This is a genomic window from Paraburkholderia sp. NMBU_R16 (genome assembly GCF_013282575.1).
Classification (GTDB): Bacteria; Pseudomonadota; Gammaproteobacteria; order Burkholderiales; family Burkholderiaceae; genus Trinickia.
The window spans coordinates 1-53,462 of the sequence record NZ_JAAAYE010000042.1; the positions used below are offsets into that span (position 1 = coordinate 1).

At 62.7% G+C, this 53,462-nt stretch carries 54 protein-coding genes, 1 tRNA gene and 2 pseudogenes; 40 read left to right on the forward strand and 17 right to left on the reverse strand.

All coding sequences use genetic code 11. The features are described 5' to 3' along the window. The 4 genes from GWC77_RS29165 to GWC77_RS19845 all read left to right on the forward strand — a co-directional run. Positions 1 to 271, forward strand: a 271-nt coding sequence (locus tag GWC77_RS29165; RefSeq protein WP_217283347.1) for a hypothetical protein, incomplete at its 5' end; no start/stop codon positions are given. Between the two features lie 50 nt (positions 272 to 321). Further along, positions 322 to 2,565, forward strand: a complete 2,244-nt coding sequence (locus tag GWC77_RS19835) for a carbohydrate-binding protein (protein ID WP_173259860.1) — start codon at positions 322 to 324, stop codon at positions 2,563 to 2,565. Between the two features lie 179 nt (positions 2,566 to 2,744). Continuing rightward, positions 2,745 to 3,176, forward strand: coding sequence for an STM2901 family protein (locus tag GWC77_RS19840; RefSeq protein WP_173259861.1), 432 nt, complete (start codon positions 2,745 to 2,747; stop codon positions 3,174 to 3,176). Next, the gene (locus tag GWC77_RS19845) at positions 3,176 to 3,541 is read left to right on the forward strand and encodes a DUF1493 family protein (protein WP_173259862.1); all 366 of its coding nucleotides are present in this window, start codon (positions 3,176 to 3,178) and stop codon (positions 3,539 to 3,541) included. Before GWC77_RS19840 ends, GWC77_RS19845 begins: the two co-directional genes overlap by 1 nt. 118 nt (positions 3,542 to 3,659) lie before the next feature. Here GWC77_RS19845 and GWC77_RS19850 read toward each other — a convergent pair whose 3' ends face one another. Further along, positions 3,660 to 3,965, reverse strand: coding sequence for a panthothenate synthetase (locus GWC77_RS19850; RefSeq protein WP_173259863.1), 306 nt, complete (start codon positions 3,963 to 3,965; stop codon positions 3,660 to 3,662). 99 nt (positions 3,966 to 4,064) lie between these two features. Here GWC77_RS19850 and GWC77_RS19855 point away from each other — a divergent pair. After that, a pseudogene (locus GWC77_RS19855) lies at positions 4,065 to 4,219 on the forward strand (transcriptional regulator); the annotation flags it as partial. 4 nt (positions 4,220 to 4,223) lie between these two features. Here GWC77_RS19855 and GWC77_RS19860 read toward each other — a convergent pair. Continuing rightward, positions 4,224 to 4,448, reverse strand: coding sequence for a hypothetical protein (locus GWC77_RS19860; RefSeq protein WP_173259864.1), 225 nt, complete (start codon positions 4,446 to 4,448; stop codon positions 4,224 to 4,226). 183 nt (positions 4,449 to 4,631) lie between these two features. On the opposite strand from GWC77_RS19860, the gene GWC77_RS19865 reads away from it, so the two are divergent. The 4 genes from GWC77_RS19865 to GWC77_RS19880 all read left to right on the forward strand — a co-directional run bounded on the left by GWC77_RS19865 (position 4,632) and on the right by GWC77_RS19880 (position 6,702). Then, positions 4,632 to 5,063 (forward strand): STM2901 family protein, encoded by a 432-nt coding sequence (locus tag GWC77_RS19865; RefSeq protein ID WP_173259865.1) that lies wholly within the window; start codon positions 4,632 to 4,634, stop codon positions 5,061 to 5,063. After that, positions 5,060 to 5,419 (forward strand): DUF1493 family protein, encoded by a 360-nt coding sequence (locus GWC77_RS19870; RefSeq protein WP_173259866.1) that lies wholly within the window; start codon positions 5,060 to 5,062, stop codon positions 5,417 to 5,419. The genes GWC77_RS19865 and GWC77_RS19870 overlap by 4 nt, the downstream gene beginning before the upstream one ends. Before the next feature lie 639 nt (positions 5,420 to 6,058). Beyond that, the gene (locus GWC77_RS29675; RefSeq protein WP_254367056.1) at positions 6,059 to 6,301 is read left to right on the forward strand and encodes a hypothetical protein; all 243 of its coding nucleotides are present in this window, start codon (positions 6,059 to 6,061) and stop codon (positions 6,299 to 6,301) included. Between the two features lie 326 nt (positions 6,302 to 6,627). Next, positions 6,628 to 6,702: transfer RNA gene (locus GWC77_RS19880), tRNA-Gly, on the forward strand. A gap of 93 nt (positions 6,703 to 6,795) precedes the next feature. Here GWC77_RS19880 and GWC77_RS19885 read toward each other — a convergent pair. Next, entirely contained in the window at positions 6,796 to 8,544 is a 1,749-nt protein-coding gene (locus GWC77_RS19885) for a PQQ-binding-like beta-propeller repeat protein (protein ID WP_173259867.1), read from the reverse strand. Between the two features lie 254 nt (positions 8,545 to 8,798). Here GWC77_RS19885 and GWC77_RS19890 point away from each other — a divergent pair, with 254 nt between their 5' ends. Together GWC77_RS19890 and trmB are read left to right on the forward strand one after the other, a co-directional pair. Then, a complete protein-coding gene (locus tag GWC77_RS19890) occupies positions 8,799 to 9,020 on the forward strand; it encodes a hypothetical protein (RefSeq protein WP_173259868.1) in 222 nt (73 codons plus the stop codon). Between the two features lie 110 nt (positions 9,021 to 9,130). Then, positions 9,131 to 9,910 carry a tRNA (guanosine(46)-N7)-methyltransferase TrmB gene (gene trmB / locus GWC77_RS19895; protein ID WP_173259869.1) on the forward strand — a complete coding sequence of 260 codons (780 nt, stop codon included), beginning with the start codon at positions 9,131 to 9,133 and terminating at the stop codon, positions 9,908 to 9,910. Between the two features lie 33 nt (positions 9,911 to 9,943). On the opposite strand, the gene GWC77_RS19900 is transcribed toward trmB, so the two are convergent. Genes GWC77_RS19900 through GWC77_RS19910 form a run of 3 tightly spaced genes read right to left on the reverse strand, consistent with a single transcriptional unit; the run spans position 9,944 to position 11,726 of the window. Further along, entirely contained in the window at positions 9,944 to 10,780 is an 837-nt protein-coding gene (locus tag GWC77_RS19900; protein WP_173259870.1) for an undecaprenyl-diphosphate phosphatase, read from the reverse strand. A gap of 29 nt (positions 10,781 to 10,809) precedes the next feature. Further along, complete coding sequence (locus GWC77_RS19905) at positions 10,810 to 11,403, reverse strand: DUF1439 domain-containing protein (RefSeq protein WP_173259871.1); 594 nt, start codon at positions 11,401 to 11,403, stop codon at positions 10,810 to 10,812. Next, a complete protein-coding gene (locus GWC77_RS19910; RefSeq protein WP_173259872.1) occupies positions 11,400 to 11,726 on the reverse strand; it encodes a YkgJ family cysteine cluster protein in 327 nt (108 codons plus the stop codon). Before GWC77_RS19910 ends, GWC77_RS19905 begins: the two co-directional genes overlap by 4 nt. 192 nt (positions 11,727 to 11,918) lie before the next feature. Here GWC77_RS19910 and GWC77_RS19915 point away from each other — a divergent pair, with 192 nt between their 5' ends. The 19 genes from GWC77_RS19915 to ureG all read left to right on the forward strand — a co-directional run bounded on the left by GWC77_RS19915 (position 11,919) and on the right by ureG (position 28,152). Next, positions 11,919 to 12,176, forward strand: coding sequence for a hypothetical protein (locus tag GWC77_RS19915; protein WP_173259911.1), 258 nt, complete (start codon positions 11,919 to 11,921; stop codon positions 12,174 to 12,176). Between the two features lie 128 nt (positions 12,177 to 12,304). Further along, positions 12,305 to 12,958 carry a protein-L-isoaspartate O-methyltransferase gene (locus GWC77_RS19920; protein WP_173259873.1) on the forward strand — a complete coding sequence of 218 codons (654 nt, stop codon included), beginning with the start codon at positions 12,305 to 12,307 and terminating at the stop codon, positions 12,956 to 12,958. Between the two features lie 68 nt (positions 12,959 to 13,026). Next, positions 13,027 to 13,350 carry a rhodanese-like domain-containing protein gene (locus GWC77_RS19925; protein WP_173259874.1) on the forward strand — a complete coding sequence of 108 codons (324 nt, stop codon included), beginning with the start codon at positions 13,027 to 13,029 and terminating at the stop codon, positions 13,348 to 13,350. Positions 13,351 to 13,699: 349 nt separating this feature from the next. Beyond that, on the forward strand, positions 13,700 to 14,995 hold the full coding sequence (gene urtA / locus GWC77_RS19930; RefSeq protein ID WP_173259875.1) for an urea ABC transporter substrate-binding protein: 1,296 nt from the start codon (positions 13,700 to 13,702) through the stop codon (positions 14,993 to 14,995). 130 nt (positions 14,996 to 15,125) lie between these two features. Then, entirely contained in the window at positions 15,126 to 16,739 is a 1,614-nt protein-coding gene (gene urtB, locus GWC77_RS19935; protein WP_173259876.1) for an urea ABC transporter permease subunit UrtB, read from the forward strand. 8 nt (positions 16,740 to 16,747) lie between these two features. After that, on the forward strand, positions 16,748 to 17,977 hold the full coding sequence (gene urtC / locus GWC77_RS19940) for an urea ABC transporter permease subunit UrtC (RefSeq protein WP_173259877.1): 1,230 nt from the start codon (positions 16,748 to 16,750) through the stop codon (positions 17,975 to 17,977). Between the two features lie 74 nt (positions 17,978 to 18,051). Continuing rightward, positions 18,052 to 18,822: an urea ABC transporter ATP-binding protein UrtD gene (urtD, locus tag GWC77_RS19945; RefSeq protein WP_254367058.1), complete on the forward strand. Its 771-nt coding sequence runs from the start codon at positions 18,052 to 18,054 to the stop codon at positions 18,820 to 18,822. Between the two features lie 71 nt (positions 18,823 to 18,893). Beyond that, entirely contained in the window at positions 18,894 to 19,586 is a 693-nt protein-coding gene (gene urtE / locus GWC77_RS19950; protein ID WP_173259879.1) for an urea ABC transporter ATP-binding subunit UrtE, read from the forward strand. Between the two features lie 122 nt (positions 19,587 to 19,708). Then, a complete protein-coding gene (locus GWC77_RS19955; protein WP_173259880.1) occupies positions 19,709 to 20,629 on the forward strand; it encodes an urease accessory protein UreD in 921 nt (306 codons plus the stop codon). A 222-nt stretch (positions 20,630 to 20,851) separates the two neighbouring features. Then, positions 20,852 to 21,646: a transporter substrate-binding domain-containing protein gene (locus GWC77_RS19960; protein WP_173259881.1), complete on the forward strand. Its 795-nt coding sequence runs from the start codon at positions 20,852 to 20,854 to the stop codon at positions 21,644 to 21,646. After that, positions 21,646 to 22,314 carry an amino acid ABC transporter permease gene (locus GWC77_RS19965; protein WP_173259882.1) on the forward strand — a complete coding sequence of 223 codons (669 nt, stop codon included), beginning with the start codon at positions 21,646 to 21,648 and terminating at the stop codon, positions 22,312 to 22,314. Before GWC77_RS19960 ends, GWC77_RS19965 begins: the two co-directional genes overlap by 1 nt. Then, positions 22,311 to 22,961, forward strand: a complete 651-nt coding sequence (locus GWC77_RS19970) for an amino acid ABC transporter permease (protein WP_173259883.1) — start codon at positions 22,311 to 22,313, stop codon at positions 22,959 to 22,961. Before GWC77_RS19965 ends, GWC77_RS19970 begins: the two co-directional genes overlap by 4 nt. Continuing rightward, a complete protein-coding gene (locus tag GWC77_RS19975) occupies positions 22,948 to 23,667 on the forward strand; it encodes an amino acid ABC transporter ATP-binding protein (RefSeq protein WP_173259884.1) in 720 nt (239 codons plus the stop codon). The genes GWC77_RS19970 and GWC77_RS19975 overlap by 14 nt, the downstream gene beginning before the upstream one ends. Positions 23,668 to 23,706: 39 nt before the next feature. Further along, positions 23,707 to 24,009, forward strand: coding sequence for an urease subunit gamma (gene ureA / locus GWC77_RS19980; protein ID WP_173259885.1), 303 nt, complete (start codon positions 23,707 to 23,709; stop codon positions 24,007 to 24,009). Positions 24,010 to 24,076: 67 nt separating this feature from the next. Next, positions 24,077 to 24,382 (forward strand): urease subunit beta, encoded by a 306-nt coding sequence (locus GWC77_RS19985; RefSeq protein ID WP_173259886.1) that lies wholly within the window; start codon positions 24,077 to 24,079, stop codon positions 24,380 to 24,382. Between the two features lie 47 nt (positions 24,383 to 24,429). Then, positions 24,430 to 26,136, forward strand: coding sequence for an urease subunit alpha (gene ureC / locus GWC77_RS19990; RefSeq protein ID WP_173259887.1), 1,707 nt, complete (start codon positions 24,430 to 24,432; stop codon positions 26,134 to 26,136). A 23-nt stretch (positions 26,137 to 26,159) separates the two neighbouring features. After that, positions 26,160 to 26,834, forward strand: coding sequence for an urease accessory protein UreE (gene ureE, locus GWC77_RS19995; RefSeq protein ID WP_173259888.1), 675 nt, complete (start codon positions 26,160 to 26,162; stop codon positions 26,832 to 26,834). Beyond that, complete coding sequence (locus GWC77_RS20000) at positions 26,821 to 27,510, forward strand: urease accessory protein UreF (protein ID WP_173259912.1); 690 nt, start codon at positions 26,821 to 26,823, stop codon at positions 27,508 to 27,510. The genes ureE and GWC77_RS20000 overlap by 14 nt, the downstream gene beginning before the upstream one ends. A gap of 21 nt (positions 27,511 to 27,531) precedes the next feature. Continuing rightward, positions 27,532 to 28,152 (forward strand): urease accessory protein UreG, encoded by a 621-nt coding sequence (ureG, locus tag GWC77_RS20005; RefSeq protein WP_173259889.1) that lies wholly within the window; start codon positions 27,532 to 27,534, stop codon positions 28,150 to 28,152. Between the two features lie 57 nt (positions 28,153 to 28,209). Here ureG and waaA read toward each other — a convergent pair whose 3' ends face one another. From waaA to waaC, 3 genes are read right to left on the reverse strand one after another with little or no spacing between them, the layout of a single operon-like run. After that, complete coding sequence (gene waaA / locus GWC77_RS20010) at positions 28,210 to 29,517, reverse strand: lipid IV(A) 3-deoxy-D-manno-octulosonic acid transferase (RefSeq protein WP_173259890.1); 1,308 nt, start codon at positions 29,515 to 29,517, stop codon at positions 28,210 to 28,212. A gap of 58 nt (positions 29,518 to 29,575) precedes the next feature. Next, positions 29,576 to 30,460 (reverse strand): Kdo hydroxylase family protein, encoded by an 885-nt coding sequence (locus GWC77_RS20015; protein ID WP_173259891.1) that lies wholly within the window; start codon positions 30,458 to 30,460, stop codon positions 29,576 to 29,578. A 23-nt stretch (positions 30,461 to 30,483) separates the two neighbouring features. Beyond that, on the reverse strand, positions 30,484 to 31,479 hold the full coding sequence (gene waaC / locus GWC77_RS20020) for a lipopolysaccharide heptosyltransferase I (RefSeq protein ID WP_173259892.1): 996 nt from the start codon (positions 31,477 to 31,479) through the stop codon (positions 30,484 to 30,486). A 260-nt stretch (positions 31,480 to 31,739) separates the two neighbouring features. On the opposite strand from waaC, the gene GWC77_RS20025 reads away from it, so the two are divergent. Beyond that, positions 31,740 to 32,447, forward strand: a complete 708-nt coding sequence (locus GWC77_RS20025; RefSeq protein ID WP_173259893.1) for a DUF2242 domain-containing protein — start codon at positions 31,740 to 31,742, stop codon at positions 32,445 to 32,447. Between the two features lie 4 nt (positions 32,448 to 32,451). On the opposite strand, the gene GWC77_RS20030 is transcribed toward GWC77_RS20025, so the two are convergent. Then, a complete protein-coding gene (locus tag GWC77_RS20030; RefSeq protein ID WP_173259894.1) occupies positions 32,452 to 33,486 on the reverse strand; it encodes a hypothetical protein in 1,035 nt (344 codons plus the stop codon). A gap of 429 nt (positions 33,487 to 33,915) precedes the next feature. On the opposite strand from GWC77_RS20030, the pseudogene GWC77_RS20035 reads away from it, so the two are divergent. Beyond that, positions 33,916 to 35,058: pseudogene (locus GWC77_RS20035) on the forward strand (cysteine desulfurase family protein); the annotation flags it as partial. A gap of 71 nt (positions 35,059 to 35,129) precedes the next feature. Here GWC77_RS20035 and GWC77_RS20040 read toward each other — a convergent pair. Both GWC77_RS20040 and GWC77_RS20045 read right to left on the reverse strand, forming a co-directional pair. Next, positions 35,130 to 35,321: a hypothetical protein gene (locus tag GWC77_RS20040; RefSeq protein ID WP_254367060.1), complete on the reverse strand. Its 192-nt coding sequence runs from the start codon at positions 35,319 to 35,321 to the stop codon at positions 35,130 to 35,132. Between the two features lie 71 nt (positions 35,322 to 35,392). Beyond that, the gene (locus GWC77_RS20045; RefSeq protein WP_173259897.1) at positions 35,393 to 36,787 is read right to left on the reverse strand and encodes a phosphomannomutase/phosphoglucomutase; all 1,395 of its coding nucleotides are present in this window, start codon (positions 36,785 to 36,787) and stop codon (positions 35,393 to 35,395) included. 272 nt (positions 36,788 to 37,059) lie between these two features. On the opposite strand from GWC77_RS20045, the gene GWC77_RS20050 reads away from it, so the two are divergent. The 6 genes from GWC77_RS20050 to GWC77_RS20075 all read left to right on the forward strand — a co-directional run bounded on the left by GWC77_RS20050 (position 37,060) and on the right by GWC77_RS20075 (position 44,282). Beyond that, positions 37,060 to 38,313, forward strand: a complete 1,254-nt coding sequence (locus GWC77_RS20050; RefSeq protein ID WP_173259898.1) for an oligosaccharide flippase family protein — start codon at positions 37,060 to 37,062, stop codon at positions 38,311 to 38,313. Continuing rightward, on the forward strand, positions 38,310 to 39,149 hold the full coding sequence (locus tag GWC77_RS20055) for a glycosyltransferase (protein ID WP_173259899.1): 840 nt from the start codon (positions 38,310 to 38,312) through the stop codon (positions 39,147 to 39,149). The genes GWC77_RS20050 and GWC77_RS20055 overlap by 4 nt, the downstream gene beginning before the upstream one ends. Continuing rightward, positions 39,146 to 40,333, forward strand: coding sequence for a glycosyltransferase family 4 protein (locus GWC77_RS20060; protein WP_173259900.1), 1,188 nt, complete (start codon positions 39,146 to 39,148; stop codon positions 40,331 to 40,333). Before GWC77_RS20055 ends, GWC77_RS20060 begins: the two co-directional genes overlap by 4 nt. 12 nt (positions 40,334 to 40,345) lie before the next feature. Beyond that, positions 40,346 to 41,368 (forward strand): UDP-glucose 4-epimerase GalE, encoded by a 1,023-nt coding sequence (galE, locus tag GWC77_RS20065; protein WP_173259901.1) that lies wholly within the window; start codon positions 40,346 to 40,348, stop codon positions 41,366 to 41,368. Between the two features lie 521 nt (positions 41,369 to 41,889). Next, positions 41,890 to 43,095 carry a sulfotransferase family 2 domain-containing protein gene (locus tag GWC77_RS20070; RefSeq protein WP_173259902.1) on the forward strand — a complete coding sequence of 402 codons (1,206 nt, stop codon included), beginning with the start codon at positions 41,890 to 41,892 and terminating at the stop codon, positions 43,093 to 43,095. 83 nt (positions 43,096 to 43,178) lie between these two features. Beyond that, positions 43,179 to 44,282 (forward strand): glycosyltransferase, encoded by a 1,104-nt coding sequence (locus GWC77_RS20075; protein WP_173259903.1) that lies wholly within the window; start codon positions 43,179 to 43,181, stop codon positions 44,280 to 44,282. 40 nt (positions 44,283 to 44,322) lie between these two features. Here the strand turns inward: GWC77_RS20075 and GWC77_RS20080 are convergent, their stop codons facing one another. From GWC77_RS20080 to GWC77_RS20095, 4 genes are all read right to left on the reverse strand, one after another. After that, positions 44,323 to 45,318: a glycosyltransferase family 4 protein gene (locus GWC77_RS20080; protein ID WP_173259904.1), complete on the reverse strand. Its 996-nt coding sequence runs from the start codon at positions 45,316 to 45,318 to the stop codon at positions 44,323 to 44,325. A 10-nt stretch (positions 45,319 to 45,328) separates the two neighbouring features. Then, the gene (locus GWC77_RS20085; RefSeq protein ID WP_173259905.1) at positions 45,329 to 46,291 is read right to left on the reverse strand and encodes an NAD-dependent epimerase/dehydratase family protein; all 963 of its coding nucleotides are present in this window, start codon (positions 46,289 to 46,291) and stop codon (positions 45,329 to 45,331) included. Positions 46,292 to 46,338: 47 nt separating this feature from the next. Continuing rightward, on the reverse strand, positions 46,339 to 47,523 hold the full coding sequence (locus GWC77_RS20090; RefSeq protein ID WP_173259906.1) for a glycosyltransferase family 1 protein: 1,185 nt from the start codon (positions 47,521 to 47,523) through the stop codon (positions 46,339 to 46,341). A gap of 130 nt (positions 47,524 to 47,653) precedes the next feature. Further along, entirely contained in the window at positions 47,654 to 49,543 is a 1,890-nt protein-coding gene (locus GWC77_RS20095) for a nucleoside-diphosphate sugar epimerase/dehydratase (RefSeq protein WP_173259907.1), read from the reverse strand. 355 nt (positions 49,544 to 49,898) lie between these two features. Here GWC77_RS20095 and GWC77_RS20100 point away from each other — a divergent pair, with 355 nt between their 5' ends. Next, positions 49,899 to 51,347 (forward strand): mannose-1-phosphate guanylyltransferase/mannose-6-phosphate isomerase, encoded by a 1,449-nt coding sequence (locus tag GWC77_RS20100; protein ID WP_173259908.1) that lies wholly within the window; start codon positions 49,899 to 49,901, stop codon positions 51,345 to 51,347. Positions 51,348 to 51,463: 116 nt separating this feature from the next. Further along, positions 51,464 to 52,579, forward strand: a complete 1,116-nt coding sequence (locus tag GWC77_RS20105; RefSeq protein WP_173259909.1) for a glycosyltransferase family 4 protein — start codon at positions 51,464 to 51,466, stop codon at positions 52,577 to 52,579. A 484-nt stretch (positions 52,580 to 53,063) separates the two neighbouring features. On the opposite strand, the gene GWC77_RS20110 is transcribed toward GWC77_RS20105, so the two are convergent. Further along, positions 53,064 to 53,462 (reverse strand): integrase core domain-containing protein (locus GWC77_RS20110; protein ID WP_173259910.1); only part of this gene is annotated, 399 nt, incomplete at its 5' end.

Below are 53,462 nucleotides of genomic sequence, written 5' to 3' on the forward strand. Positions count from 1 at the left end.
ATGCAACATGCGCCGAGCGTCAATCAACAAACGCTTGTCAGCGTCAATCAACATCGGCATCATCAACCTCGCCGCGACATTCTCATCTTGTTTGTCGCGCGTCTCTCATCCAGATTGTCGCGCCACAAGGCGCGCCATAGCGCCTGCCGGCGATGCCACCGCTCCAAGATGGAGCTATGCCAGCTTCGATGCCAGCGCCGCAGAATTAAGGATATTCCTACGCCGTTTTCCGGATGGTCGCACTGGTCACGCGTGCGCGCAGCAGCGATAAACGAGCTGCATTGCACCCATGAATCAGACCGTCAACCGGAGAATCTCTCAATGGTCCGAACGCTACATCGCGTCGTCTCGAAGGGGCTTGTTTGCGGCGCGCTGGCCGCCCTCTTCCTGGCACCCTGCGTGAACATCTATGCGCAGACATCAACACCGTCGTATACGTGGAGCAATGTCAAAATCGTCGCGGGCGGATATGTGGACGGCATCGTCGCCCATCCCGCGCAGCAAGGGCTCTTCTACGCTCGTACGGATATCGGCGGTGCATACCGCTATGACGCCGGGAAAGCAATCTGGACTCCGCTCAACGATTGGACTTCGCCGTCGAACAACCAATGGATGGGAATCGAGAGCCTCGCCATCGACCCCAACAACCCGAAGATGCTTTACCTGGTCGCCGGGCTTTATACCCAGCAATGGTGGGATGGTAACGGCGCAGTGCTCGTGTCGTCCGATCAAGGGGCGACCTTTACGGCTCATCCGCTCAGCTTCCGCGTCGGCGGCAATGACGATGGGCGCCAGGTAGGCGAGCGGCTCCAGGTCGATCCGAACCTGGGATCGACGCTGCTGTACGGTACGTTCAACGATGCGTCGCAAGCAGCGACCAATGGTCTTTGGAAAAGCGTCGACAGCGGTTCGACATGGAACCGCGTAAGCGGATTTACCGCGCTGTCGAACGATGGCACAGGCGCCGGTGTGGCATTCGTTGCGTTCTATAAACCGTCCGGCACTGCAGGTTCACGCACGCAGACCATTTTCGTCGGCGTGTCGACGAGCGGTGCAGCCGCGGCAGGCGCCACGCTGTATAAGAGCGTCGATGGCGGCAATAGTTGGACGCCCGTAGCGGGCGGACCGACAGGACTCATGCCGCAGCGCGGGCTCATCGGAGCGGACGGCAACCTTTATGTCACCTATGGCGATGCCATCGGCCCGAACGGCATGAAAGCAGGCGCCGTATGGAAATATGGCATCGCTTCGAACCTTTGGCAAAACATTACGCCGCCGGATCCGTATCATTACCCCTCAGGCTTTAGCGGGCTCGCGCTCGATCCTTCGAATCCGGGCACGCTGATGGTCGCAACGATGGACCACTGGTGGCCGCAAGACACGATGTACCGCAGTACGAACGGCGGAACGAGTTGGACCGACGTCGGCGCCTTGGCAACGCGCAATGCGAGCCTGGCACCCTGGATGACGCCGCAGGGCCAATCGCAGCCGACTTTCGGTAACTGGGCCCAGGCCGTCATCGATCCGTTCGATTCGGCGCATTCGTTCTATACGTTCGGTGGCGGTATCTGGGTCACGTCGAACCTCACGGCGGCGGATCGCGGCCAGGCCACGAACTGGACCGTGGGCTCGATCGGCATCGAGGAAACGGCTGTCCTCGCATTGCTTTCGCCCACTTCGGGCGTGCCGCTGATCAGCGGGCTGGGCGATGTCTGCGGGTTCGTGCATACGAGCCTGACGGCGGCACCGACTGCTCAATTCTCGAATCCGAGCTGCGGTAACACGAACGGGCTCGATTACGCGAAGAATATGCCGTCGACGATCGTCCGCGTCGGCTCTTATGCTCCATCCGGCTCGGCGTTCGGCGCCGTTTCGCACGATGGCGGGTCGACGTGGACACCCTTCGCCAGTCAGGCGGGCTCCGTGAAAGGCGGCGGCTCGGTGGCGATTTCGGCGGACGCAAGCACGATCGTATGGGCGCCCTCCGATGTCGCGCCAGCCTACTCGAACGACAACGGTACGACGTGGACGTCGCTTACGGGCAAGCTTCCGACGGGCGTGCAAGTGCTGTCGGACAGCTATAACGCCAGCTTGATGTACGCATGGAACGCGGCGACGGGCGCCTTCTACGTGAGTAGCGACAAAGGCGCGAACTGGCTCGCACCTGGCAACCTGGGGCTGCCGACCAGCGGCAGAATGTCCACGGTCCCCGGGGTCGGAGGCGAGCTTTGGCTGGCAACCTCGACGGGGCTGTACAAGAGCACAACGTCGGGCTGGAGTTGGTCGCGCTTCGGCTCGGCCAGCATCAGCTCGGCGAACTCCGTGGGTTTCGGAAAAGCGGCACAGGGTAAATGGTATCCAGCGATGTACCTGGCGGGGACCGTCAATGGCGTAACCGGGCTTTTCCGATCGACCGATAGCGGAACGACTTGGGTCCAAATCAACGACGCGCAGCATCAATGGGGCGGGTATAGCTTCGTCGTTGGCGATCCCAAGGTGTTCGGTACCGTCTACGTCGCGCCGGCCAGCGGCCGCGGCATTATCTACGGCACGTCGGCAAATTAGCGGCGAACTCTGTTGGGTGTGGGCGATCTGGCAACCCCGGCATCACCGCCATCGCCCGATTCATCAGATAGGTCGACCGCCATTCCAGGTTTTTGATACGATCCAGCCGACGAACAGGCGACGTTTCGTCCACTGTCCGTAGGCTTGTATCCGAGCAAAAAAATAAACATGAGGGCCGCATGAGCAACACGTATAGCTACGGATCGCACAGAGATCTGGAGCCGACCGAGCTTTTCTTATTCATCGCCGTTGAACAGACCTGCGAGCAACTCGGGATCGACGACGTGGAATACGTCATCCTGATTTTTTCCGGTCTGCCGATTTTGCCAACCCGGGCTAAGCCGTCAGGAGCGACGAAGGGAACCTCTGTCGCCTCTGTTATGTCTCGCTCGTTGTTCCGCTACGAGCTGAAAAGGAAGGTCTTGCCGACCTTCACGCTCAACAGTATAAAGCGGCTTCGCTGGATTTTGACTCACAAACTAAGCACGTTCGTCGGTCGAACGCTGCCGGGCGTGGGTTGGGTTCTGTTAGCAAACGACGTTGCCCAGATCGGGTATCACACCGTCATTCGATTCAACCGCATTGTCTCCCCTGAGGATAGGGTGTTTTAATGGGAAACCATACTTGGGAAGACCTTGAGTCGTTCGTCAGAAAGGAAGCGTGCGTATCGCCGAAAAAGGCTATCACCCCTGAATCGACGATCGAATACGATTTGGGCCAACAGGGTGACGACGCTGACGAGTTTATGCAGCACTTCTTTGAATCCTTCCATTTGGATAGAGGTGACTATGATTTTCATCGCTACTTTCTGATGGAAGGCGAAGGGATCCTATATCACGTGATGATGAAGCTACTGCGAAAGCCGCACTCGCTTAAGCGAGAAACGCTGACCGTCGGCATGCTTCATCGGGCACTGATCGATGGCAGATGGGACTCCAAAGCGCTGTCTCAACGGCAGCTTCACGGAGGCACCTAGAATTCAGCGGAACGGCGGGTTTCCGAGCTCAATCGGCCATCATCCGAGCAGGTCGACCGAAGCGGGCGGCAGCACGGCATGGAACAGTTAGCGTCGCTCGCACGCCGTGCCGCGCTCCCTATTTCCATTTCGAGCCAAGCGTTTCGAGTCCAGCTTTCTTGAGGTCATCCGCCACCATCACCACGCGAAACTCGCAGTCGGCATTGAACGTCAGAAACCATGGCTCCGCGAATTTTGGAATCTGCGACGGCTCCTCGAGGTTCACGACGAGAATTGCTCCGCGTGTTCCGTTCTGCTCGGTAAAGTAGGCAGCTTCCGGTTTCATCTCTGCGAGAATCCGCTCGATTAGTTCTCCGATGGAGCCATCGCGCACAAAAGCGTTGAACGGCTCGTGAGGTATTCGTATGTTAAGAAGCATGCGCATAACCTTCCTCCTTGATCGTGTCCGAAAGGACTCTTCAAGAATAGGAGTTCGTCACGTGATTGGCCGTGGCGATTCAACAAACAAGCAACGAGCCATCGGGGGCTTTCACATGCGTTGGTGTCGGCGGGATCGAGCGCGGTCTACGAAACATCGCTCTCTACAACATCTGTGTCCTCGCCGAAACGCTGAACGTCGAGCCGAGCGAGATGCTGGTGTTCCCTTCCACGCCGGCGAAAAAGCACCGTCAGAAGTAACGACTCAGGGGTCACGATCGGTGTACTCGGCCCATGCTGACGTAGTCAATGCCACCGCATTTTCGCAGAACTCGTATCCCGGCACGTCTTCGAGGAACATCAACAGTTTGTCGGCGAATGATTCCCGGGAGAGATTGCCGCCGAAGACTTCGCGAATCGCAGCGGCCAGTTCACGAGTCTGCTCGATGGTCAGCGGCGAGAAACTGGCGGGGTATTGGGTGTCGTCCATGCGCCGACTATCCCGGCTATCCTGCGATCGTAACAACGAGGGCATCCCACTCGACGTAGCGGCGGTATGAGGCACGGCGGCTGGGCTAGCCGACGCGCTTACACGGAGTAGCCCAGCCTGTCTATTCTCAGACGAATCAAGTTCTGATACGTTCTCGCCCTGATTGACTCCGAGGACCAAAACGTGTCGAACAACACCTACGCATACGGCATACACACTGACCTTACGCCGCAGCAATTGTTCTTTCTCGTTATGCTCGACGAGGCCGCAAAGCACTTCGGCGTTGACGAACTGACCGGGCTGGCACTGCTGATCATCGGCTGGCCTTTCCTTCCCACGAGGCGCAAGCCGAAGGGTGCGACGATCGGCACATCGATAGCATCACGGGTGGCTCGCAGGCACCTCGACTTCAAGATTGAGAAGGACATCCTGCCGACGCTAACGCTCGGCAGCGTCCGGCGCCTCAAAATTCTTTGGACGCGCAACATCGGTGTTTTCGTCGGTCGCACCATCCCGATCATCGGCGAAGTCATCCTCGCCTACGACGTGTCGGTAATCAGCTATCGCAGCGCCGTTCATTACAACCAACTCGTGAAGCCCGAGGACCGCCTATGAGCAATTCGCTGCTGCTCGAAGAAGTCGAATCGTTCGTGCGCAAGGAGCGCGGCTTGTCGAAAAGCAAGGTCATCACGACGGCAACGACGCTTGAAGACGACCTCGGCATCACTGGCATCGAAGGTGAAATGTTCATGGAAGCCTTCTTTGCCCGCTTCAAGGTCGACGAAGGCGATTTTTCGTCGGGGCGCTACTTCATGGACGAGGGGTCCGGCTTTCTGCTCATGCTCGTCACAGCGCTGTCGCGAAAGCGGCGAAAGGCGCTCGATCGTATTCCTATCACGGTCGGCATGCTCGTCACAGCCGCCCGCCTTGGGAAATGGGATTCCGCCAAGGTCGAGAACGGTCACTTGTGACGAACCATCGGGAAGGCGACGGGCTGTTACAGCATTGGACGATCAAGCTGGACGCGGCGGCCTACGAAGTGGCCGAAGCGAAGGTTCGCAGGGACGCTACTATGAACTGCACCGATCTAGTCAAAGCGACAGACTGGGTTTGCGCTCCAGTGGGGTGCAACACCCTACATGTTCATGCCCCTATTTCACTGGGAAATGACGGCCAGCTTGCCAGCTTTTATGTGATGGAAGATGCGCCAGGCCACTTCTATTTGACGGATGGCCATAGCACAATCCTGCATGCGATTGACCATGGCGCTAAGCCATCGCCTACTCGACTAGAGAAGGTTGCGTCGATTCCCGGCGCGAGATTCGCGACCCTGAGCAAGGATGGTGAAATCACTGCGGCCGGTCCAGCAGCAGACCTCAGGTTCGCATTATGGGATGCTTTGCGACTCGCGGTTGCCATTTCCGACAACGAGGTGAACTGGCTCCCCAAGACCCGGCACGAACGGTTTGCGGCGCAAGTGGGCCCGCACTCTTCGCGCGAAGCTGCCGCCTGGGTCCGTGCTGAGCAAACCTCGCCTTGCAGGGGTCAGTGGGCATCAGATAGAGTTTCCCCTTGGCGTAGTTCTCCCCAACGACGGAGGCATACGCGTAGTGCAGCCAATCGGCGTATCTGACGATAGGCGTGTTGATTGGGGCTATATCTATCAGAGCTACGGCAAGCTTGCCGATCTGAAAAAAGCTACGGCGCAGGCGGTCCACAATCGAGTTGTCGTTATGGAGCAAGGGGCCTCGGCGGATGAATTTGGTCGAGCAGCAACCGTTCTTTCGGAGGCGGCGAGAGTGGTTTCGTACCAAGACGATAAGGAGTTTGCGGACCTTCTGATGGCTGCGTAGCCGACCCTGAAGGCGCAGCCGCGCGCGTGCTTTTAATGGGTGCTCGGATCGTGTCTCAGCCCGCCGCGCGCGGGCTTTTTTCACATCTGTGCTCGACAGTTCGAGCAGCCGCCGCGCTTGTGTGAGAATGGGCGAGGTCCGCCGTCTCCTTCAAAGCCGACGCCTGAGCGTCCGCCTCAGAGCTAGGGCGAGCGGCCGCAACTAGCCGCATTCGGACCGACTAGCGATGCCACTGCCGCGCCATCCAGCCATGCCAATTCCGATGCCAGCGGACCGAAAAACCCCACTCCCCAACCCACCGAAAACCCTGTAGAATCTCGGTCTCCGCGGGCGTCGTATAATGGCTATTACCCTAGCTTCCCAAGCTAGAGACGTGGGTTCGATTCCCATCGCCCGCTCCAGCATCTCTTCTTCCTGCTAAGACTTTCGCGCAATGTGATCTGCGCGCAGTTCCCGGATTACTCCCACCCTTGGTGCCTATCGATAGGCACCGCCTAATGCAGCAACCCGAACACAGCAACGCCATCCGTCGCACCCACATACACCTTGCCCAGCGCAATCATCGGCGTGATGAACTTGTTGCCACGCCCCCATTGATCGCGCGTCCCGGCCTGATTGCTGTTGTAAAGTTCGTTGCCGAGGTTGCCCGCGTCGTACGCATGCAGTACGCCCGTACTGCCGTTTTCCGCGGCCCATACGATGCCGTTCGTCGCACCGTTGGCCGAGATCGCCGGCGTCGTGCCCGGATAGGGAAAAGTCGTCGGACTCCTCGAAGCCGCGGTCGATGCGAGCAGTGCATTCGTGATCGGCAAGGCCTTGAGATTGTCGTTGAGCCCGCCGTAGTACACCACACCGTTGTAGTACGCCGGCGAGCCCCAGATGCCACCGCCCAGCGTGCCCGTCAACTCCTGCCAGATGTGGTCCCCCGCAGCGTCGAACTTGCCCATCGCATCGCGATCGACGACATAGATCTTGTTGTTCTTGCCCGCAGCGACAGCCAGATGCTTGACGGTGCCGTCCGCCGCCACCTCGTCGGGCAGCAGCAAGGGTCCGCCTGAACCGAAATCGTCGTCGGCATTCGATTCGGCTACGGTATTCGACATCGCGAAGTAATCGGTGACGGCGAGCGACGCAGCCGACAGCTTCATGAAGGCATTGCCGAAATCGCCGCCGCTCGGCATGCCCTGCGCATTGAGCGTCGTATCGAACGTGCCGTTGCCATCGACGACGAAAATCGACGTACCGTCGGAAGCCATCCCGGAGCCCGCCATCCACACGGATCCGGCGCTACCGTTCGGCGCGATGTTGAGCACGCCCGTTTGCTGCAGCGTACTGGCGCTGTAGGACATGATCCAGCCCGTATAAGGGCCGTTCATGCAGTGGGAAGTCCATCCGGTGTAAATCTTGTCGCCGACGAGCGTCAGCGCGGCACGTTCGGTATGCAGCGACGGATCGAACCGCAGCACGCCGTTCGAGCCTTCGCTTCCGTTGCCGGGAACGCTCGCGCCGATCTCGTTGGGGCCGCCCAGCACTTCTGTACCCGTCGACAAATCGAGTGCATGCAGTCGATGGTGGTAGCCGCCGCTTGCATCCCGCGTCATTGCGACGGCATAGAGCACGCCGTTCGAGCCGCGGTTGCGGTCGATCACCGGTGTAGCGGTGATACCGATTTCCGGCGTGAAGTCCTGACACCCATGGTCGTCGCTCGGCGTTTCCCCGTTGCCCACAAGCGAGACATGCCATAGGAGTGCCAACGTGTCGGCATCGTAGGCGTAGACGCTATCGTGCTCGGTCGCGACATAGACGACGTTGTGCGCAGCCCCGCCGATCGACTGATTCGTGACGAAGAGAGGTTGCGCATCCACTTTGCCATCGGCCGCCAGGAAACCCACTTTGCCGAACGTCGCAGCGCGCACGTTGGCCGGCGTCAGCGTCGTCTCGGCCAGCATCTCGCCCGTACGGGCTAGGTCATTGTGGTGCATCAGTACGTCGGTGGCGAAGGCCATGCCGCCACCGCCACCCGGGCTGCCGCTACCCGTTCCGCCGCCCGCGCCAGTTCCGCCGCCGGCCCCGGTTCCACCGCCACCCGCGCCGCCTCCGAGCGCCGCCATCTCGCTGCTACCGGAGCCACCTCCACCGCAAGACACACAGATGCCCGCGGTCAAAAGCCATATTCCCAGACGTCTCGCGCGTTGGGCCAGCAGGCGCCGCCTTTCGTCGCGCTCGGGCTGCAGAGCTCGCATGCCAATCTCCGTTCCCGGCGAACGCCAGACGATCGCAAAAACGTCGGCCGGCGCATCGTCAGAGGCTTCGATGGTACGAAGCCGCAAAAAGCGTAGCGCGACATTGCAGCGCATTCGTCCGCCATCGTTGCCCGTTTGCGTGCCCCTTTTTTCGCCACGCCCTGAATTTTTTCGTTGACCGGCTGTCGATGCATCGTCACGCGTTTCGGGCGACAATCGATGCCCGACTCATTCCCTCCCTCCGATTGAAGTCGATGGAACGGTATTTCGTATCTCGCACCAGCGCCGTCGCGTTGCTCGTCGATGCCCGGCGGGCCATCGCTCAGCAGCGCGAAGATAAATTCGCGCACGATGCGTCGCATTACGAACGGTTGCTCGGCGAGGTCGAACGTCTGTTGCTCGACGTCCGCGTTGGGCGCGTGCTCGAATTCGATCTCGAGTTTCCGTCACGGGTCCACGTCATCGTCGCAGACTGACACTGGCGTCGCGCCGGCCAGCATTGCGCCCGCCCCGCTCTCGTCTACAATCTCGCGCACGTTGCGTCCGCGTCAGGTCGCAACCCGCCTTCCAATCGACCGTTTTAAAAATGACTCACGATTCCGACGATGACGCCGGCGCGCCTGGCGACGCCCCCCACGCGCGCGCTGCGCACGATGCCGCGAGCGAAACATCCGACCCCGCGACGGCCAAGCCGCACTTGCGGCGAATTCGCAGCTTCGTCACACGCGCCGGCCGCGTCTCCACGGGCCAACGCCGCGCGCTCGACGAACTCGGGCCCCGCTTCGTCGTGCCCTACACGGCCGAGCCCGCCGATTGGAACGCGATATTCGGCCGCGAGGCCCCGCGCGTGCTCGAAATCGGCTTCGGGATGGGCGCGACGACCGCGGAGATCGCGGCACGGCGCCCCGGCGACGATTTCATCGGTGTCGAGGTGCACGAGCCCGGCGTAGGCGCGCTGCTCAAGTTGATCGACGAGCAAGGGCTCACGAATATCCGCATCGTTCAGCACGATGCAGTCGAGGTGATCGAGCATATGCTGGCGCCCGCATCGCTCGACGGCGTCCATATCTTCTTCCCCGACCCGTGGCACAAGGCACGCCACCATAAACGCCGCTTGATCCAGCCGCCGTTCGTGGCACAGTTGGCTTCGCGGCTGAAGCCGGGCGCCTATCTGCATTGCGCGACGGACTGGCAGAACTATGCGGAACAAATGCTCGAAGTGTTGAGCGCGGAGCCTTCGCTCGGCAATACCGCCCAGGACTATGCACCGCGGCCCGAATACCGCCCCGTGACGAAATTCGAGCGCCGCGGGCTGCGCCTTGGGCACGGCGTATGGGATCTCGTATTCAAAAAGCGCGCAGGGTAACGCGCTGGCGCGTCGATGCCGCTGCGCGGATTCTCACGCGCGCCAGTCGAGTTCGCCGCTGTAACCGATGACGAGCACGAGCATCCCGAACGCGATGCGGTACCAGGCGAATACGGTGAAATCGTGCGTGGCGAGATAGCGCAACAGCCAGCGCACGCACACGAATGCGCTGACGAACGCGGCCACGGTCCCGACCGTCAGCACGCTGCCCGTGCCCACGAGCGCGCCGTGGCCATGCTTGACGAGCTCGTAGAGCGTTGCGCCGACGATGATGGGAATGGCGAGGAAAAACGAAAACTCCGTTGCCACGCGCCGTTCGACGCCGAGAAGCATGGCGCCGATGATCGTCGAGCCCGAGCGCGAGACGCCGGGAATCAATGCGCAGCACTGCGCGCAGCCGACTTTGAACGCATCGAGCGGCCGCAATTCATCGAGCGAGCCGATCGAGGCGCCTGTCTCGCCGCGCGAACGCTCGCGCGCCTGCGCCCATAGAATGACGATTCCACCCATCACGAGCGCGAATGCAACGGGCACCGGCGCAAACAGGGCCCGCTTGATCTGCGCCTCGAAGAGCATGCCGAGCAGGACGGCGGGTATCGTCGCGATGACGACATTGATGGCGAAGCGCCGCGCGCTGGCATCGGTCAAGAGGCCCGCGACGACGCCCGCGATGCGCCGCCGATACTCCCAGCACACCGCCAGGATGGCGCCGAACTGGATGACGACGAGGAACGTCTTGGCGCCGCTGCCGTTGAAATCGAGCAGATTGCCGGCCAGGATCAAATGGCCGGTGCTCGACACCGGCAGGAATTCGGTGATGCCCTCGACGACGCCGAGAACCACCGCCTTCGCGATCAGTATCCAATCCATCGAGCCTCCGGAGGGCACCGCGCGCCGAGCTATTTCTCGACGATCTGAACGCGTATGCCGTTTGTAAGGATCGTGATTGTACCGGGTTCGAAGGTGGCGCCGGCAAATTGAAGCTCTTCGGGTTTGAACGTGTAGATCGGATAGCCGTCCAGCCACTGTGCGGCGGCGAGCGCGCCGGCGGCTTCGATCTGCTGCCGGTAGGCCCGTGCCTCGCCGGCGACATCGACATGATCGACGCTCGGCGAACGCAGCACGACAGCATGTTGCGCGCCGTCGTACTCGAGCCGACTCGACAGCGTCAGCGCGCCGTCCACCGGGTCTTGCAGGAACGGGCTGGCGACATGCGCATCGACGGTGATCATCACGCGGTTCGCCTCCGGCGCGAGGCCGACCACCGGATTCGTCAATGCCAGATCGAATAGCTGCGATACGTCGCGGTGGTAGGGAAACTTGCGTGCGACCGCGGCCTGCACCTGCCGCTGCGAGAATGTGTAGTGATCGGGGATGAAAGGAAACGTGCGGCTCGCGCAGGCCGAGAAAGGCGCGGCAAACGCGGCCGCGGCGCCGAGCGTCACAACCGTCCGCACGAATTTTCGTCGGTGCGAACGAACGACATCCGTCATGCAGCTTCTCCGTATTCAGATGATTGGGGGGCCGGCGCATCCGTGGCCGGCCTCGTCAGTTCCTCGAGCCGGAATAGCCAGGCGAGCGCCTCGTTGCGCGAGGTGCCGCACATCTGCGCTTCCGGCTGCAGTCCCACGCAGCATGCCGGACGCTCGGGGCGGCCAAAGATCGCGCAACGATTGTCGTCGTCGAGCTGAACACAGCGTACGCCAGCCGGCTTGCCCTGCGGCATGCCCGGAATCGGGCTCGTGATCGATGGCGCGATGCAGCAGGCGCCACAGCCAGGGCGGCAGGCATGCGCCTCGCCGGTTGGAGGCGTCATCGATACATCGGTTGCCACAGCGTGAATCCTCGGTACAAATGATGAAATCGGTTCGCCACAATCGGCGTCCCGGTGCGATATCTCAAGCGGCATTGTGCCTGCGTTCGCGCCCAGATGCCCGAAGCCGCCGCGGTGCAGCCGACCTTGGTACAGTGGATGTTTTGCGGCATTCAGCTCGACGAGAACCGAATCATGCGCGGCACGAAGGCAATCTACGCAGTCGAACGACTCAAAACACGCAGCGGCAACAGCGCCTACGCCGCCCTGAGCCTGCCCGGCGGCGTTTTCCGCCTCGTGGATCGCTCGGGCGGCGCCGAGCGCACCGTCGGCGAGCCGATGCCGCTCGATGCGTTCGTCGCGTTCGTCGATTCGCTGTCCCCCGCGCAGCCGAAAAAACAAAGCAAGCTCGACGCAGCCTTCGACGCCCAGATCAAGCGCAGCCGGCGCTGAGCCTCCCGGCCGAGCCGCCGCCACGGCCGGCGTGCCCCGCCCGGCGCCGATCGGCGGTTTGGTACAATCCCGCAGTTTCTCTCATTCAAGCTGTCGAACCGCTTTCGTCTCAAGCCCGTCAAGCCGCCATGAACATCGAGCAAGCCCGTTTCAACATGATCGAGCAGCAAATCCGCCCCTGGGACGTGTTGGACCAGGATGTGCTGAATCTGCTCGCGATCGTCAAACGCGAAAACTTCGTCCCCGCCGCCTATCGCGAACTCGCCTTCGCGGACCTCGAACTGCCGCTGCCCGAGGGCCAGCACATGTTCGCGCCGCGCGTCGAGGCGCGCGTGCTGCAGGAGCTGGCCGTCAAAAAGCACGAGAGCGTGCTCGAAATCGGCGCGGGCTCGGGCTATATGGCGGCATTGCTCGCGCATCGTGCCCGCCACGTCCTGACGATCGACATCAAGCCCGAACTCGCCGAACTGGCTAAGCACAATCTCGCCGCGAACGGCGTGTTGAACGCCCAGGTCGAAACCGGTGACGGCGCTCGCGGCTGGATCGGCGCGGCGCCCTACGATGTCATCTGTGTCTCTGGAGGACTGCCGGTGCTGCCGCAGGAAATGCTCGAGCAGTTGAAGGTCGGCGGCCGCCTCGCCGCCTTCGTCGGTGTCGCACCGGTCATGAAAGCCCAGATCATCACGCGCATCGACGAGAAACAATTTCGCGTGGTGGATGTCTTCGAAACGTACGTCGAGCCGCTCATCAACGCCGTCGAGCCGCCGCGCTTCAAGTTCTGACCCAGACAAAGGCCGCAATCCTTGCCGGGGGCGGCACTGCCGCCCCGCCTACCCGACCGAGTGCCCCGATGCAAAACGTGACCGCCCCCGACCTCGCCCAATGGCTGGCTGACGATGCGCGCCCCTCGCCCGTGCTGCTCGACGTGCGCGAGCCGTGGGAACTCGCCACGGCCGCCATCGGCGGCGCCGTCTCGATTCCGATGCGCGAGATTCCCGCCCGCAGCGAAGAGCTCGACGACGAAACGCCGATCGTCTGCATTTGCCATCACGGCGCTCGCAGCGCGAATGTGGCGATGTTCCTCGAATCGCGCGGCTTCAAGCAGGTGTTCAACCTGCAAGGCGGCATCGACGCCTGGTCGCGCCAGGTCGATCCGGCCGTGCCGACTTACTGAGTACGCCGAAGCAAGCCTTTCGAAGTTCGATCGATAAACGCCGGCCGCCGCGCCGGCGTTTTGTCTTTCAGCGAGCTACACACTTCACCATCTTCACTCACGCCGCGCCTCATCTCTGCGCGCGAGGCACCGCGACGATGCGCGCGCACCCGGTTCGCGCACCAATTTCGCGCCTTCCCGCCCCTGACCTGCTTGTCCTGTTAGCGCCAAGGCTGTGCGTGCGCGCCGTTTTCGTCGCTGGCACACAGCTTGCGATGGTCGGCGGGCCGAAGACGCAGCACCTCTTCGGCCGCTTATTTAGCAGTCCTATCCCTATAAATCGCATCTCACCCACGGCAAGGGGAAGCACATGAAACGTCGCAGCTTGTTGAAGCTCGGCACGGCATCGGGCGCACTCGCACTGGCAGGACAGATTCCGTTTGCACGGGCCGAATCGAAAGGCCCCATCAAAGTCGGCGTACTGCATTCGCTGTCGGGCACGATGGCGATCTCTGAAACGTCGCTCAAGGACACCGCGCTGATGACGATCGCCGACATCAATGCCAAAGGCGGCGTCATGGGCCGGCCGATCGAGCCCGTGGTCGTCGATCCGGCCTCCAACTGGCCGCTGTTCGCCGAGAAAGCCCGCCAGTTGCTGACGCAGGACAAGGTCGCATGCGTGTTCGGATGCTGGACCTCCGTGTCGCGCAAATCGGTGTTGCCGGTCTTCGAGGAACTCAACGGGCTGCTCTATTACCCCGTGCAATACGAAGGCGAGGAGATGTCGCGCAACGTCTTCTATACGGGTGCAGCGCCGAATCAGCAGGCGATCCCCGCCGTCGAGTACCTGATGAGCCCCGAAGGCGGCGGCGCGAAGCGCTTTTTCCTGCTCGGCACCGACTACGTCTATCCGCGCACGACGAACAAGATCCTGCGTGCGTTCCTCCATTCGAAGGGTGTGAAGGACGCCGATATCCAGGAGGTCTATACACCGTTCGGCCACAGCGATTATCAAACGATCGTCGCCAACATCAAGAGCTTCGCGCAAGGCGGCAAGACGACGGTCGTCTCGACGATCAACGGCGATTCGAACGTGCCGTTCTACAAGGAACTCGGCAACCAGGGGCTCAAAGCCACGGACGTGCCCGTCGTCGCGTTTTCGGTGGGCGAAGAGGAGCTGCGCGGCATCGATACGAAACCGCTCGTCGGCCACCTCGCCGCATGGAACTACTTCATGTCCGTCAAAGCCGGCGAGAACAACAAGTTCAAGTCGCAGTGGGCGGAATGGGTGGCGTCGCAAAAGCTGGCGGGCGGCACGAAGCGCGTCACCAACGATCCGATGGAAGCGACCTTCGTCGGCATCCATATGTGGAAGCAGGCTGTCGAAAAAGCCAAGAGCACCGATGTCGACAAAGTCCGCACGGCCATGATCGGCCAGACGTTCAATGCGCCTTCCGGATTTGTCCTGTCGATGGACGGAAACCATCATTTGCACAAGCCCGTGATGATCGGCGAAATCCGCGGCGACGGCCAATTCAACGTCGTCTGGAAGACCAAGCAGGCCATCCGTGCGCAACCGTGGAGCCCCTATATCGCGGGCAACCAGGGCAAGCCCGATGTGGTCGCCTCGATTCCCGGTTTCCTGCGCCGGCGCGCCGTCGCCTAACGCGGCGTTCGTTGTCCACACGATGCCGGTCTGAAGAGCGGGCGCGCCGCACGCGTCGCCGCGCCCGCTCTCGCGAATCGCACTCACGCACTCACGCATTCCCGCTCAACTCTCCCACGGCGCGTCATTCATGATCGCTCGCTTACGTTATTGCCTGTGCGCTGCGCCGCTCCTTTTCGCGCTCGTCGTCAGCGCCGCTCATGCGCTGACGCCCGCCGAACTCGAGCCGCTCGCGGGCGACGATTTCGAAGAAAAATCGGCGGCCATCGACAAGCTCGTCGCCATGCACGATCCTGCTTCGTTAGCAGTCCTCAACGCACTGGCCGACAACCGCGCGCTGGCCGGCACATCGGCTCAGGTGCTGATTCAGGATAGCGACGATGCCGATCACGCCCGCGATGCGATAACGGGCAAGACGGTCACGATCGGCGATGCACAACCGATCACACTGAACAACTTGTTGCGCAGCAAGGTATCGGGCGCGCTGGCGGGCCTGCGGCTCGCCTCGCCCGATCCGCAGGCGCGCCGCGCCGCTATCGAGGCATTGCTCGCCAACCCCGATCCGTCGATGAAGCCGCTCATCGACAGCGCCCGCGCGAAAGAAACGGATCCGGCGCTCAAGCGGCGCCTCGATACGCTCTGGGCCATGACGGCGCTTTCGGACCGCGATGCCGCCAAACGCCTGGAAGCGGCTACGCTCGTCGCGGCCCGTCGCGACCCGGACATGTATGCGCTGCTGCGTCCCCTCGTCGCGAAAGAAGCCGACGGCACGTTCGCCGAACCCGACGCACGCGTGCGCGAGGCCGCGCAAAAAGGGATCGACGCGCTCGATTCGATGGCGCGCGAAAGCCGCATCGCCGGTACGGTCTTCGCGGGCATCTCGCTCGGCAGCGTGCTGCTGCTCGCGGCGCTCGGGCTCGCCATCACGTACGGCGTCATCGGCGTCATCAACATGGCCCACGGCGAATTCCTGATGATCGGCGCGTACGCCACCTACCTCGTGCAGAACCTCTTTCAGCGCTATGCACCCGGCGCCTTCGACTGGTATCCGCTCGTGGCCGTCCCCGCGGCGTTCCTCGCCGCGGCCGCCGTCGGCATCGTCATCGAGCGGCTCGTCATCCGGCACCTGTACGGCAGGCCGCTCGAAACGCTGTTGACGACGTTCGGCGTCAGCCTCGTGCTGATGCAGGCAACGCGCTCGATCTTCGGCGCGCAAAACGTGCAAGTTGCCAATCCGCATTGGATGACGGGCGGCGTCGCGTTGTTTCCCGACCTGATCCTGCCGTACAACCGCCTCACGATTCTCGCTTTCTCGCTGGCCGTGATCGCCATCGCATGGGCGGTGCTCACGCGCACGCGGTTGGGACTCTTCGTGCGCGCGGTCACGCAAAACCGCAGCATGGCCGCCTGCGTGGGCATCAAGACAGCGCTCATCGACTCATACGCGTTCGCATTCGGCGCCGGCATTGCCGGGCTCGGCGGCTGCGCGCTCTCGCAAATCGGCAACGTCGGCCCCGATCTCGGGCAAAGCTATATCGTCGACTCGTTCATGGCCGTCGTCCTCGGCGGCGTAGGGCAGCTTGCGGGTACGGTGCTCGGCAGCTTCGGTCTCGGACTGCTCGCCAAGGCGATCGAGCCGTTCTCGGGCCCCGTGCTCGCGAAAATTGCCGTGCTCGTGCTGATCGTGCTGTTCATCCAGAAGCGCCCGCAAGGTCTTTTCGCTCTGAAAGGACGTAGCGCATGAGGCAAGCCATGACTTCCACCACTACGCTTCATTCCAGCGCGTGCCCCGCGCCGGCACTGGCCGGCAACGACGCAGGCGCCGGCTTCGCGCTCGGCTTGCCGCCACGCCGCGCATTGTTGCCGCGTCCGGCATGGGCCGCTCTTTTCGCACTCGTCCTTGCCATCGGCATCGGTGTGCCGTTCGCGTCGCTCGTGCTGCCGGCATCGAGTCCGTTCCATCTCTCGGCCTATGTGCTGACGCTCGGCGGCAAGTTCATGTGTTACGCGATCGCCGCACTGGCGCTCGATCTCGTCTGGGGCTACTGCGGCATTCTGAGCCTCGGTCACGGGCTTTTCTTCGCGCTCGGCGGCTACGGCATCGGCATGTACCTGATGCGCTCGATCGGACACGACGGCGTCTATGGCAGCGATCTGCCCGACTTCATGGTGTTTCTGAACTGGCATGCGCTGCCGTGGTACTGGCACGGCACCGAGTACCTGGCGTACGCGCTGGCGCTCGTCGTGGTAGTCCCCGCGCTGCTTGCGTGGACGTTCGGCTTTTTTGCGTTCCGCTCGCGCGTGCAAGGCGTGTATCTGTCGATCATCACACAAGCGCTCACGTACGCGGCGATGCTGCTGTTCTATCGCAACGAAACGGGGTTCGGCGGCAACAACGGCTTCACGGATTTCAAGCGCATCGCCGGTTTTTCGATCACGCATCCGGGCACGCGCACGGTGCTCTTTTTGTTGACGTTCGCCACGCTCGTGCTGGCGTTCATTGCAGCGCGCGCCATCGTCTTGTCCAAGCTCGGGCGCGTCGTCACCGCGATGCGCGACAGCGAGACGCGCCTCATGTTTCTCGGCTACAGCCCGCTCGCTTACAAGCTCTTCATCTGGACGTTGTCCGCGGTGCTCTGCGCAATCGCAGGCGCGCTTTATGTGCCGCAAGTCGGCATCGTCAATCCGAGCGAGATGTCACCGGCCAACTCGATCGAAATGGCGATCTGGGTCGCCGTCGGCGGGCGCGGCACGCTGCTCGGCCCCATCGCGGGCGCGGTCGCCGTCAACGGCGCGAAGAGCTTGTTCACGGCCTACTTCGCCGAATATTGGCTCTTTTTCCTCGGTGCGCTGTTCGTGATCGTGCCGCTCGTCATGCCACGCGGACTCGCGGGTCTCGTCGAGACGCTGCTTGCTCGTATGAAAAGCGCGCGGGGCGGTGCTCGCGCGTCGACGTTCATCGACGGGAGATCGAAGTCATGATGCCCTCGCCCTCCACCGATACCCCGCTCGATCTGCACGCGCTCTCCGGCACGGCGGCCACGTCGCATGTGCTGATGCCCGGCGAAATCGACGTATCGCACGGCACGATTCTCTATGTCGAGGATGTCACCGTCAGCTTCGATGGCTTTCGCGCGCTCGACAATCTTTCGCTATCGCTGGACGCGGGCGAGCTGCGCTGCGTGATCGGACCGAACGGCGCCGGCAAGACGACGATGATGGATGTCGTCACGGGCAAGACACGACCCGATCACGGCAAGGTCTTCCTGGGCCAGACGCTCGACCTGACCCGGATGGACGAGCCCACGATCGCGCGCACGGGCATCGGACGCAAGTTCCAGAAGCCCACCGTGTTCGAGCAGCATCCCGTCTGGGAAAACCTCGAACTGGCGATGAAAACCGATAAGGGCTGGTGGGCATCGCTACGCGCGCAACTGACGCGCGAGGCGCAACAACGCATCGAAGCCACGCCCGAGACCATCGGTCTCGCCGCGCAGGCGCGACGGCTTGCCGGCGAGCTTTCGCACGGCCAGAAGCAGCGGCTCGAGATCGGCATGCTGCTGATGCAGCAGCCCGCGCTGCTACTGCTCGATGAACCCGCTGCCGGCATGACCGACGACGAAACGATGGCGCTCGCCGCACTGCTGGACCGCTTGCGCGGCACGTGCTCGATGCTCGTCGTCGAGCACGACATGGAGTTCGTCGCGGCGCTTGCCGGCGAACGTGGGCGTGTGACCGTCATGGCCGAGGGGCGCGTGCTGGCGGACGGCACGCTCGACGAGGTCAAGCGCAACGATGCAGTGATCGAATCGTACCTAGGCCGTTGAATCGGGCCAACGCTCGCACGCGAACAGAAAGACCGAAGAACCGATGAACCGATGAACCGAGGAAGACGTCGATGCTGAACATCACCGGGCTCAACCAATTCTATGGCGGCAGCCACATTCTGCGCGACGTGACGATGGAGGTGCCGAAAGGATCGCTGACTGTGCTGCTCGGGCGCAACGGCGTCGGCAAGACCACGCTTTTACGCTGCCTGATGGGGCTCGTGCGTGCGAAAAGCGGCACGATCGCCTGGGCCGGCCAGCCGCTCGAAACATTGCTGCCGCATGCGCGCGTCGCACAGGGCCTGGGCTATGTTCCGCAGGGGCGGGAAATCTTTGCGCGGCTGACCGTCGAAGAAAACCTGCTCGTCGGCGCCGCGAGCCGCAAGCCCGTTTCCCAAGTTCCCGATCGGATCTATTCGCTCTTTCCCGTGCTCAAGGAAATGAAAAAGCGCCGCGGCGGCGATCTCTCGGGCGGGCAGCAACAACAGCTCGCGATCGGCCGCGCGTTGATGAGCGAGCCGCAACTGCTGATACTCGACGAGCCGACCGAAGGCATTCAGCCGTCGATCATCCAGGAGATCGGCCGCACGCTGAGGCAGCTCGTCGACGAAACGGGCATGACCGTCCTGCTCGTCGAGCAATACTACGACTTCGCGCGCTCGCTGGCGGACCGCTACTGGGTCATGCGGCGCGGCGAGATCGTCGCGAACGGCATGGGCGCGGAAATGGAGACACAAGGCGTGCGCGAGATGATCGCCGTTTGAGATTCGATGCGATACGCGCCGCGCACTGCGGTGGCGCATGCTGCAGGTCCCGCTGCGGCTCGAATGTGCCATTGCCCATCACTTTCGTGTAGATTCGCGGCACCGTCTCTCAGTGTTCAGCAATGCTTTCGCCGCACCCTACCCCTCTCAACGCTTGCGCGCCATCCGATACCGCCACCGGCGCGCCGACGACACCGCATGGCACCGCGTCGAGCGGCTGGGATGCGCGACTCGAGCTCGGATTCACGTACCGCGCCGAACGAACGACGCTTTCGATGCGGCGCCACGTCGGACCGTTGCGCGTGCAGCGCCCGCTCTATCCGGAAGGGCACTCGATCTGCCATGCGGTCATCGTCCACCCGCCCGGCGGCATCGCCGGCGGCGACCGACTCGCCATCGATGTCAGAGTGGATGCCGGCGCGCACGCCGTACTGACGACGCCCGGCGCGACGAAATGGTACAAGGCCAACGGACGCAGCGCGGCGCAGCGCATCGCCCTCCATGTGGATTCGGGCGCGAAGCTCGACTGGCTGCCGCAAAACAACATCGTCTTCGACTCGGCACGGACGCAGCTCACCTTCGAACTCGACATGGCGCCCGACGCCACGGCGATCGGCTGGGACGCCACGCAGTTGGGTCGGCAAGCGGCCGGCGAGCGTTGGTCGACGGGCGAATTCGCGAGCACCACCGCTATTCGCCTGCGCGAAGGCGGCCCGTTGCTTTGGCACGAACGCGCAGCCTTACGCGCCGACGACCCGCTGCGCGATGCATCGCAAGGGCTGGCGGGTTTCGCTGCGTTCGGCACGCTCTGGGCCGTGGGCCCCGCCTGCACGCCCGAGCTCGCCGAGACGCTGGCCGCGCAACTGCCGTTCGACCCGACGTTGCGAGCGGGTGCGACGGCTCTGCCGGGCGGCCTCCTGCTCGTGCGCGCGTTGGGTGCATCGATGGAGGGCATCCAGTTGCTGATGCAGCGCTGCTGGACGGAACTGCGCCCTATCGTTCATGGCGTACCGGCCCGCCCACTACGGCTCTGGTCGACCTGACCACACCCGCACCAAAGCCATGCATGGCAACGAGTAAACCGTGCACGAGCGCACCGCCTCGGTGCACATCCGACAAGGCGAAACGACTGGACTGACCAGTTGGACCAGTCGGAGCAGCAGCGCGCCTCGCTTGGCATGGGGCTTGCTCAATCGGGCGCTCACCCGGCTAAGAACGGTGCCGCTTTCCTTGCGGCGCGAATTGGCCGCGTAGGAGACCCATTCATGAAGCCACGCCTGATCGCGCGTACGTTCGCCACGCTCGCCACCGCCGCCATCCTGTCGATCACACTGAATCAGCGCGCGCAAGCCGATGCGCTCGACACCATCGCGAAGAGCGGCGTACTGCGCGTCGCGGTACCGGAGGACTATCCGCCCTTCGGCTCGGTCGGCGCGGACATGAAGCCGCAGGGCTACGACGTCGACATGGCCGCGCTGCTCGCCCAGGCGCTCAACGCCAAGGTGCAGCTCGTGCCCGTGAACAGCGCCAACCGCATTCCCTATCTGACGACGAACAAGGTCGACCTCGTCATCTCGTCGCTCGGCAAGACGCCGGACCGCGAAAAGGTCATCGACTTCTCGCAGGCCTATGCGCCGTACTACCAAGGCGTGTTCGGCCCCGCCGACATCAAGGTTGCCGGCCCCGCCGATCTGACGGGCAAGACCGTGGGCGCCACGCGCGGCGCGCTCGAGGAAATCGCACTGACCCAGATGGCGCCGAACGCGACGATCAAGCGCTTCGAGGACAACAATGCCACCATCGCGGCGTTCCTCTCGGGACAAGTGCAGTTGATCGCAGCCGGCAACGTCGTCGCCGCGGCCATCGTCGCCAAGCACCCGCCGCGCCAGCCCGAGCCGAAGTTCGTCATCAAGGATTCGCCCTGCTATGTCGGTCTGAACAAGAACGAAACGCGGCTGCTCGAAAAGGTCAACGCCGCGATCGCCCAGGCGCGCCATGACGGCCGGCTCGAAGCGATGTCGAAGAAGTGGTTCGGTCAGCCGCTGCCGGCGACGCTGTAATGGCCTACACGCTGGAATTCGGGGAGCTCGCGCAGTACACGGGCATGTTCGCGCGCGGCGCGGCCCTGACGATCGGGCTGACCGCGGTGGCGACCGCGCTCGGCGTGACGCTCGGCGTCGGCGGCGCGGCCGCGCGCGAATCGCGTTCCCGCGCGTTGAGGACGATCGTCGCCGCCTATGTCGAGGCGATCCGTAACACGCCCTTCATCATTCAGCTCTTCTTCGTATTCTTCGGCCTGCCCGCGCTCGGTGTACGGCTCGACGAATACTCGGCGTCGATCATCGCGATGACGCTCAATCTCGGCGCCTATGCGACCGAGATCGTGCGGGCGGGCGTGGCCGCCGTCCCGCGCGGACATGTCGAAGCCGCCGCGTCGCTGGCCATGACGCCCGCGCAGATCTATCGGCATGTGGTCTTGCCGCAGGCGCTGGCCAAGGTCTTCCCCGCGCTCGTGAGCCAGATCGTCATCGTGATGCTGGGCTCGGCGGTCGTCTCGCAGATTTCGGTACCGGACTTGACCTACGCGGCCAGCTACATCCAGTCGCGCAATTTCCGTTCGTTCGAGACCTATCTCGTGATCACGGTGTCCTACCTCGGTCTTGCGATCGCGGTGCGCGCGGTGCTCAAGGCGGCAGGCCGGCGGTTCTTCGCACGAGGCGCGCGATGATCGAATTCAGCTTTGCGCAAATCGTCTCGAACCTGCTGCTCGCGGCGCGCTGGACTATCGTGCTGTCGATCGTCTCGTTCCTCGTCGGCGGCCTCGCCGGCTTCGCGCTGCTCATCGCACGCGTGTCGCCCTCACGTCTGCCTCGCACGTTCGCCAAGCTCTACATAGAGGTGTTTCAGGGCACGCCGCTCCTGATGCAGCTCTTCGTCGTCTTCTTCGGACTACCGCTCCTCGGTCTCGATGTCGAACCCTGGGTGGCGGCAACGCTCGGCCTGACGTTCTTCACGAGTGCCTATCTCGCGGAGATCTGGCGCGGGTGCGTGGAGGCCATCCCGCGTGGGCAATGGGAAGCGTCGGCCAGTCTCGCGATGACCTACTTCGAGCAGTTGCGCCACGTCGTGCTGCCGCAAGCGCTGCGCATCGCCATCGCACCGACGGTCGGCTTCTCCGTTCAAGCGGTGAAGGACACGGCGCTCGTTTCGATCATCGGTTTTACCGAACTGACGAAAGCGGGCACCGTGATATCGAATGCCACGTTCCGGCCATTCGCCGTCTACGGCTGCGTCGCACTCATTTATTTCATGCTGTGCTACCCGTTGTCGCGCACCGCGCGTGCGCTCGAAAGGAAACTCCATGTCGCTCGTTGAAGTCACGCAGCTGCACAAGCAATTCGGCGCGGCGCACGTTCTGAAGGGTATCGATTTGAATGTCGAAGCCGGCCAGGTCGTCACGATCATCGGCCGCAGCGGTTCCGGAAAGAGCACCCTGTTGCGCACGCTCAACGGGTTGGAGAGCATCGATTCGGGAACGATCGGCATCGACGGCGAGCGCATCGACGCGCGCCATGCCGACTTGCGTCGCCTCCGGCTCAAGGTCGGCATGGTGTTTCAGCAGTACAACCTGTTTCCCCATCTGCGCGCCGGAGAAAACGTCATGCTCGCGCAAAGCGTCGTTAAGAAAACGCCGCGCGCGAAGGCGCGCGAGGTCGCGCAGCAGATGCTCGAACGCGTCGGTCTCGGCGACAAGTTCGACGCCTATCCCGATCAGCTCTCAGGCGGACAGCAGCAGCGCGTGGCCATTGCGCGCGCGCTCGCGATGGAGCCGACACTGCTGTTGTGCGATGAAATCACGTCCGCGCTCGACCCCGAGCTCGTGGGCGAAGTGCTTAGCGTAGTCGAGCAACTGGCACGCGATGGCATGACGCTCATCATGGTCACGCACGAAATGCGCTTCGCGCGCCGCGTGAGCGATATCGTCGTGTTCATGCACGAGGGGCGCGTCTGGGAGAGTGGCCCGCCCGAACAGATCTTCGGCAGCCCGCAGAGCATAGAATTGCGGAAGTTCGTTCAATAACGCGCTTTCAAGGCGCTTACAGCCGCACGGCACCCAGCGATGAAGCTCACTCCACGCGAAAAAGACAAACTGCTCATCTTCACCGCTGCGCTGCTGGCCGAGCGCCGCAAAGCTCGCGGTCTGAAGCTCAACTACCCGGAAGCCGTCGCGTTCATCACCGCCGCGCTGATGGAAGGCGCGCGCGACGGGCAGACCGTGGCCGAGCTGATGCATTACGGCACGACACTGCTGACACGCGACGACGTCATGGAAGGCGTGCCCGAAATGATCCCCGACATCCAGATCGAGGCCACGTTTCCGGATGGCACGAAGCTCGTCACCGTTCACCATCCGATTCCGTGACAGGCCGCGCCGCAAGCGTAGGCATGCGCAACAGCGGGTCTTCTCCAACCGTTCGAGGTCTTGATCGATGATTCCTGGCGAAATCCTCACCGAACCCGGCGATATCGAGCTCAACGCGGGCCGCGAAACGCTGACGCTCACGGTCGCCAACACCGGCGATCGCCCTGTGCAGATCGGCTCGCACTTCCATTTTTATGAAGTGAACGCCGCGCTCGCGTTCGAGCGCGAGCGTGCGCGCGGCTTCCGGCTGAACATCGCCGCGGGCACCGCCGTGCGCTTCGAGCCGGGGCAGGAACGGACGGTCGAGCTCGTCGCGCTGGCCGGCGACCGCACTGTCTACGGCTTCAACGGCAAGGTGATGGGCCCACTGTAAAGGCCTGGCGTTGCCGCCCTCTCCTACTCTTAGTACTGCGAACCGTCATGACACTGCGCATCGATCGCCGCGCCTACGCGGAAATGTTCGGCCCGACCACGGGCGACCGGATCCGGCTCGCCGACACTGAGCTCCTGATCGAAATCGAACGCGACTTCACCGTCTACGGCGAAGAAGTGAAGTTCGGCGGCGGCAAGGTGATACGTGACGGCATGGGGCAGTCGCAACGGTGCGCGGCCGAAGTGGCCGATACCGTCGTCACGAACGCCGTCATCCTCGATCACTGGGGCATCGTCAAAGCCGATATCGCCATCAAGGACGGCCGCATCGCCGCCATCGGCAAAGCCGGCAATCCCGATATCCAGCCGGGCGTGACGATCGCCATCGGCGCGGCGACGGAAATCATCGCGGGCGAAGGCCTCATCGTGACGGCCGGCGGCATCGATACGCACATCCATTTCATCAGCCCGCAGCAGATCGACGAAGCGCTCGCCTCGGGCGTCACGACGATGATCGGCGGCGGCACCGGCCCGGCCACGGGCACGAATGCGACCACCTGCACGCCCGGTCCGTGGCACATGGAACGCATGCTGCAGGCAGCCGACGGCTGGCCGATGAACCTGGGCTTTCTCGGTAAGGGCAATGCGAGCCTCCCGGCACCGCTCGTCGAGCAGGTCGCGGCCGGGGCAATCGGACTCAAGCTGCACGAAGACTGGGGCACGACGCCGGCCGCGATCGACAATTGCCTGTCCGTGGCCGACGATACCGACACGCAAGTCGCGATTCACACCGATACGCTGAACGAAGCGGGCTTCGTCGAAACGACGGTCGCCGCGTTCAAGGGCCGCACGATCCACACGTATCACACCGAAGGCGCGGGCGGCGGACATGCGCCCGACATCATCAAGGTCTGCGGCGAAGCGAACGTGCTGCCCTCGTCGACGAATCCGACGCGCCCCTACACCATCAACACGCTCGACGAGCACCTCGATATGTTGATGGTTTGCCACCATCTCGATCCGTCCATCGCCGAAGATCTCGCCTTTGCCGAATCGCGCATCCGGCGCGAAACGATCGCGGCCGAGGACATCCTGCACGATCTCGGCGCGCTTTCGATGCTGTCGTCGGATTCGCAGGCGATGGGACGCGTCGGCGAAGTGATCATTCGCACCTGGCAGACCGCTCACAAGATGAAGGTCCAACGCGGTGCGCTCGCCGAGGACAATACTCGCAACGATAACTTCCGCGCCAAACGCTACGTCGCCAAATACACGATCAATCCCGCGCTCACGCATGGTATTGCGCACGAAGTGGGGTCGATCGAACCCGGCAAGTGGGCCGATCTCGTGTTCTGGGAGCCGGCGTTTTTCGGCGTGAAGCCTTCGCTGATCGTCAAAGGCGGCATGATCGCGCTCGCGCAGATGGGGGACCCGAATGCCTCGATTCCAACGCCGCAGCCCGTGCACTACCGCGAGATGTTCGCGACGCGCGGCGGCGCGCTTGCGCGCACCTCGCTGACGTTCGTTTCGCAGATGGCCGCGCAGGCGGGCATTGCCGAGCGTTATGGGTTGTCCAAGCGGATCGTGCCGGTGCGCGGCTGCCGCACGGTCACGAAAGCCGACATGATCCATAATGCGTGGCAGCCGTCGATCAGCGTCGATCCCGAGACCTATCAAGTCGTCGCGGACGGCCAGTTGCTGACCTGCGAGCCCGCGACCGTGCTGCCGATGGCGCAGCGGTATTTTCTGTTTTGAGTACTGACGATCCAAGTTCCGACATGCGCACTATCGATAAACGCATCGCGCCTCATGTGAAGCTCGCGGCATCGCTCGTTTCGCGTGCGCCGACGCTCACGCTGGCCTACGAGGCGCGCTGCAAGAGCCGGCTTTCCGCCACGCTCGATAACGGCGAGACCGTGGCGCTCGTGCTGCCGCGCGGCACGGTGTTAGCCGACGGTGACGTGCTCGTGGCCGACGATGGGGGCCTCGTGCGCGTGGTCGCAGCCAACGAAGCGGTTCTCGTCGTGCGCGCGAACGATGCGCTGACGCTTACACGGGCTGCCTACCACCTCGGCAATCGCCATACGCCCGTGGAAGTGGGCGCCGATTATCTGAAGCTCGAAGCCGACACGGTGCTCGAATCGATGTTGACGCGGCTTGGCGTGCGTGTGGAGGCAGCGTCGCTGCCTTTTCAACCGGAGACGGGTGCGTACGGCGGCGGGCATCGGCACGGCCACGATGCAACGTTCGATGAAGATTACGCGCTCGCGCAGCGTGTCTTCGACGAGCATCACGGCGAGCATGCTCATGCTCATTCTCACGGCCATGACGACGGCCACAAGCACGCTCACGGCCATGGCGGGCAATGCGATGGCGAGCATGGCCACGATTGCGAGCATGGGCACGATCACGGCCATGGTCACAGTCACGGCAAAGGCCATGCGCATCGCTGAGCTGACCGCGCTGCTGCATCTCGCATCGCCTGCGCTACCGGTTGGCGCGTTCAGTTATTCGCAAGGGCTCGAATCCGCGATCGACTCGCAATGGGTCGTCGACGAGCGTTCGACGTCCGCATGGATTGCCGGTGGTCTCGCACACGTCCTGGCGCGCTGCGAGCTGCCCTTTCTTTCGCATCAGATCGCGCGCTGGCACGCGCACGATGCGCAGTCGATCGCGGCGCTGGTCACGGCAGATGCCGAGTTTCTTGCCAGCCGCGAATCGGCCGAATTGCGACGCGAAACTGAGCAGATGGGCTGGTCGCTCAAGCAGCTATGCCTTTCGCTCGAATGGGGCGATACGGCACGGCGCGAGACGCTTACCGCGCTTGTACCGGTGGCGCAGCCGAGCGCGTTCGCGTTCGCCGTGGCCGCACACGAGATCGATCCGCCAGCCGCCCTCGCCGCTTACGCGTTCAGTTGGGTCGAGAATCAGGTTGCCGCGGCGCTCAAGGCGGTACCGCTCGGGCAGATGGCCGGCCAGCGCGTCATCGTTTCGCTGCGCGATGCGATCGAGGCGGCCGTCGAACTCGCGCTGGCGACACCGCCCGCCGCCATCAACACGTTTGCACCAATGCTCGGCGTGCTCTCCGCGCGGCACGAACAGCAATATTCGCGGCTTTTCCGCTCCTAGATCGATACGAGAGATACCGTCATGCGAACCAAGAAATTGCCCGCGCTGCGAGTCGGCGTCGGCGGCCCTGTCGGCTCCGGCAAAACGACGCTGCTCGAAATGCTCTGCAAGGCGATGCGCGAGCGCTACGACCTCGTCGCCATCACGAACGATATCTATACGAAGGAAGACCAACGCCTTCTGACGATCTCGGGGGCGCTGCCGGCCGAGCGCATCATGGGCGTGGAAACGGGGGGATGCCCGCACACGGCGATCCGCGAGGATGCCTCGATCAATCTCGAAGCGGTCGACCGCATGCTCGCGCGATTTCCCGAGGCGGATATCGTCTTCATCGAATCGGGCGGCGACAATCTGGCGGCTACGTTCAGCCCGGAGCTGTCGGATCTGACGATCTACGTGATCGACGTGGCCGGCGGCGAGAAGATTCCGCGCAAGGGTGGGCCGGGTATCACGAAGTCGGACCTGCTCGTCATCAACAAGACCGATCTCGCGCCATTCGTCGGTGCCAACCTCGAAGTCATGGCAGCGGACGCAAAGAAGATGCGCGGCGAGCGGCCTTTCGTCATGTGCAATCTGAAAGCGCTCGAGGGGCTCGACGAAGTCGTGTCGTTCATCGAGGCGAAGGGGTTGCTGCAGGGCTGAGTTGGTTTGCCGCCGGGGCTCAAGCTTCGGCTCGCCGTCGAAGCCCAACTGATCCGCTCACCCCTCCATCAACGCCCTCAAGACCTCGACGGTCCGCTCCGTCGTCCCGCGATGGCGCGCGGCAAACGCCGAAGCCGCCGCGCCCATCGTAATGCGGCGCCCCCGGTCCGAGAAAAGCTCGTCGAGCACGCGGGCAAGATCGGCCGGATCGCTGACCTGCTGCGCGGCACCGGCCGCCACCGCGTCGGCCGTCGCTTGCGCGAAATTGAACACGTGCGGCCCGATCAGCACCGGTACGCCCACCGCGCACGCTTCGATCAGGTTCTGCCCGCCCAGCGGCAGCAAACTGCCGCCAATGAACGCGACATCCGCGGCCGCATAATAGGCGCCGAGCTCGCCCATCGAATCGCCGAGCAGCACCGTCACGTCGGCCGGCAATGGCGCCATATCGGCAGGCCCCGGGGCAGCCGCGGGCTTCGCCTCGCCGCCCCATTGCGAGCGCCGCGCAAGGCGCAAGCCACGCCGTTCGACAAGGGCCGCGACCTCGTCGAAGCGCTGCGGGTGCCGGGGCACGAGTATCAAGAGCGTGTCCTTCGTCGCCTGCGCGGCCAAGGCATCGAGGATCAACCCCTCTTCCCCTTCGCGCGTACTCGCGGCCACCCACACCGGGCGCGTGCCGATCGCCGCGCGCCACGCACGACCGCGCGCCACCAAATCCGGTGGCGTCGCCATATCGAACTTCAGATTGCCGAGCACCGCGACATGGCGCGCACCGAGCGCCGTCAACCGTTCCGCATCGGCGGGGCTTTGCGCCAGCACGCGCGAGAAACCGCCGAACACCTCGCGCGTCGCCCGCCCGAAGCGGGCCGCGCGCCGGTAGGAACGCGCCGACATGCGGGCGTTGGCCAGCACGAGCGGAACATCGGCGCGGCGACATTCGTCGAGCAGCGTCGGCCAGACCTCCGTTTCCATCACGATGCCCAGCGTCGGCCGCCATGCGCGCAAGAAGCGCCGCACCGTATGCGGCATGTCATAGGGCAGATAGCAGCGTGCAACACGTGAGCCGAACAGCCGCTCGCCCGTCGCACGGCCGCTCGGCGTCATATGCGTCACGAGCAAACGCGCGTCGGGCCTGGCGCGCAAGAGCGCTTCGACAAGCGGCTCCGCGGCGCGCGTTTCGCCGACCGATACCGCGTGGACCCAGATGAGCGGAGCAAGATCGTCTCGCGGCCGGCCGGCCGTACGGCCGAAGCGTTCGCCGATATGCTCGCGATAGCCGCGCTCGTGCCGCGAGCGAATGAAAAGCCGCAGCACCGCGAGCGGCGCGACGACCCACCAGAGCGCGCGATAGAGGGCTCTCAGCATGCCGCACCCTGCCCTGACGAGGCGACACGCAGCCGCACGAAACCCACGACGGCGGCGCTCAAATCAGCGCCCGGCCGGTGAGCCGCTCGAGAATGCCGATGGGCGCGCACTCGCGCTGCACCATGGCATCGGCCGGCAGAAAGAACGTCTGCTCGAGCATGAACTGTCCCGACATCACCGCATGCGCGGTCTGATCGGAAAAGCAGACCCATACGCTGCCTGGCGGAAAGGGAAGCGTCTCCTGCGGACTCGTCTTCTGGTAATCGAGATCGGCCTTCATGCAATCGTGCAGGTGAAGCATCAGATGATCGTATTCGCTGCGTCGCGACTTCGTGATACGAAGCAACTCGAGCAGCCACGCCGAACCCGGCAATTGCGGCTTGATACGCGGCAGGAAGCGCCGGGCCATATCCTCGAACGGCTCGCCGACGCGCCAGACACGCGGCGTGCCGTGCGGGTTCACGTTCGTGAAAACGCGCAGAATCCGCTCGCCGCGGTTCGGGCGCGAGGGAAACGCATCGACATGCAAGCGGCTGTCGTCCTTGCGCCACGATGTGTGCCGCGTCTCTACGCGCATGAGACGAAGACTCGTCGGCGCCGCGCGCAACTTGCCGCGGTATTCGGGCAACAGGCCATCGACGAGCGAATGGGCGTTTGCCTGATAGCGCGCAATGAGCGCGCGTACCGCCGATTCCGTGGCCGCATCGCCGAGCACACCACGCAGTGCGCCGCCGGCAGGCTCGAGGCTGATGTTCTTGCGTTTAGGATCGGCAAGCGCGGGATCGAGCAGTGCGCGCTCGCGGCCTTCGATCGGAAAGGCCAGATTCGGGAAATAGAGCACCTTGCCGTGCTCGAGCGCGGCGCGCAAAGTTTCGCGCGGCACCGAAAGGCCCTGCCCTTGCCAATCGCCCGCGGCGACTTCGATGATTTGCGATTCGTTCATGGTTCCGTGGAGGCGCAGACGGATCAGAGGAGGCCGAAACCGGCCAGTGCCGATTTCACCTGCTGCAGCGACGGCGGCGGCCCGCCATCGCCCAGATTGACGACCTTCGGCGACCAATAGCCGCCCGTACGCCAAGCGGTCGCGAAATTGTACAGTTCAACCGTCGGACGCTCGAGCGCGGCGGCAATATGCACGAGCCCGGTGTCGACGCCGACCGTCACGGCAGCAGCGTCGAGCAGGCCCACGACCGCCGGCAGCGAAAGCCTCGGCGGCACGATGGCTGCGGCGTTGAACTCCCTGGCCAGCCGCTCGCTCGTCGCGCGCTCGGCGTCGTTTCCCCATGGCAGCACGAGCGACATGCCGCGCGAAACGAGCGCGCGGCCCAACTCGAGCCAATTCGCGTCCGGCCACTGCTTGTCGGCGCGCGAGGTGGCGTGAACGAACACCGCGTAGGGCACGGGAAGATTGAGGCCGAGCGCCGCAAGCGCCGATGCTGCGCGCGATGTGTCGAGGCCAAAATCGATGTCGTCCGCCGGCGTCGGTGCCGGCAGCTCGAGCGCTGCAGCGACGAGTTGGCGCGTACGCTCGACGACATGCGTACGCGGCGCGATAGGCACGAGCCGGTCGTAGAAAAAGCGAGCCGGCCATTCATAGCCCGCGCCGTCGGTGCGATTGCCGAGCCCCACGACCGGACGGCGCGCCCAACTCGCCACCCAGGCCGTTTTGATGAGGCCCTGACAATCGATGACGACGTCGTAGCGCTCGGCGGCGAGCGAGCGGCGCAGCGCGCGGATTTCGCGCCAGGTCGCGGCGGCGAGCGGCTCTTTGCGCCAGCGCCGCAGCGAGAACGGGATGGCCTGCCGCACCCCTGCGACAAGCCGCACGAGATCCGCAAAGCTCTCTTCGACGAGCCAGTCGATTTCGGCGCCCGGATAACGGCGCCGGATATCGGCCACCGCCGGCATGTTGTGAACGACGTCGCCCAGCGACGACACTCGCACGATCAGGATCTTTTGCACACCGAAAGAAAAAGAAAAAAACGATGGCGGCGAGACGGCCCGTGCGCGGGACGATATTGCGTACGTCGCGCGTTGGATCCGCCCAAACGCGCGATTTTACCGCGTCGGCGCGTTTTTTCCGCGATGAACCGGCTTGCGGCACGATGTTTCGCCATCGGGCGGCGCTTTTGAGCGTCTTATTCTTCGCGCGCCGATCACACTACAATAGTCCGTTTGAGCGCCGCCCCGCGGGCGTGCCCTTCTTCGTACCGATTCCTACCATGCACCGTTCGTATCGTTTTTTTCGTTTTGGCATCGTGCTGCAGCTTGCCGGGCTCGCCGCGCTGGCGGCCTGTTCGAGCGCGCCGCAGCAACCCAAGTTTCAGCAGGAGATGTTCGATACGGGAGCGAGCCAGTTCTCGCGCCATTTCGCCGCAACGTCGCCCGATGCCTGCGAGGCTGCACGGCGTGCGCTGCTGAGCCAGGGGTATCTGACTACGACGACGCGCTCCGACACGATCGACGCGAGCAAGGATTTTCAGCCGAGCGGCGACAAGCACATCACCGTGGAATTCCATGTCGTCTGTACGCCGGGTGACGATGCCGAGAATTCGAGCCTCGTCTACGCGAACGCCGTGCAAAGCGGCTATACGCTGAAAAAGAGCGACACGTCGGCAAGCGTGGGGTTGAGCATTCTCGGCTCGCTTTCGCTGCCGATTCGCTCGAACAGCGATGCAATGGTGAAGGTATCGAGCGAAACCATTCAGTCGCCGAAGTTTTATGACCGCTTCTTCGATTACGTCGATCAGTACCTGCGTACCGTGGTGAAGGCCGTGCCCGTGCCGCAGCCTTCGAAGATCAAAGCGAGCGAGTTGCCGGCTTCGCCGCCTGCGGCGCCGGCAACGCCATCGACACCTGCCGACGCGGGGAAGGACAATCTTGCGTCGCAACCGGCAGCAGCGGCGCCGGCGGGGCCACCGACGCAATAACGTCCTAACGATTCGTTTCCGGGTCAGCCCGCCGCAACCTGAGCTCGTCCCGCGCCGCGAAGCATATGGTCGCCCCGCTCGTGAAAGCCTGCCAAGCACGCTCGCGCGGACTGATGTCCAGTACCTTGCCGCTTGCCTCGGCGGCTCGATCGGCCGCTGCCTCTTTTGTGCGCACCTTATCCCAGTCCTTGACGATGGAATCGAGATCATCGAGCGCCTTTCGGAGCGGCAAAAGCTTCAAGAACTCCGCGCCAACGATGCCTTGCGCAGCGTTCTCGATATACCAACGATAGGCCGTAAGGAGGTTGCGGTCTGCCTTGTCTCTTTCGTCGGGCGTGTCCGCGAATGGCGTTGCGATCAATGCGTCGGTTGCCGCCAGCACGCGACCGACTTCCTTGGGATCGACCGGTTGCGGTTGGATCGTCGTGAATTCGGGGCGCGCCGCGAGCCGGTAAAGATGATGAACCGTGAAAAAAAACATCGCGCAGGAGATGTGCCCCTCCCAACTTGCCGGACGCTCCGCGGTCTTTTTTAGCGTCGTCCATTCCTGGAGTACGCAGCGAAGGCGCGTAAGCGCTTCTTTCAGCGGCACGATTTCGAGATCGCCTGCATCGATGTTGTTCGCACGGGCGTTTTCGATGTACCAGACAAACGCTTCGAGGATGCGAATATCGGGATCGTTGGCATTGCTCAGTGATTGGCGCGCGATGCCGATGCGTGCATTCGCGATCGACAACAATTCATCGACCGCCACTTTATCGAATTCCTCGCAAGATGCTTCGAACGCAGGGGTGCGCTCGAAATACTGGCGCCGGGCTTTCGATGCGGCGCTCTCGTCGGCGCCGTCCTCGCCGCCGACCCGGAATTGCGCGCCTTGCGCGGAGATCGCTGCTTCCGACAAGCCTATGAGGCGCTCTATCGCGGGCGAATGGACGCGAACGGAGCCACAATCCATCCGTACCTCGACACGATGCGTCGCGTCGGCGGCGTCGAATGCGTTTCTTCTCGCGTTAGCATCGTCGCTGGATACTCCCTGCATTTAGTTTTCCTTACTAAACTGTGCCCTTCGGTCCTGAGCCGCGGCAGACAGAAATGGGCCGCATACGTGCAGCGAGCCGACCTTGATTAGATATCCGTTTGCGAAGCTGCCGCCCTCGTGATCGCGAAGCAATGGGTGCGCGTGCGCACCGCCTTCCGCGATCGGGCTCGCGTAGGATCCCGACCCGTTACTTCGCTTCATCAGCATGCGAAGGTTGGGCCGGTGCGAACAATGAGCATAAAGAGCACTGCCAACGCGGCGTTGGCCGCCACACCGGCAGCCAGTGCCCGCGACGCAAAAAAATTCCTCGACATCAAAAAAGCATAGAAATTCCCACCAAGTTCCAAGCAATATCCAATTTATTTTGGAAGCACTTTTTAGGCTACTGAGCGTACGATCGCTTCGTTCTTTAAGAGCGGAGAAAAGAAGATGAGCGACGCGGGCCATTTGCACTATTTCGACTACGCCGCCACGACGCCAGCTGATCCGAGCGTCATCGAATCGATGTTCGGATGCCTCGGCATGACGGGTGCCTTCGGCAATCCGGCGTCGAGCTCTCACGCCGCCGGCCAGAGGGCGCGCCAGTTGGTGGAACGTGGACGCCAACAGGTAGCGGCGCTGATCGGCGCCTTTCCCGATGAAATCGTCTGGACTTCCGGCGCCACTGAATCGAACAATCTCGCCCTGAAGGGCTATGCCGATAACGCCTCGGCGCGACGGCATCTGATCACGAGCCAGCTCGAACACAAAGCCGTGCTCGATACGATGGCAAGCCTCGAAAAGCGCGGCATGCCCGTCAGTTATCTGCGCCCATCCGAAAACGGCGAGATCACTGTGGAGGCGGTAGCCGCGTCGTTGCGCGAGGACACTGGCCTCGTCTCGCTGATGCTCGTCAACAACGAGCTCGGCACGTTGACCGACATCGCCGCGATATCGCGCGTTGTTCATGAGGCCGGTGCGCTGCTGCACGTCGATGCGGCGCAGGCGCTCGGCAAGACGCCTATCGATGTACGGGCACTCGGCATCGATCTGATGTCGATGTCGGCACACAAGGTCTACGGCCCCAAAGGAATCGGCGCGCTATATGTCAGCCGCGAGGTATGCGAGCGCATCGCACCGCAAATGCATGGCGGGGGCCACGAACGCGGGCTGCGTTCGGGCACACTTCCCACGCATCAAATCGTCGGAATGGGCACCGCATGCGAGATCGCGCAGGATCAGATGCAAGCCGATAGCGAGCGGATCGCGAAATTGAGCGCGCGGCTGCTCGAACGGGTACTTCGACTCGAAGGCGTCAAGCACAATGCGGCCGCAGCGCGGCGCATTCCCCATACGCTGAGCCTCACCATCGATCTGCCAGGCTTTTTCACGTTCATGCTGCCCGGCGATCTGGCCGTCTCGTCGACTTCGGCCTGCAATTCCGCAGCCGGTACGCCGTCGCATGTACTGACCGCGATCGGACTCGGGCAGGATGCCGCCAGTCGAACGATCCGAATCAGCATCGGGCGGTACACGACCGAGGACGATGTCGATTATGCGGTGGGCTGCTTCGAACAGGTCGTGAGCGAATGCGCTCAGGAATGCCGGCGCTGACGCGTCAGCTTTCCTTGCGGGCCTATGCGCTGCACTATCGATGCATCGATCTATCGATCGGGGCGATTGAGGGCGGGCCACTGTGCAAAAGCGAAGACCCAAAGCATGACGATGTTGACGATCGGCACGAACATCGTCAGGAACCACCAGCCCGAGTACCCCGCTCGGCGGATGATTCTGATGTACGGATAGAGCATCGCGACCAGAACGACGATGCCGAACAGCCAGTGCCCGGAACTCATTGGATGCATTTTTTTCTCCAGTAAGGCACGTCCGCGCTGCCCCGGCACCCCACCGGGGCAGCGCGTTTCGCTTAGAACGGCAGCTTCGCGTCAGGCTTGGCGGCCAGAATCACGCGCCGGAAATCGTCCTGAATCCGCGCGAGCGCCTCGGCACTGTCGGCCTCGAAGCGCAGCACCACGACAGGCGTCGTATTCGACGAACGCGCCAACCCGAAACCATCGGGGTATTCGACGCGCAACCCATCGATCGTGATGACTTCGTCCGCTCCCTTAAAGCGCGCCTCTTTCTGCAAGCGCGCGATCAGCGTGAAGTTCTCGCCCTCTTCGAGCTTCAGTTGCAACTCTGGCGTCGATAGTGAATTCGGCAGATCGTTGAGCATCTTGCTCGGATCGCTCGCGCGAGCAAGCAACTCGAGCAAGCGAGCGCCCGTGTACAGACCATCGTCGAAACCGTACCAGCGATCCTTGAAGAACACGTGTCCGCTCATTTCACCGGCGATCGGCGCGCCCGTCTCGCGCAGCTTCGCCTTCACGAGCGAATGGCCCGTCTTCCACATGACCGGCTCGCCCCCATGCTTGCGCACCCAGGTAGCCAGATTGCGCGTGCACTTGACGTCGTAAATGACCTGCGCACCGGGATTGCGCGACAAAATCTCCTGCGCGAAGAGCATCAGTTGGCGGTCCGGATAGATGATCTGGCCATCCTTCGTGACCACACCGAGACGGTCGCCGTCGCCATCGAATGCGAAGCCGATTTCAGCATCCGTTTCCTTCAGTGCACGGATCACATCCTGCAAGTTCTCCGGATGCGCGGGATCGGGATGATGGTTGGGGAAGTTGCCGTCGATATCGGTGAACAGCTCGACGAGTTCGCAGCCAAGCGCCTTGAACAGACGCGGGGCAAGACCGCCCGCGACACCGTTGCCCGCATCCACGACGAGTTTCATCGGGCGCGCGAGCTTGATATCGCCGACGATCCGCTCGATGTATTTATCGCCGATGTCGTATTCGACATAGCCGCCGTCGCCGGCACTGAATTGACCGTCGACGATACGGCGATAAAGCGCCTGGATCTGCTCGCCGTAAATGGCCGCGCCGCGCAACACCATCTTGAAGCCGTTGTAGTCGGGCGGATTGTGGCTGCCGGTGACGACGATGCACGAATCGACCGATAGTTCGCCGCCCGGCAACGCGAGCGGCACGCTTGCCGCGAAGTAGCCGACCGGCGTCGGCACCATGCCGACATCGACGACGTCGACGCCCGCCGCGCGCAACCCGTCGGCCAGCGCCGCGACGAGCGACGGACCCGACAAGCGTCCATCGCGTCCGACGACGACGGCGTCGCCGCCCTGCGCGCGAATTTCGCTGCCGAATGCACGGCCGATCAAGCGCGCCACATCGGCATCGAGCGTCTTGCCCACGACGCCGCGGATGTCATACGCCTTGAAGATGGATTGTGAAATCATGGATAGGCTCTCAGTCTGCAAAAAAGGACGCAAAACGGCGTTGCGGCGCCAAACGCAGCGCGCCGCACGCGGTGTCGCCGATTCCCCTTACACCGCCGCCGCACGAGGGGTGCGCGATCGTTCCCACTTATAATTGCCGTTTCTCAACGGACGCACGACGCGCTCATTTTAATGCCAAGACGTTTCATTGCCGGACATTCGTCAGCCGAAGCTTGTATCAAGGCGTTAGCGAAGCGCGTCCCACGACGAGCAAATTCCCTGCCGCCCGCCGTATGCTGAAGCGTCTTGCCAATCAGGACGTCGCGAAAGCCGTCGCGAACATTATCTGGCTCGGGCTCGAAAGACTGACGCAGATCGTCGTCGCCATCGCCATCGCGGGCCTGCTTGCGCGCTATCTGGGCCCCGACGCATTCGGCAAATGGCAATACGCGAACACGCTGCTGCTCGTGCTCGCGCCCATCACATGGGTGTGCGGCGCCGAAATCCTCGTCCCGACGATCGTGCATCGCCCTGCCTCCGAGCTGGGCACGGTGCTCGGCAGCGCATTCGCGCTGCGCATGAGCGTCTCGGTGCTCGCACTCGCCGCGACCTGGACAGCCATCGCACTCGGCGTAACCGACCCACTCGTCGGCGCCATGCTCGCCGGCCTGGCCGTGACCATGCTCTTTCGCGAGCCGTTCATCGGAGTCATCAACTCGTGGCTGCAAAGCTTGACCTACAGCAAGCCGCAGTTGTTGACCAGCATCGTCACCGCGCTCGCGAAAGCCGCCCTCGTCTATCTGTTCGTGCGCGTTGCCATGGCGCCCGCCGCGTTCGGCTGGCTCTGGGCAGCGGAATCGGCCGTCATCGGCGGTGCGCTCGTCGTCTACTACATGCGCCGCCATGGCGGTAAGCTCGGCTGGCGCGTCGACGGGCCGCTGTTGCGTCACTTCGCAAGCGCGGGCACCGTGTTCTGGATCGGCCTCGTCTGCATGTATCTGTTCCTGAAGCTTGACCGGCTCATGCTGGAGCGCGCCATCTCGTTCGCCGATCTCGGCCGGTACTCGGCCGCACAGCAGATCAACGAAAACTGGATCGCGCTCGGGCTCATGCTCGCGCAGACCATCGCGCCGGCCTTCATCTACCGCGTGCAGGACACCGCCAAACTGCTCGCCAACGTACGGCGTCTGATGCTATTCGCCGCCGCGCTGATGGCGGCTGGCGCACTCGTGCTCGGTTTGTTCGGACACCTGATCATCACACGCGTCTTCGGCCCCGGCTATGAGGGCGCCGTCGCGATTTTCCGCTGGTGTGTCTGGCTTTCGGTGCCGGCCGGCGTCGAGGCCATCGGCAATCTGGTCGTGCTCAAATATCAGGCGAAGTTCGTTTTGCTCGCGAAGTGGGTGCTTGCGCTCGCCGTCGCGTTCGTCGTCAACCTCGTCGCCATCGCGCGGATCGGCGCATACGGCGCGCTCGTTGGGCTGGCCGCCGGCTATGCCGCCGCCGCCGCGGTGAACCTCTATTACATTCGCTACAAGCTGTCATGACGACGCCCACTACTTCGCTGCCGTCCGCGCCGAGCGACGCGCTTGCCGATGTCGCGGTACTGATGCCCGCCTATAACGGGCAAGCGGATGTCGAGCGCACGTTGGCGTCGTTTCGCGAACGCGCCGCTGTGCACGTCTTGCTCGTCGACGACGGCAGCGATCCGCCGATCGTCGCACCGGCTCTGCCGAACGTGAGCGTCGAAATTTTGCGGATGCCGCGAAACGGCGGTATCGAACGGGCGTTACAGGCGGGCATCGAAGCACTCGCCTCACGCGGCTGCAAGTACGCGGCGCGCATCGATGCCGGCGATCTTGCCGCGCCCGAGCGGCTCGCCAAGCAACGCGCCTACCTCGAAGCGAATCCGAATGTTGCCGGTGTCGGCATGTGGACGCAGGTGGTCACACGCGAAGGCGAACCGCTCTTCACGTTGCGCCCCGCCACCGAGCCGGCTGAAATTCGCCGCTTGCGTTTTTTCCGCTCGCAGTTGGTGCATCCGGCGATGATGCTGCGCGTCGATGCGGTGCGTGCGGTCGGCAATTACCGCGTTGCGTATCCGGCGGCCGAAGACCTCGACCTCTTCCTGCGTCTCATGGAACGCTATGACTGTGCGAACCTGCCCGAGCTAGGGCTTTATTACGAAGCCAATCCGGACGGCATCAGCGCTACGAAGCGTCGCAGGCAGATCGTCTCCACGATCCGGCTCGGCATGCGCTATTTCAACGCGCGCAACGTCTACGATTGGTTAGGACTCGCGAAGAATCTGCTGCATCTCGTCACACCCTACGGATGGCTTCACCGCATGAAGCGTGTCCTCTTTGCCGCCCGTACCGCATGAATTCGCCCGCTCGATCCGCTGCCGTTGCCACTCGCGCTACCGCTACCGCTGCGCGAACGCTTTCCATTTGCCTCGTCTGCAATACGTCGTTTGCGATCCACACGTATCGCCAAGGACTGATTCGCACGCTGATCGCCAATGGCGCGACGGTGACGGTCATCGCGCCGCGCGATCGCACGACCGCCCTGCTCGAGCAAATGGGCTGCCGGTTCGTGGAGTTGCACGTGGCGTCGAAAGGGACCAACCCGCGCGACGACCTGCGTACATTCGCCGCGCTGTATCGCCATTACCGCGCGATCAAACCCGACATCGTGTTTCACTACACGATCAAACCGAACATCTACGGCACCGTTGCCGCATGGATTGCGCGTGTTCCGTCGATTGCGGTCACGACGGGCCTCGGCTACGTCTTCATCCAAAAGAGCCGTGCGGCGATCGTAGCGAAGGCGCTCTATCGGTTCGCGTTCCGGTTTCCGCGCCAGGTATGGTTCCTCAACCGTGACGATCAAACCGCATTCGTCGAATCGCGGCTGCTCGCGCACCCGGAGCGGGCACGCCTGCTCCATGGCGAAGGGGTCGACCTGAACCATTTCGCTTATACCCCGCCGCGACAGAAACAGAACTTTACATTTGTCTTGATCGGGCGCTTGCTTTGGGACAAGGGCGTCGGCGAATATGTCGAGGCGGCACGTATCTTGCGCGAGCGGCATCCCACGGCGCGGTTCCAGCTACTCGGGCCGGCCGGCGTCGACAACCCGAGCGCGGTGACGCTCGACACGCTGCAAGCATGGCAACGCGAAGGCATCGTCGAATATCTCGGTGAGGCGCATGACGTGCGCGAGCACATTGCGAACGCGGACTGTGTCGTACTGCCTTCGTACCGGGAAGGCGTGCCACGCACGCTGATGGAAGCGTCGGCGATGGGCCGACCGATCGTGGCGACCGATGTTCCGGGCTGCCGCGAGGTGGTGGCCAACGGCATCACGGGATTTCTCTGCGAGGCGAAAAGCGCAGCAAGCCTCGCAGACAAGCTGGAAGCGATGATGGCACTGACGCCCGACGAACGGCGTGCAATGGGCGAGCGCGGTCGCGCGAAGGTCGCGGCGGAATTCGACGAAACGACTGTCATCGCGCGCTACCTCGAAACGCTGCGCGAACTCACAGGCGTTTCTCTTTATCTTTGACGGAGCACGACGATGGCGATGAAAGGCACGATTCTGGTGACGGGCGGGGCGGGGTTCATTGGCTCGCATACCGCGGTCGAACTGCTCGGAAGCGGTTATGACGTGGTCATCGTCGACAACCTCGTCAACAGCAAGCGCGAGGCCGTGCGACGCATCGAGGAGATTGCGGGCCGTGAAGTCGCTTTTTACGAAGCCGACGCATGCGATGCCGCAGCGCTGAGCGCGATTTTCGATAAACACCCGATCGATGCCGCGATTCATTTCGCCGCGTTGAAGGCGGTCGGCGAATCGGTGGCGAAGCCGATCGACTATTACCGCAACAACATCGACAGTTTGCTCACCGTGCTCGATACGATGCGTGCGCGGAATGTGAAGCGGTTCGTTTTCAGTTCGTCGGCGACGGTTTACGGTGTGCCCGAGCGCTCGCCGATCGACGAATCGTTCCCGCTTTCGGCGACGAACCCCTACGGGCAATCGAAGCTGATCGCGGAGCAGATTCTGCGCGATGTTGAACGCGCCGATCCCGCTTGGCGCATTGCCACGCTGCGGTATTTCAATCCGGTTGGGGCGCACGAGAGCGGACGTATCGGCGAGGACCCTGCGGGCATTCCGAACAACCTGATGCCTTATGTGGCGCAGGTCGCGGTAGGCAAGCTCGACAAACTGCGTGTGTTCGGTAGCGACTATGACACGCCTGACGGCACGGGCGTACGCGACTATATCCATGTCGTGGATCTGGCGCGCGGGCATATCGCGGCACTCGATGCGTTGAAGGTGCGCGATGCCAGCTTGACCGTCAATCTTGGTACGGGGCGCGGGTACTCGGTGTTGGAGGTGGTGAAAGCGTTCGAGGCCGCTTCGGGGCGGAAGGTGCCTTATGAGCTCGTGGATCGGCGGCCTGGGGATGTGGCTTCATGCTTTGCGAGTACGAGCGCGGCCGAGCAGATACTTGGCTGGCGCGCCGAGCATGGCATCGAGCGCATGTGCGTCGATCATTGGCGGTGGCAGTCGATGAATCCGAATGGGTTTGCTTGATCGAGACGGGACGGTACCTGCGACTGCTCCCGTTCGGCTTCTTCGAGGGCCGTAAGCGCGGACGAGGCGTCGAGGTACTGCCTCATAACATCATCCGCGAGCTCGAGCATGTCGATGTTCGGTATAAAGGTCTATTTCAATAAAACGTACCGAAACCACATACATTTCAACGGGTTACGGCGACAGATTGTTCGCTTTCCCTGGCGCCCCCCCAAACACCGCGTCTTGAAGCGGGCGCGACGCGCTCCGCTGATTTCGCCGGCTCCCAGCATCGCGCGTCGGGTTTCTGCGTTCGGCAGTTGAGCTCGGGGATCGGCGGCCCGGCGATGTGGCTTCATGCTTTGCGAGCACGAGTGCGGCCGGGCAGACACTTGGCTGGCGAGCCGAGCACGGCATCGAGCGCATGTGCGCCAACCAGACGGAACCGCTGCTTCCACCTTGTAAGCCAACGTAACAAGTTCGTTATTTATAAGGATCACAAAACGATATAAAATTAGCAAAAATCAGATCAATAAATAGAAATGTCCGATTTACCTCTCTATTACCTCCACATACCCAAAACAGCTGGAACTTCTCTGGTAAGTTTCCTGGATAGCCAATTCGATTCCAGCGAAATCTGCCCTGCGCAGCTGCTGCCGAGCCTCTTCGCGCTTCCGAGGCAGGATCTTTCCAAGTACGCCTTCTTCCGGGGCCATTTATGGCACGGCTTGAATACCTATTTGAAAAGAGACCTCGCTTACATAACGATGCTGCGCGACCCCGTTCAACGCACCATTTCATGGTATTCCCATGTGCGCCGCGAGCCCGACGCATATCGGCACCATCAGGTCGTGAACGAGAATTGGTCGCTCCTGGATTTCGTCTCCGACGAAGTAACGAACTGGGATTTGATCAATGCTCAGACGTTATTCCTCGCGGTCGACCTCGATTACGAGAAACTCGCGAAAGATCCCGTCGGTTACGGGCAGGCAGTCGTGCGCGAATATGCGAGCCGCAAGTACGATCGCGAACTGCTGACCCTCGCCAAGGCCCGCCTCGAACAGTGCCTCTTCGTCGGTTTGGCCGAGCGAATGAGCGAGTCGCTGCAGCTTCTGAGTCACACGCTCGGCTTCTACCCTGTCATCGAGGAACGAAAGCTCAACGTTTCGCCCAATCGGGTCCCGGCCGAGGCCCTGTCCGTCGAAGCGCTCGAAGCCATCCATCGCGTCACCGAACTCGATCGCGAGCTGTACGACTGGGCCGCGAAGGTATTCGAGCAACGGTACGCCACAATGGTCGACTCGCTGCTCATGAGCCAATGGAAGGCAAATCCTCGCCATACTCCGGCCGCCTGGAAGGTTCCGTTGCGCACCGAAGAACGAGGCCAAATCGCCATGACGGTCGTCAGCGCGCCGCGCCTCGCGCAACCTCGCTCGGTAGTCCGCGCAAACGTTGTCGTGGCAAACCGCTCACACTTCCGTCTGGCCAGCCAGACACCCTATCCGCTCAATCTTTCGTACCATTGGCTCGACGCCCAAACCGGCGGCATCGTCGTCTTCGACGGCGAACGTACCGCCCTCACCGAAACGCTTAGCGCCGGCGAATGCAAGCATTACCCGGTTCGGGTCCTCACCCCGGACAGCGCAGGCAAGTACATATTGCGGATAACGATGGTGCAAGAAGGCGTCGCGTGGTTCGATCACGAGCCGTCTCGCGTCTGCACCGATTACCCTATCGAAATCGCATAAGGCAGTTCACGCCTCATCCCCTACGCGGCAGGCATGCGGACGGCTCTCGGTATAATTCGCCGTCCGCCACCCGGCTACCGCTCATGCTCAGTTTCGCACTCGCCTTTCTCGTCTCGCTACTCGTCACGTTGCTGATCGTGCGCTATGCGCATCTGCACGAAAGGTTCTCGATCGATGCCGATCTGGCTGGCGTACAGAAGTTTCATGCCCGGCCCGTTCCGCGCGTCGGCGGCCTCGGGATTCTTGTCGGGCTCGTGGCGTCGACGCTTGAGCTCTACGGCCCCTATCCGGCTGTCTCGCTGGGCATCCTCGCATTGATCGCATGCGGCATTCCGGCATTCGCCTCGGGCTTGATCGAAGACGTCACGAAGCGCGTTTCGCCCACCGCCCGCCTGGTCGCCACCATGGGCTCCGCCGCCCTCGCCTATTTCGCGCTGCATATCGCGGTCGTGCGCATCAGCGTGCCACCGTTGGATTTTCTGCTTTCCTATGCGGTCATTTCGGCCGCGGTGACCGTGCTGGCGGTCGCGGCCTTGGCGAATGCGGTCAACATCATCGACGGCTTCAACGGTCTTGCCTCGATGGTCGCGATGATGATGTTTGCATCGCTTGCCTATGTGGCGTTCCGCCTCTCCGATCCGATCGTGCTGTCGGCATCGCTGATCATGATGGGCGCGGTGCTCGGCTTCTTCATCTGGAATTTCCCGGCCGGTCTGATTTTTCTGGGCGACGGCGGGGCCTATTTCATCGGCTTCATGCTTGCCGAGCTCGCGATCATGCTCGTCATGCGACACCGCGAGGTCTCGGCCTGGTATCCCGTGCTGCTCTTCGTTTATCCGATCTTCGAGACGTGCTTTTCGATCTACCGGAAGAAATTCGTGCGCGGCATGTCGCCCGGCATTCCCGATGGGGTGCATTTGCACATGCTCGTCTATAAGCGCCTCATGCGTTGGGCCGTCGGCGCTAAAACCGCACACGAGCTGACGCGGCGCAATTCGTTCACATCGCCCTATCTGTGGCTGCTGTGCCTCATTGGGGTCATTCCCGCGACGCTCTTCTGGCAGCACACGGTGCACCTGTTCGCATTCGTCGTGCTGTTCGCACTGACGTATGTCTGGCTCTATGTGAGCATCGTCCGTTTCAGATCGCCGAAGTGGCTCGTCGTGCGGCGCAGCGGGCGGCGCTAAGCATCCGCGCTGCGCCACCACGCCCGCGCTACCGCAGTATTCAGGCCGCCGTCCCGGCGCGCGAGCGCTCAAACGCGCGCCAGCGTTGATCGATGCCCATGCCTACGCCGGCCATCACCAGATACCAGCATGCAACTGCCAGCCATTGCGCGATGGGCGGCGTATGCAGCGCCACCAGCGCGAGCGTCGAACCGCATAACATCAGGCCGTAATAGAACAACGCGACGCGGACATGGGTCGCGCCGAGTTGCACGAGGCGCTGATAGTAGTGCTGCCGATGCGCCTCCCAGACCTTTTCGCCGCGCGCGAGCCGGCGCAGCAATGTCACCGTTGCATCCGCAATGAACGGAGCGAAGGCGAGCGCCGGAAACCAGACCGGCCACGCACCGTGCCGCCAGCCCCAAAACCCTAGCGCGCCCGCGAGGAAACCCAGCGGGATGGACCCGACGTCGCCCAGAAAGATGCGAGCCGGATGGAAGTTGAGCAAGAGAAAGCCGAACGCGGCGCCCGCAATCGCCACCGAGGCAATCGATAACTGCGGCTCGACAGCCATCGCCGCCACGGCATAGGTTGCGAAACCGAAGACCGCCATGCCGCCCGCGAGGCCGTTCGACCCATCCATGAAGTTATAGAGATTGATGAGCCAGACGAGCGCGATGACGGCAGCCACGGCGAGCCACCAATCGATGCCGTTCGCGCTCAGCGCTACCGCCGCCCCGGCCACGATCAAATGCGCCGCGAAACGCGTCTTTGCGGACAAGCCGCGGCGATCGTCGATCTGCGAAAGCGCACCCAGGACGAGTGCCCCGACGGCGAACCAACGCATCAGCGGAGCTTCGATCGCAATGATCGCAAGCGCTGCCGGCAACACGCCCCATCCGCCCACACGAGGCACCGGCTTCACGTGCAACGAACGATGATTGGGAATATCGAGCGCTATATCGAACGCCCATCCCGTGCGAAGCAGGGTCCATAGGACTGCGAAGCAGATCAGTGCAGCGGCGAAGCCAGTGAGCAGAAGCGACGATATCGTCATCGATGGCGCCTCATTCAACGGTTGAAACGGTCGATCGTGCCCGCACCGTTTCCTTCAGCCCATCAGTGACTTGCCACGGTGGCGTCCATCCGAGCTCGCTGCGCAGCCGCTTACATTCCACGCGCAAGGGCCCAGTGAGCCGATCGATCCGGTCCGACTGCCGCGTCAAAGTTCCGATCAGGCGCAACAAGGAGACAGGTACCGACACGAGCCGCGCCGGCTTGCCCAGTGCATCGGCAATGGCGCGAATCATCTGCGAGACGCTCAAATCCTCGCAGTCGGTCACGTGATAGGCACCGTCGAGCGCGGCGGGATAGGTGGCGAGCACACGAATCGCATCCGCCAGATTGCCGACATAGACCATGCTGCGTTGTGCATCGACGGCCCCCAGCGGCAACGGAACGCCCTTCTCGACGGCCTTGATGAGACCGAGGAAATTCGCGCGCACGCCCGGACCGTAGACCAACGGCGGACGCACGACGACGATCTCCATTCCAACCGCCCGCCCGAACTCGCGCAACGCCAGCTCGGCTTCGCGCTTCGATATGCCGTATGGATCGACAGGCGACGCCTCGTCGTTCTCGCGCCACGGTCGTCCCGGCTCGCCCTCCCCGAGCGCCTTGATGCTGCTGACATAAACGAACCGCCGCGCGCCGGCCGCCGATGCGGCGCGCGCGGCGTTGAGCGTGCCGTCGACATTCGTCGTTCTATGGGCAGCGATCGGGTCCACGGCGCGGTCGCGCATGATGTGCACGCGGGCCGCAAGATGAACGAAGGTGTCGCAAGGGCCGAAGGCGGGCCTGCCCAACGCGAGCGAGGCGAAGTTGTCATCCTCGATCAGGCATTCGCGCACACCGGGCGTACAGACACCTTGCCGACGCACGAGCGCAACGACGTCATGGCCGCTGTCGCGCAGCAGCGCACACAACGCCTTACCGACGAAACCGTTAGCTCCCGTTATGGCAATTCGCACACCGCCTCCTTGTATGAACCCGCCTCAACGATAACGCCTGGCGGGCATCACGCCAGCACCGACCGATAGACATCGCAAGTCTGCTCAACCGTTGCCGCCCAGGTGAGTTCGGCGGCGCGTTGCAAGCCCTTGGCGACGAGCGACTCACGCAACGCAGCGTCTTCGAGCAATCGCGCGAGGCCGTCGGCGATCGCATCGACGGAATAAGGATCGACTTCCCAAGCCGCCCCTGCCGACACTTCGGGCAAGGACGTCACATTGGCGGTCAACACCGGGACCGCGCTTGCCATCGCCTCTGCCACCGGCAGACCGAACCCTTCGTAAAGCGACGGATAGGCAAATACTGCCGCAGCCGATAGCAGCCGAGTGAGGTCGGCCCGGGACACATAGCCCGGCGCGATGATTTGACCGGCGTTCGCCAAGGGGCCGATATCGCGCTGCAGATCCGAATTCATCCACCCGTTCGCGCCGATCAGAACGAGCGGGAACTCGCGCCTCAGCGCTTCGGGCAAATGGGCGTAGGCCGCGACGAGCCGGCGCAGGTTTTTCCTCGGCTGCAACGTACAGACCGACAGCACGAAGCCACGGTATTTCAGCCCCAGGGCCGCGAGCACAGCAGAACAGACTTCCTCCGATCGAGGCTGAAAGCACGATTCCACGCCCAGATGGACCGTGACGACCTTCTCGTCGGGCAATCCATAGATGTCGTGGATTTCCTTCTTCGTGTAGTGGCTGTCGGCAATGACGACGCGCGCTTGAGCAAGCGTGCGCGGCAATCCATCGTCCAGATACTGGACGGCCACGCTCGGGTGGAATTCGGGGTGCCGCCGATGGGACAGATCGTGGACCGTGACGACGGAAGGCGCGCGGTAGCGCGACGCGATGAAATTCGTCTCGTGATAGAGGTAGCCACGCTTGGCGAAGTCCCGACGCAGACTCGCGGAAGCAAAGCTTCGGGCCAGCGTTCGAGCTTTATAGACGCCAGGGACGTTGCGCGCGGCGCGCAGAGCCGATGCGGTGAACCCCTTGCTGAATTGGGCGGCCTTGGCCAGCGACGTTTGATCGCACATCAGCGCACGCAGCGCATCGCCTTCGTAGACGGTCGAGCCCACCCATCCGGCAATTGCCTCGACATCCGGTTGCTCCAACAATCCTTCGAGCAAGTGCTGCGTATAGTAGCCGACGCCGCTGCGCGGCGGCCGCAGCGAATTGAGATCAAAAAGCAGTTTCATGCAATGGCAGCGAGCCGTGGTGGCGTTGAAAAAAGGGGCGAAAGACGCCTGACGATCAAAGCCGCCATCCTACGACAGGAAGCCGTCGATTTTCCAAAATTGGCGCCCCGGGAGGGGTGCGCGCTGCTCGTTAGCGCGTCAACACCCCGGCTGACCGCGTAATGGGGACCGATTCGAGCCGCGGCGGCAACGCCGTCTCATACTCTGGGACCCAGCGGCGCAAATCGCGGCGCACTTCATCGTCGGTCAATACCCGATGCTGCATCAACCACGGCATCAACTCGTCGAGGAGATCGCTCGGGGCTTCCCGCGCGCGGGCGATGCGTAGCTTCGGATGAACGGTGCGGGCGGTGGTTTCGTCGTCGGCGAGCAGCTCTTCGTAGAGCTTTTCGCCGGGACGCAGGCCCGTGAAAACGATTCGAATCTGCTCTTCGGTGAAGCCGTACAGACGGATGAGGTCGCGCGCCAGATCGACGATCTTCACGGGCTCGCCCATGTCGAGCACGAAGATATCGCCGCCTTGCCCCATGCTCGACGCCTGCAAGACGAGCTGCGACGCCTCGGGGATCGTCATGAAGAACCGCGTGATCTCGGGATGCGTGACCGTGACCGGCCCGCCCTTCGCGATTTGCTTCTGGAATTTCGGAATGACGCTTCCGGCACTGCCGAGCACGTTGCCGAAGCGGACGGTTTCGAATCGCGTCCCGTTGCTCGTTTGCTGAAGCGCCTGACAGGTCATCTCCGCGAGCCGTTTGCTCGCGCCCATGACGTTCGTCGGATTGACTGCCTTGTCCGTCGAGATCAGCACGAAGCGCTTCGCGCCGTGGCGGATGGCCGCGCGTGCCACGCGATAGGTGCCGAGCACGTTGTTGCGCACCGCCTGCCAGGCGTTCACTTCCTCCATCAGCGGGACGTGCTTATAGGCCGCCGCATGAAAGACGATATGAGGGGCATAGCGCGAAAAAACCTGATCGAGCAAGAGCGAGTCTTTGGCATCGCCCACCACCGGTACCATCGAGAGGCCGGGATGGTGGTCCGTCAGCTCTTCGACCAGCCGATATATTGCGTACTCCGAAACATCGAAGGCGATCAATTGAGCCGGCTCGAAGCGCAGGATCTGGCGGCACAATTCGGAGCCGATGGAACCGCCCGCGCCCGTGACCATGACCACGCGGCCTCGCAGCAACGCTTCCACATGAGGCGTATCGATCGTGACCGGCTCGCGCCCCAGCAAGTCTTCCAGATCGATATGCCGCACGCGTGCGAGGAAAGGCTGGCCTTTCGTCAATGCGGCCAGTGCCGGCAGGACCATCGCCCGGACTCCGGCACGCACGCAGATCGCGGCGACCCGGCGCTGGGCATCCACCGATGCCGATGGAATGGCGATGATCGCGTGCTCCGCCTTCAGTTGCTGAGCAAAGCGCTGTAAATCGGCGATCGGCCCCAAGACCTTATAACCGTAGATCTCGCGGCCCTGCTTGGCCGGGTCGTCGTCGAGCAGGCCGACCAGGCGCCAATCGCTCGAACGCGACAGCTCGCGCGCGAGACTCGCGCCGGCCGAGCCGGCGCCCAGCACGATCACCGGCTTGCCTTGGGCAACCAGACCCCCGTAAAGATAGAATTCCTTCGCAGTCCGATACAACGCGCGCGCGCCGCCCATGACGAGGAACAGCAGCAGCGGGCAGACGATCAGCACCGAACGCGGAATGATGGGCGATGGCTGCAGCATGACCGCGCCGATCATGATGAGCAGCGCGCCGGCGCCAACGGCCTTCGAAATACGGACCAGGTCCGGCAGACTCGCGAACACCCACATGCCCCGGTAAAGACCGAACACGCGGAACATCACCGCATAGACCAGTACAACCCAGACCAGCGCATGCAGCGCGCCGTACAAGAAGGCAACGGGTACGTCCCCGTTGAAGCGAATCGCGTAAGCCGCAAGCCATGCGGCCGTCACCGCGAGCGCATCGAAAGCAAACGCGCTCAACGACAGCCACGATGATTTAAATCGAGACATTCCGCGACTTTTCCTCGGAGTAAAGTTGGAATACATAGCGCACAGAGGCCGTTCAACGCTTTAGCGTTCTTGTTATTGATCGCGGCAGCCGGCCCGCATACAATTGCGCAGGCCAGCATTATGAGGCAGATCGGTAGCAATTTCCATGCGAAGTGGCGCCAACACCACGCCCGATCCCGCCACGGCCCTCTCAGAATAGGCCAAAACAACCCCGTTGAAGATACTTCATGAAAGACGGGGGAAGGAATAGCGCCATGCGCCGGATCGTGCAAAATCCGTAACCAGATGTTCTCGATTTCGGTCCGCCGGGGCCAATTTCCGCTAGAATCGCCCCCTGCACAATGGATCAGCGCCGATGAATATCATTCCTGTCATCATCTGCGGCGGTGCCGGAACGCGCCTTTGGCCCGTCTCCCGGGAAGCGTTTCCCAAACCGCTGCTCAAGCTCGCTGACGGTCAAAGCCTTCTGCAAAAGACGTTCTTGCGCGCAGCTCGCGTTGCGTCGACGAACGAAGTCCTGATCGTTACCAATCGCGAGACCTATTTCCTGACCAAGGACGAGTGCGGTGAGTTGGACACGGACGTATCGCGTGTCGGCTTCGTGCTCGAGCCCGCCGCCCGCAATACGGCGGCCGCAATCGGCGCCGCGGCCGAGGTCGTTCGCGAGGCGCACGGCCCCGATGCGATCATGCTCGTCATGCCGGCCGATCAACTCGTCGAGAAAGAGCAAGCCTTCGCGCAAGCCGTGCAAGACGCGGCACGCGGTGCGGCCAACGGCCGCATCGTGACGTTCGGCATTCGCCCGACCGCGCCGGAAACGGGCTACGGGTATATCGAATTCGAAGCGCGCCCCCTACCGGGTGCCGAAGGCATCCACAAGGTCGAACGTTTCATTGAAAAGCCCGAGCTGAATATCGCCAAGGAATTGGTCGGTACTGGCCGGCACCTGTGGAACGCAGGCATGTTCTGCTTCACCGCGCAGACGATGCTCGACGAATTGCAAAAGCATGCGCCGAACGTCATCGAGCCTACGCTTGCGGCTGTGAAGGACGCGCGACGCAGCACGTCCGACGATGGCTTTTCCGTCGAACTCGATGCAGCGCATTTCGGCAAGGCGCAAGACATTTCGATCGACTACGCCGTCATGGAACGGTCGAGCAACGTCAACGTCGTGCCGTGCGATCTTGGGTGGAACGATATCGGATCGTGGATTGCGATCAGCGAGTTGACTTCGCCCGACGAGAGCGGCAACCGCATTAATGCCAGGACCGCGCTGCACGATGTCGAGAACTGCTTCGTGCAGAGCGACGAGCGCCTGATCGGCATGGTCGGCGTGCGTGATCTCATCGTCGTGGATACGCCCGATGCACTGTTGATCGCCGACAAGGACCGCGCGCAGGACGTGAAGCAGATCGTCGCCAAGCTCAAGCGGACGAACGACGATGCATGCCGCCTGCACCGCACCGTGCATCGCCCCTGGGGCACTTATACGGTGCTCGAAGAAGGCGATCGCTTCAAGATGAAGCGCATCGTCGTCAAACCCGGCGCGTCGCTTTCTCTGCAGATGCACCACCATCGCAGCGAGCACTGGATCGTCGTCAGCGGCTGCGCGGAAATCGTCAACGGTGAGCAGATCATCTCGCTGCAGCCGAACGAATCCACGTATATCCCGGCGGGGCACAAGCATCGGCTCGTCAATCCGGGCGTACTCGATCTCGTGCTGATCGAAGTGCAATGCGGCGAGTATCTGGGCGAAGACGATATCGTTCGCTTCGAAGACATCTACGGGCGCGCACCCTGCTGAACTGCGGTTATGAGGGGGCTGCAAGCCCCCTTCCCTTGCTTCGATCGGGCGCGGGCGCGGCAGACTTGCCGAAGAAGCGAACAACGAACGTCGTGCCCACGAACCCTGCCTGACTCATGCGCGTTCTCCATTTCTATAAGACATACAAGCCCGATTCGATGGGCGGAGTTGAAGAGCTGATTGGGCAGATATGCTCCGGCGCGGCGAAACAAGGCGTGACGAGCGAAGTGTTGACGGTCAGCAGAGATACCTCGACCGTCGATTTCGGGGATCACATTCATCACCGCGCCAAGCTCGATGTGGAGATTGCCTCGTCGGCATTTTCAATTCACGCGTTAAAGCGTTTCAAGGATCTGACGCGGCATGCGGACGTGATTCACTATCACTTCCCCTGGCCGTTCGTCGATATGGCGCATTTTCTGACGCGCGTGCGCAAGCCGTGCCTAGTCACGTATCACTCGGATATCGTGCGGCAGAAGGTGTTGCTGCAGTTCTATAAGCCGCTGCGCGACAGGTTTCTGGCCAGCGTCGACAAGATCGTTGCGACTTCGCCGAACTACGTCGAGACGAGCGACGTGCTGCGGCGCTTTCGGGACAAGGTGGAGGTCATTCCGATCGGTCTCGATCCCGCGTCTTATGCGGCGCCCACCGAGGACAAGCTGCGATATTGGCGCGAGCGGGCCGGCGAGAAGTTTTTTTTGTTCGTGGGCAACCTGCGGTACTACAAGGGGCTGCATATCCTGCTCGATGCGCTCGCGGGTACCGAGTTCCGTGCGGTGATCGTAGGGGCCGGGCCAGTCGAGAGAGAACTGAAGCAGCAGGCCGCGCGACTGAAACTCGACAACGTCGATTTCGTCGGCCCCGTTGGCGACGACGATAAAATCGCGCTGCTGACCCTTTGTCATGCGCTGACCTTTCCCTCGCATCTGCGATCGGAAGCGTTCGGGATATCGCTGCTGGAAGGGGCGATGTTCGGGAAGGCGCTGATTTCCGCCGAGATCGGGACGGGGACGTCGTATGTGAACGTTGATGGCGAGACAGGGATCGTGGTGGCGCCTAGCGACGCGGGAGCGCTGCGCGAGGCGATGAGGCGGATCTGGACTGACGACGCGTTGGCGAGCCGCCTGGGTAAGAACGCGAAGCAACGTTTTCATCGGCTGTTCACGGCCGAACAAATGGCCAACGAGTACGTTAGGTTGTACCAACGGCTCGTGGCAAATGCCAGCCTATGACACGTTCATCAGCACAAACGCGATACCGCCTACGCGACCTCCTCGCCTATCTGCTCGCATTTGCGGCGGCAGCCGTTATCTATGTTCTCGCAACGAAATCGCTCACGCCAACACGGGTTGGGGACGGCACTGAATATTACGCTATGTATCTGGCATGGACGACCACGCACCGGCCGTTTATGACTCCCAACGCTTGGGCAGCGTTGAATCAACTCGCCGAATCTCATTCAATCCTCTATTTCGTCCCCACGTCGCAGCTTTTTGCCCAATTCCCTCAGCTCCATCTGGGTAGCACTGCAGACTTCAATCATTTTTGGCTGTACAGCTTGCTCGCAGCATTAGTGGGAAAGGTCTGCGCTGTTGTGGGCTCACCCGTGGGCCCGCACAACGCCTTCCTGCTGCTGCATAGTTTGCTTTTCGGCCTCGTCCTCGCGCTTGCCTACCGCGTCGATCCGGTGTTTGTCAACGTAGTTGTCGCGTCGCATCATGCGCACTGCTTTAATTCGGCTCGGGGCGCACGCTCCGGATTGAGCCAGACCTCGTCCTTCAATTCCCAATTGCGAGTCGAGCGAGACCACCGATGTGGGTTGCCCGCCTTGGCCTGCGCGTAGACGGCATGCCGTTGCGCCAACACGGTGGTGGCAACACCGTGGTGACGCTGCGCCGGTGTGACGAACTTCAGGCCGCTGTGCTTGTGTTCATGGTTATACCAACGCACGAACTGCTGCGTCCACGCACGCGCCGCTTCAAGGCTCGCGAATGCTCTGCGCGGGTAGTCGGGCCGGTACTTGCATGTGCGGAACAGCGCCTCAGCGTATGGGTTGTCGTTACTCACGCGCGGCCGGCTAAACGAAGCCACCACGCCGAGGTTTTGCAGCGTGGC

Excerpts from the sequence above, each read along its gene's own strand:
- GWC77_RS19835 (WP_173259860.1), top strand. The coding sequence starts at position 322 with ATGGTCCGAACGCTACATCGCGTCGTCTCGAAGGGGCTTGTTTGCGGC.
- GWC77_RS19840 (WP_173259861.1), top strand. The coding sequence starts at position 2,745 with ATGAGCAACACGTATAGCTACGGATCGCACAGAGATCTGGAGCCGACC.
- GWC77_RS19845 (WP_173259862.1), top strand. The coding sequence starts at position 3,176 with ATGGGAAACCATACTTGGGAAGACCTTGAGTCGTTCGTCAGAAAGGAA.
- GWC77_RS19850 (WP_173259863.1), bottom strand. The coding sequence starts at position 3,965 with ATGCGCATGCTTCTTAACATACGAATACCTCACGAGCCGTTCAACGCT.
- GWC77_RS19860 (WP_173259864.1), bottom strand. The coding sequence starts at position 4,448 with ATGGACGACACCCAATACCCCGCCAGTTTCTCGCCGCTGACCATCGAG.
- GWC77_RS19870 (WP_173259866.1), top strand. The coding sequence starts at position 5,060 with ATGAGCAATTCGCTGCTGCTCGAAGAAGTCGAATCGTTCGTGCGCAAG.
- GWC77_RS19885 (WP_173259867.1), bottom strand. The coding sequence starts at position 8,544 with ATGCGAGCTCTGCAGCCCGAGCGCGACGAAAGGCGGCGCCTGCTGGCC.
- GWC77_RS19890 (WP_173259868.1), top strand. The coding sequence starts at position 8,799 with ATGGAACGGTATTTCGTATCTCGCACCAGCGCCGTCGCGTTGCTCGTC.
- trmB (WP_173259869.1), top strand. The coding sequence starts at position 9,131 with ATGACTCACGATTCCGACGATGACGCCGGCGCGCCTGGCGACGCCCCC.
- GWC77_RS19900 (WP_173259870.1), bottom strand. The coding sequence starts at position 10,780 with ATGGATTGGATACTGATCGCGAAGGCGGTGGTTCTCGGCGTCGTCGAG.
- GWC77_RS19905 (WP_173259871.1), bottom strand. The coding sequence starts at position 11,403 with ATGACGGATGTCGTTCGTTCGCACCGACGAAAATTCGTGCGGACGGTT.
- GWC77_RS19910 (WP_173259872.1), bottom strand. The coding sequence starts at position 11,726 with ATGACGCCTCCAACCGGCGAGGCGCATGCCTGCCGCCCTGGCTGTGGC.
- GWC77_RS19915 (WP_173259911.1), top strand. The coding sequence starts at position 11,919 with ATGCGCGGCACGAAGGCAATCTACGCAGTCGAACGACTCAAAACACGC.
- GWC77_RS19920 (WP_173259873.1), top strand. The coding sequence starts at position 12,305 with ATGAACATCGAGCAAGCCCGTTTCAACATGATCGAGCAGCAAATCCGC.
- GWC77_RS19925 (WP_173259874.1), top strand. The coding sequence starts at position 13,027 with ATGCAAAACGTGACCGCCCCCGACCTCGCCCAATGGCTGGCTGACGAT.
- urtA (WP_173259875.1), top strand. The coding sequence starts at position 13,700 with ATGAAACGTCGCAGCTTGTTGAAGCTCGGCACGGCATCGGGCGCACTC.
- urtB (WP_173259876.1), top strand. The coding sequence starts at position 15,126 with ATGATCGCTCGCTTACGTTATTGCCTGTGCGCTGCGCCGCTCCTTTTC.
- urtC (WP_173259877.1), top strand. The coding sequence starts at position 16,748 with ATGACTTCCACCACTACGCTTCATTCCAGCGCGTGCCCCGCGCCGGCA.
- urtD (WP_254367058.1), top strand. The coding sequence starts at position 18,052 with ATGCCCGGCGAAATCGACGTATCGCACGGCACGATTCTCTATGTCGAG.
- urtE (WP_173259879.1), top strand. The coding sequence starts at position 18,894 with ATGCTGAACATCACCGGGCTCAACCAATTCTATGGCGGCAGCCACATT.
- GWC77_RS19955 (WP_173259880.1), top strand. The coding sequence starts at position 19,709 with ATGCTTTCGCCGCACCCTACCCCTCTCAACGCTTGCGCGCCATCCGAT.
- GWC77_RS19960 (WP_173259881.1), top strand. The coding sequence starts at position 20,852 with ATGAAGCCACGCCTGATCGCGCGTACGTTCGCCACGCTCGCCACCGCC.
- GWC77_RS19965 (WP_173259882.1), top strand. The coding sequence starts at position 21,646 with ATGGCCTACACGCTGGAATTCGGGGAGCTCGCGCAGTACACGGGCATG.
- GWC77_RS19970 (WP_173259883.1), top strand. The coding sequence starts at position 22,311 with ATGATCGAATTCAGCTTTGCGCAAATCGTCTCGAACCTGCTGCTCGCG.
- GWC77_RS19975 (WP_173259884.1), top strand. The coding sequence starts at position 22,948 with ATGTCGCTCGTTGAAGTCACGCAGCTGCACAAGCAATTCGGCGCGGCG.
- ureA (WP_173259885.1), top strand. The coding sequence starts at position 23,707 with ATGAAGCTCACTCCACGCGAAAAAGACAAACTGCTCATCTTCACCGCT.
- GWC77_RS19985 (WP_173259886.1), top strand. The coding sequence starts at position 24,077 with ATGATTCCTGGCGAAATCCTCACCGAACCCGGCGATATCGAGCTCAAC.
- ureC (WP_173259887.1), top strand. The coding sequence starts at position 24,430 with ATGACACTGCGCATCGATCGCCGCGCCTACGCGGAAATGTTCGGCCCG.
- ureE (WP_173259888.1), top strand. The coding sequence starts at position 26,160 with ATGCGCACTATCGATAAACGCATCGCGCCTCATGTGAAGCTCGCGGCA.
- GWC77_RS20000 (WP_173259912.1), top strand. The coding sequence starts at position 26,821 with ATGCGCATCGCTGAGCTGACCGCGCTGCTGCATCTCGCATCGCCTGCG.
- ureG (WP_173259889.1), top strand. The coding sequence starts at position 27,532 with ATGCGAACCAAGAAATTGCCCGCGCTGCGAGTCGGCGTCGGCGGCCCT.
- waaA (WP_173259890.1), bottom strand. The coding sequence starts at position 29,517 with ATGCTGAGAGCCCTCTATCGCGCGCTCTGGTGGGTCGTCGCGCCGCTC.
- GWC77_RS20015 (WP_173259891.1), bottom strand. The coding sequence starts at position 30,460 with ATGAACGAATCGCAAATCATCGAAGTCGCCGCGGGCGATTGGCAAGGG.
- GWC77_RS20025 (WP_173259893.1), top strand. The coding sequence starts at position 31,740 with ATGCACCGTTCGTATCGTTTTTTTCGTTTTGGCATCGTGCTGCAGCTT.
- GWC77_RS20030 (WP_173259894.1), bottom strand. The coding sequence starts at position 33,486 with ATGCAGGGAGTATCCAGCGACGATGCTAACGCGAGAAGAAACGCATTC.
- GWC77_RS20040 (WP_254367060.1), bottom strand. The coding sequence starts at position 35,321 with ATGAGTTCCGGGCACTGGCTGTTCGGCATCGTCGTTCTGGTCGCGATG.
- GWC77_RS20045 (WP_173259897.1), bottom strand. The coding sequence starts at position 36,787 with ATGATTTCACAATCCATCTTCAAGGCGTATGACATCCGCGGCGTCGTG.
- GWC77_RS20050 (WP_173259898.1), top strand. The coding sequence starts at position 37,060 with ATGCTGAAGCGTCTTGCCAATCAGGACGTCGCGAAAGCCGTCGCGAAC.
- GWC77_RS20055 (WP_173259899.1), top strand. The coding sequence starts at position 38,310 with ATGACGACGCCCACTACTTCGCTGCCGTCCGCGCCGAGCGACGCGCTT.
- GWC77_RS20060 (WP_173259900.1), top strand. The coding sequence starts at position 39,146 with ATGAATTCGCCCGCTCGATCCGCTGCCGTTGCCACTCGCGCTACCGCT.
- galE (WP_173259901.1), top strand. The coding sequence starts at position 40,346 with ATGGCGATGAAAGGCACGATTCTGGTGACGGGCGGGGCGGGGTTCATT.
- GWC77_RS20070 (WP_173259902.1), top strand. The coding sequence starts at position 41,890 with ATGTCCGATTTACCTCTCTATTACCTCCACATACCCAAAACAGCTGGA.
- GWC77_RS20075 (WP_173259903.1), top strand. The coding sequence starts at position 43,179 with ATGCTCAGTTTCGCACTCGCCTTTCTCGTCTCGCTACTCGTCACGTTG.
- GWC77_RS20080 (WP_173259904.1), bottom strand. The coding sequence starts at position 45,318 with ATGACGATATCGTCGCTTCTGCTCACTGGCTTCGCCGCTGCACTGATC.
- GWC77_RS20090 (WP_173259906.1), bottom strand. The coding sequence starts at position 47,523 with ATGAAACTGCTTTTTGATCTCAATTCGCTGCGGCCGCCGCGCAGCGGC.
- GWC77_RS20095 (WP_173259907.1), bottom strand. The coding sequence starts at position 49,543 with ATGTCTCGATTTAAATCATCGTGGCTGTCGTTGAGCGCGTTTGCTTTC.
- GWC77_RS20100 (WP_173259908.1), top strand. The coding sequence starts at position 49,899 with ATGAATATCATTCCTGTCATCATCTGCGGCGGTGCCGGAACGCGCCTT.
- GWC77_RS20105 (WP_173259909.1), top strand. The coding sequence starts at position 51,464 with ATGCGCGTTCTCCATTTCTATAAGACATACAAGCCCGATTCGATGGGC.